Origin of the sequence: Streptococcus sp. 1001283B150225_161107_H12 (assembly GCF_015552665.1) — a bacterium.
GTDB lineage: Bacteria > Bacillota > Bacilli > Lactobacillales > Streptococcaceae > Streptococcus.
This window is the reverse complement of sequence record NZ_JADNFC010000002.1, coordinates 346,030-393,230: the sequence shown is the minus strand read 5'-3', so window position 1 is coordinate 393,230 and position 47,201 is coordinate 346,030. Positions and strand designations below refer to the sequence as shown.

Annotated in this window: 43 protein-coding genes (1 of these 43 running past the window's edge); 34 read left to right on the top strand and 9 right to left on the bottom strand. The window is 42.1% G+C overall.

The window, feature by feature from the left end; translation table 11 throughout:
- The 4 genes from lacB to I2C87_RS05210 form a co-directional block, all read left to right on the top strand.
- Positions 1-396 (top strand): galactose-6-phosphate isomerase subunit LacB (gene lacB / locus I2C87_RS05225; protein WP_195324163.1); only part of this gene is annotated, 396 nt, incomplete at its 5' end.
- A gap of 11 nt (positions 397-407) precedes the next feature.
- Positions 408-1,337 carry a tagatose-6-phosphate kinase gene (locus tag I2C87_RS05220; protein ID WP_048689159.1) on the top strand — a complete coding sequence of 310 codons (930 nt, stop codon included), beginning with the start codon at positions 408-410 and terminating at the stop codon, positions 1,335-1,337.
- Position 1,338: 1 nt separating this feature from the next.
- Entirely contained in the window at positions 1,339-2,319 is a 981-nt protein-coding gene (gene lacD, locus I2C87_RS05215) for a tagatose-bisphosphate aldolase (protein ID WP_129822243.1), read from the top strand.
- Between the two features lie 251 nt (positions 2,320-2,570).
- Positions 2,571-3,209 (top strand): GNAT family N-acetyltransferase, encoded by a 639-nt coding sequence (locus I2C87_RS05210; protein ID WP_129268762.1) that lies wholly within the window; start codon positions 2,571-2,573, stop codon positions 3,207-3,209.
- 74 nt (positions 3,210-3,283) lie between these two features.
- Here I2C87_RS05210 and I2C87_RS05205 read toward each other — a convergent pair whose 3' ends face one another.
- The 3 genes from I2C87_RS05205 to I2C87_RS05195 form a co-directional block, all read right to left on the bottom strand.
- A complete protein-coding gene (locus tag I2C87_RS05205; RefSeq protein ID WP_048689170.1) occupies positions 3,284-3,556 on the bottom strand; it encodes a GIY-YIG nuclease family protein in 273 nt (90 codons plus the stop codon).
- Positions 3,546-4,292 carry a tRNA1(Val) (adenine(37)-N6)-methyltransferase gene (locus I2C87_RS05200; protein WP_195324162.1) on the bottom strand — a complete coding sequence of 249 codons (747 nt, stop codon included), beginning with the start codon at positions 4,290-4,292 and terminating at the stop codon, positions 3,546-3,548. The genes I2C87_RS05205 and I2C87_RS05200 overlap by 11 nt, the downstream gene beginning before the upstream one ends.
- A 98-nt stretch (positions 4,293-4,390) precedes the next feature.
- Positions 4,391-6,730, bottom strand: coding sequence for an HAD-IC family P-type ATPase (locus I2C87_RS05195; RefSeq protein ID WP_129268766.1), 2,340 nt, complete (start codon positions 6,728-6,730; stop codon positions 4,391-4,393).
- 137 nt (positions 6,731-6,867) lie between these two features.
- Between I2C87_RS05195 and I2C87_RS05190 the strand changes: the two genes are divergently transcribed.
- From I2C87_RS05190 to I2C87_RS05125, 14 genes are all read left to right on the top strand, one after another.
- Positions 6,868-7,611, top strand: a complete 744-nt coding sequence (locus I2C87_RS05190; protein WP_195324161.1) for a lysophospholipid acyltransferase family protein — start codon at positions 6,868-6,870, stop codon at positions 7,609-7,611.
- 102 nt (positions 7,612-7,713) lie between these two features.
- Complete coding sequence (locus tag I2C87_RS05185) at positions 7,714-8,397, top strand: helix-hairpin-helix domain-containing protein (protein ID WP_129268770.1); 684 nt, start codon at positions 7,714-7,716, stop codon at positions 8,395-8,397.
- A complete protein-coding gene (locus I2C87_RS05180; RefSeq protein ID WP_129822242.1) occupies positions 8,381-10,621 on the top strand; it encodes a DNA internalization-related competence protein ComEC/Rec2 in 2,241 nt (746 codons plus the stop codon). Before I2C87_RS05185 ends, I2C87_RS05180 begins: the two co-directional genes overlap by 17 nt.
- A 62-nt stretch (positions 10,622-10,683) precedes the next feature.
- On the top strand, positions 10,684-11,349 hold the full coding sequence (locus tag I2C87_RS05175; RefSeq protein WP_129822241.1) for a DUF805 domain-containing protein: 666 nt from the start codon (positions 10,684-10,686) through the stop codon (positions 11,347-11,349).
- A complete protein-coding gene (gene holA, locus I2C87_RS05170; RefSeq protein WP_129822351.1) occupies positions 11,327-12,364 on the top strand; it encodes a DNA polymerase III subunit delta in 1,038 nt (345 codons plus the stop codon). The genes I2C87_RS05175 and holA overlap by 23 nt, the downstream gene beginning before the upstream one ends.
- A 71-nt stretch (positions 12,365-12,435) precedes the next feature.
- The gene (sodA, locus tag I2C87_RS05165) at positions 12,436-13,041 is read left to right on the top strand and encodes a superoxide dismutase SodA (protein ID WP_129822240.1); all 606 of its coding nucleotides are present in this window, start codon (positions 12,436-12,438) and stop codon (positions 13,039-13,041) included.
- 254 nt (positions 13,042-13,295) lie between these two features.
- A complete protein-coding gene (locus I2C87_RS05160; protein WP_195324160.1) occupies positions 13,296-14,768 on the top strand; it encodes a helicase HerA-like domain-containing protein in 1,473 nt (490 codons plus the stop codon).
- A 142-nt stretch (positions 14,769-14,910) separates the two neighbouring features.
- Entirely contained in the window at positions 14,911-15,963 is a 1,053-nt protein-coding gene (locus I2C87_RS05155; protein ID WP_129822238.1) for a serine hydrolase, read from the top strand.
- 144 nt (positions 15,964-16,107) lie between these two features.
- Positions 16,108-16,794 (top strand): Crp/Fnr family transcriptional regulator, encoded by a 687-nt coding sequence (locus I2C87_RS05150; RefSeq protein WP_129822237.1) that lies wholly within the window; start codon positions 16,108-16,110, stop codon positions 16,792-16,794.
- A 267-nt stretch (positions 16,795-17,061) separates the two neighbouring features.
- The gene (arcA, locus tag I2C87_RS05145; protein WP_009732527.1) at positions 17,062-18,291 is read left to right on the top strand and encodes an arginine deiminase; all 1,230 of its coding nucleotides are present in this window, start codon (positions 17,062-17,064) and stop codon (positions 18,289-18,291) included.
- Positions 18,292-18,386: 95 nt separating this feature from the next.
- Positions 18,387-19,403, top strand: a complete 1,017-nt coding sequence (argF, locus tag I2C87_RS05140; RefSeq protein WP_023022690.1) for an ornithine carbamoyltransferase — start codon at positions 18,387-18,389, stop codon at positions 19,401-19,403.
- 85 nt (positions 19,404-19,488) lie between these two features.
- A complete protein-coding gene (gene arcC, locus I2C87_RS05135; protein WP_048689208.1) occupies positions 19,489-20,433 on the top strand; it encodes a carbamate kinase in 945 nt (314 codons plus the stop codon).
- Positions 20,434-20,637: 204 nt separating this feature from the next.
- Complete coding sequence (locus I2C87_RS05130) at positions 20,638-22,152, top strand: YfcC family protein (protein WP_195324159.1); 1,515 nt, start codon at positions 20,638-20,640, stop codon at positions 22,150-22,152.
- A gap of 19 nt (positions 22,153-22,171) precedes the next feature.
- Positions 22,172-23,512, top strand: coding sequence for a dipeptidase (locus I2C87_RS05125; RefSeq protein WP_195324158.1), 1,341 nt, complete (start codon positions 22,172-22,174; stop codon positions 23,510-23,512).
- 46 nt (positions 23,513-23,558) lie between these two features.
- Here the strand turns inward: I2C87_RS05125 and I2C87_RS05120 are convergent, their stop codons facing one another.
- Together I2C87_RS05120 and queA are read right to left on the bottom strand one after the other, a co-directional pair.
- A complete protein-coding gene (locus I2C87_RS05120) occupies positions 23,559-24,029 on the bottom strand; it encodes an arginine repressor (protein WP_048689219.1) in 471 nt (156 codons plus the stop codon).
- Positions 24,030-24,041: 12 nt separating this feature from the next.
- Positions 24,042-25,070: a tRNA preQ1(34) S-adenosylmethionine ribosyltransferase-isomerase QueA gene (gene queA, locus I2C87_RS05115; protein WP_195324157.1), complete on the bottom strand. Its 1,029-nt coding sequence runs from the start codon at positions 25,068-25,070 to the stop codon at positions 24,042-24,044.
- Between the two features lie 203 nt (positions 25,071-25,273).
- Between queA and I2C87_RS05110 the strand changes: the two genes are divergently transcribed.
- The 14 genes from I2C87_RS05110 (at position 25,274) to I2C87_RS05045 (ending at position 41,694) form a co-directional block, all read left to right on the top strand.
- Positions 25,274-25,975, top strand: coding sequence for a glucosamine-6-phosphate deaminase (locus tag I2C87_RS05110; protein WP_048689227.1), 702 nt, complete (start codon positions 25,274-25,276; stop codon positions 25,973-25,975).
- A gap of 109 nt (positions 25,976-26,084) precedes the next feature.
- The gene (locus I2C87_RS05105) at positions 26,085-27,419 is read left to right on the top strand and encodes a DUF1958 domain-containing protein (RefSeq protein WP_195324156.1); all 1,335 of its coding nucleotides are present in this window, start codon (positions 26,085-26,087) and stop codon (positions 27,417-27,419) included.
- A 72-nt stretch (positions 27,420-27,491) separates the two neighbouring features.
- A complete protein-coding gene (locus I2C87_RS05100) occupies positions 27,492-28,655 on the top strand; it encodes an MFS transporter (RefSeq protein WP_195324155.1) in 1,164 nt (387 codons plus the stop codon).
- 83 nt (positions 28,656-28,738) lie between these two features.
- Entirely contained in the window at positions 28,739-30,028 is a 1,290-nt protein-coding gene (locus I2C87_RS05095; RefSeq protein ID WP_195324154.1) for a D-alanyl-D-alanine carboxypeptidase family protein, read from the top strand.
- A 473-nt stretch (positions 30,029-30,501) separates the two neighbouring features.
- The gene (locus I2C87_RS05090) at positions 30,502-31,053 is read left to right on the top strand and encodes a hypothetical protein (protein ID WP_195324153.1); all 552 of its coding nucleotides are present in this window, start codon (positions 30,502-30,504) and stop codon (positions 31,051-31,053) included.
- A 362-nt stretch (positions 31,054-31,415) separates the two neighbouring features.
- Positions 31,416-31,970, top strand: coding sequence for a hypothetical protein (locus I2C87_RS05085; RefSeq protein WP_195324152.1), 555 nt, complete (start codon positions 31,416-31,418; stop codon positions 31,968-31,970).
- Positions 31,971-32,395: 425 nt separating this feature from the next.
- Positions 32,396-33,346 carry a competence protein CoiA gene (locus I2C87_RS05080; protein ID WP_195324151.1) on the top strand — a complete coding sequence of 317 codons (951 nt, stop codon included), beginning with the start codon at positions 32,396-32,398 and terminating at the stop codon, positions 33,344-33,346.
- A gap of 168 nt (positions 33,347-33,514) precedes the next feature.
- Positions 33,515-33,724 (top strand): hypothetical protein, encoded by a 210-nt coding sequence (locus tag I2C87_RS05075; RefSeq protein ID WP_195324150.1) that lies wholly within the window; start codon positions 33,515-33,517, stop codon positions 33,722-33,724.
- 67 nt (positions 33,725-33,791) lie between these two features.
- The gene (pepF, locus tag I2C87_RS05070; RefSeq protein WP_195324149.1) at positions 33,792-35,594 is read left to right on the top strand and encodes an oligoendopeptidase F; all 1,803 of its coding nucleotides are present in this window, start codon (positions 33,792-33,794) and stop codon (positions 35,592-35,594) included.
- A 1-nt stretch (position 35,595) separates the two neighbouring features.
- Positions 35,596-36,309, top strand: coding sequence for an O-methyltransferase (locus tag I2C87_RS05065; RefSeq protein WP_195324148.1), 714 nt, complete (start codon positions 35,596-35,598; stop codon positions 36,307-36,309).
- A gap of 77 nt (positions 36,310-36,386) precedes the next feature.
- Entirely contained in the window at positions 36,387-37,328 is a 942-nt protein-coding gene (locus I2C87_RS05060) for a peptidylprolyl isomerase (protein WP_195324147.1), read from the top strand.
- Positions 37,329-37,618: 290 nt separating this feature from the next.
- Positions 37,619-38,101, top strand: a complete 483-nt coding sequence (locus I2C87_RS05055) for an LURP-one-related/scramblase family protein (protein ID WP_195324146.1) — start codon at positions 37,619-37,621, stop codon at positions 38,099-38,101.
- A 37-nt stretch (positions 38,102-38,138) separates the two neighbouring features.
- Positions 38,139-40,757 (top strand): alanine--tRNA ligase, encoded by a 2,619-nt coding sequence (gene alaS / locus I2C87_RS05050; RefSeq protein ID WP_195324145.1) that lies wholly within the window; start codon positions 38,139-38,141, stop codon positions 40,755-40,757.
- A 280-nt stretch (positions 40,758-41,037) separates the two neighbouring features.
- Complete coding sequence (locus tag I2C87_RS05045; RefSeq protein WP_048689257.1) at positions 41,038-41,694, top strand: CPBP family intramembrane glutamic endopeptidase; 657 nt, start codon at positions 41,038-41,040, stop codon at positions 41,692-41,694.
- Between the two features lie 150 nt (positions 41,695-41,844).
- Here the strand turns inward: I2C87_RS05045 and nrdF are convergent, their stop codons facing one another.
- The 4 genes from nrdF to nrdH all read right to left on the bottom strand — a co-directional run bounded on the left by nrdF (position 41,845) and on the right by nrdH (position 45,618).
- Positions 41,845-42,807 carry a class 1b ribonucleoside-diphosphate reductase subunit beta gene (nrdF, locus tag I2C87_RS05040; RefSeq protein ID WP_195324144.1) on the bottom strand — a complete coding sequence of 321 codons (963 nt, stop codon included), beginning with the start codon at positions 42,805-42,807 and terminating at the stop codon, positions 41,845-41,847.
- 26 nt (positions 42,808-42,833) lie between these two features.
- Positions 42,834-43,028, bottom strand: a complete 195-nt coding sequence (locus I2C87_RS05035) for a hypothetical protein (protein WP_195324143.1) — start codon at positions 43,026-43,028, stop codon at positions 42,834-42,836.
- A 79-nt stretch (positions 43,029-43,107) separates the two neighbouring features.
- On the bottom strand, positions 43,108-45,267 hold the full coding sequence (gene nrdE / locus I2C87_RS05030; RefSeq protein WP_195324142.1) for a class 1b ribonucleoside-diphosphate reductase subunit alpha: 2,160 nt from the start codon (positions 45,265-45,267) through the stop codon (positions 43,108-43,110).
- A 132-nt stretch (positions 45,268-45,399) separates the two neighbouring features.
- Positions 45,400-45,618, bottom strand: a complete 219-nt coding sequence (nrdH, locus tag I2C87_RS05025) for a glutaredoxin-like protein NrdH (RefSeq protein ID WP_006596951.1) — start codon at positions 45,616-45,618, stop codon at positions 45,400-45,402.
- 431 nt (positions 45,619-46,049) lie between these two features.
- Here nrdH and I2C87_RS05020 point away from each other — a divergent pair, with 431 nt between their 5' ends.
- Together I2C87_RS05020 and ptsP are read left to right on the top strand one after the other, a co-directional pair.
- Entirely contained in the window at positions 46,050-46,313 is a 264-nt protein-coding gene (locus I2C87_RS05020; protein ID WP_006596636.1) for a phosphocarrier protein HPr, read from the top strand.
- 2 nt (positions 46,314-46,315) lie between these two features.
- Positions 46,316-47,201 carry the 5' portion of a phosphoenolpyruvate--protein phosphotransferase gene (gene ptsP / locus I2C87_RS05015; protein WP_195324141.1) on the top strand. The gene runs 848 nt beyond the window's last position, so 886 of the gene's 1,734 nt are visible here — the first part of the coding sequence; its start codon is at positions 46,316-46,318; the stop codon falls past the right edge of the window.

Genomic DNA, 47,201 nt, shown 5'->3' with positions numbered 1-47,201 from the left:
CACTACCCAATTTTTGGGAAAAAAGTCGGAGAAGCAGTCGCTAGTGGTCAAGCAGATCTTGGAGTATGTATCTGTGGTACTGGTGTTGGAATTAACAACGCTGTTAACAAGGTTCCTGGAATCCGTTCAGCCTTGGTTCGCGACATGACAACTGCTCTTTATGCGAAAGAAGAGTTGAATGCCAACGTGATTGGTTTTGGTGGGAAAGTAACCGGTGAGTTGCTCATGTGTGATATCATTGAAGCTTTCATTCATGCAGAATACAAACCAAGTGAAGAAAACAAGAAATTGATTGCCAAGATTCAACATTTGGAAACCCATAATGATCACCAAGAGGATGCAGACTTCTTTACAGAATTCCTTGAAAAATGGGATCGTGGTGAATACCACGACTAAGAGGTGAGGATATGATCTTAACTGTCACCTTGAATCCTTCCATTGATATTTCTTATCCCTTGGAAGAATTAAAGTTGGATACTGTGAATCGTGTGTCGGAAGTTTCTAAGACGGCTGGTGGGAAAGGGTTAAATGTCACCCGTGTCCTAGCTGAGAGCGGTGAAACAGTTGGAGCAACAGGTTTTGTTGGGGGGACCAATGGTCAATTCATCAAGACCCATCTTCCACGAGATGTCCAATCCTTCTTCTATGATATCCTGGGAGATACGCGGAACTGTATCGCCATCTTGCATGAAGGAAATCAAACAGAAATCTTAGAAGCGGGTCCAGAAATTATCCGGACGGAAGCTTTAGGATTCCTTCATCATTTCAAACTCCTCATGCCGACAGCGGATGTGATTGCTATTTCGGGGAGTCTTCCTACAGGGCTACCAGTGGACTATTATGCGAGCCTAATTGAGATTGCAAAAGAAGCAGGACGCAAGGTTGTACTTGATTCATCAGGCAAATCTTTAGAAGCGGTCCTTCACTCACCATTCAAACCAACGGTGATTAAACCCAATCGCGAAGAATTATCTCAACTCTTAGGACGGGATGTTTCAGCGGATTTTGAGGACTTAAAAGAAGTTTTGAAAGACCCACTGTTTGAAGGAATCGAATGGATTATCGTCTCCTTAGGTGGAGATGGTGCCTTTGCCAAACATGGTGATGTCTTCTATAAAGTAGATATTCCAAAAATTGAAGTGGTTAATCCAGTGGGATCTGGAGATTCAACCGTGGCTGGGATCTCTGCTGCCCTCAGTAGCGGAAAAGATGACGCGGCCCTCTTGACCCATGCTATGGTCTTAGGGATGCTAAATGCCCAAGAAAAGATGACAGGGCATGTCAATATGGCCCACTACGATGATTTGTATCAGAATATAATTGTAAAAGAGGTATAAGATGGTATTAACAGAACAAAAACGCAACTATTTAGAAAAATTGAGCACCAAAGAGGGTGTGATTTCAGCCTTGGCCTTTGACCAACGTGGTGCCTTGAAACGCCTCATGGCTCAGTACCAAGATACAGAACCAACAGTGGCTCAAATGGAAGAATTGAAGGTCTTGGTGGCTGAAGAATTGACACCATTCGCATCTTCTATGCTCTTGGATCCTGAGTATGGACTTCCTGCTACTAAGGTCTTGGATGCAGAAGCAGGTCTCTTGTTGGCTTATGAAAAAACTGGCTACGACACTTCTAGCACCAAGCGTCTGCCAGACTGCCTTAACCTTTGGTCAGCTAAACGCATCAAAGAACAGGGTGCAGATGCAGTGAAATTCTTGCTCTACTATGATGTGGATAGTGCAGAAGAACTTAACCAAGAAAAACAAGCCTACATCGAACGCATTGGTTCAGAATGTGTTGCAGAAGAAATTCCATTCTTCCTTGAAATCTTGGCTTATGATGAAAAAATCGCGGATGCCGGATCTGTAGAATATGCGAAAGTAAAACCTCGTAAGGTCATCGAAGCTATGAAAGTCTTCTCAGACCCACGCTTCAACATCGATGTCTTGAAGGTAGAAGTGCCAGTCAATGTCAAATACGTTGAAGGTTTTGGAGATGGAGAAATCGTTCATAGCCGTGAAGAAGCTGCTGCCTTCTTTAAAGAACAAGAAGAAGCAACTAACCTTCCATACATCTACTTGAGTGCAGGTGTTTCTGCCAAACTTTTCCAAGAAACCCTCGTCTTTGCGCATGAAGCAGGCGCGAACTTCAACGGGGTCCTTTGTGGTCGTGCAACTTGGGCTGGATCTGTAGAAGCCTACATCAAGAATGGCGAAGCAGCAGCTCGTGAATGGCTCCGTACAGAAGGTCGTCGCAACATTGAAGAGCTCAACCAAGTCTTAGACCAAGTCGCAACTTCTTGGAAAGAGCGTATTTAATTTTCTTAGTTCCTAACGTATCAAATAGTCTTTCTAGAAAAATCTAGAAGGACTATTTTTTTGTTTCTATGCAGGAGTAGTTCCGTCATTCATCAAAAATTGGTTCCCAATGTTCATAAATCTGATTAAGCTTTCATTCACTATTCAAATGGCTTCGGATTTGTAAGAATTTATGTGATAATTTCATATTGCAATCGAAAAAAAGAGTATTTTACAGTATAATGGACTTATTAGAATGAAGGAGTTGGCGTATGGAAAGGATCGTATATAGAGAAGCAAGGCTAGATGAGTACAAGCTAATTGGAAAAGTCTGCGCTGATGCTTTTATGAATTATCCATTTTTAACCGTCATTAAAGAAGATTTAAAAAAGCCTGAATACTTTCCGGCCTTTATTGAGCTATTGCATACCTTGTTAGTCAAGCTCTACATCAAAGGGGAAACTTGCCTAGTTGCTGAACGAGATGGAGAAATTATAGCTGTAGGACTCTTGCAACAAAAAGATTTCTCAATGGTCTCTTACCTACTAAATGGAATTTTTAAGTTATTCCGTTACATTAGCCCTTGGAAATTAATGAAATATCTGGACCTGGTGGAGCGTTCGGAGCAACATTTGAAAAAATCCGGAAACTTCGACTGGTATTTAATGATGTTTGCTGTGAGCCCAACTATTCAGGGCCAAGGTGTTGGTAGTCATTTTCTCCAAAACGGGATTGAGCCTTACGTCAAGGCCAAAGGTTGTAAGCGTCTAGGCTTGATTACCAGTACCCAGCAAAATGTCTTTTTCTATGAAAAAAATGAATTCGTTCTATTAGATTCTATGGTGCTTGACTATGGAAAACAAAGTGTTGGAAATTGGGCATTTTTGAAGACCCTTGATGACGAATCCTAGATGATTAAAAAAAGGAGCTCTTGTGGCTCCTTTTAGCATGCAAACAGATGATTGTTAGATCATTTAGGTTACCTCTATTCTGGATCTAGTTTAGATTGTTGATGCTTGATATAGGTCAGTTTTTCCTCTCGGCTCTTCCGTTTAAAGAGTGCTTCGGCTGACATAGCAGCTCTTTTGTCGGGGAAAGACTCTTGGTAGATCAAGGTCACAGGAAGTCTGGGACGTGTATATTTGGCGCCTTTGCCAGCATTGTGGGTTTTGATACGGCGTTCGATATCGGTGGTGTAGCCAGTATAAAGGGTCCCATCTGCACACTGGACTACATACATATAAGCTTTAGTTTCCATAATAAATCTCATGAATCTCCGGCGTATAGCTTCCATCTTCCTCATGGATGAACAGTGGAGGCAGAATTTTTAGACCATCTCGCGATCCATCTTTAATGGCCTCAATGAGAAGCATGTTGGCATCTTTATGGACCTTGGGATAGACAAATTGAATCCGTTTAGGAGGCAGATTGTAGTGTTTCATGGTTTCAATGATATCTAAGAAGCGATCCGGACGATGTACCATGACGAGTCGGCCATTGGACTTGAGAGTCCGTTGGGCCACTTGACAAATTTGGTCCAAATTGGTGGTGATCTCGTGACGAGCTAGCAAATAATGAGGGCTCTCATTTAAATTGGAATGCTCGTCCACTTTAAAGTAGGGAGGATTACAGAGAATAAGGTCGATTTTACTACCAGGGAAATGGTGGGGCAAATTTTTTAAATCATCGGTAATCATGGACATACGGTCGGAGAGGCCATTCAATTGGATGGAACGCTCTGCCATGTCGGCGAGTCTTTCTTGAATCTCCACTCCAACGATGGTTGCTTTGGTGCGCGTGCTAGCGAAGAGTCCGACAGCGCCATTGCCGGCACAAAGATCGACAATCAGACCACGGTTGGGCAACTTAGGAAAACGTGACAAAAGGACACTATCAATAGAATAGCTAAAAACCTCTCTGTTTTGAATGATTTTTACATCACTAGAAAATAGTTGGTTGACGCGTTCGCCGTCTTTTAATTCGATATCGTTCATGGCTCTATTATAGCATGAAAAGAGGGCGGGGAAAAGCATAGAAAGGGATAAGAAAAAATAAGGACAGAACTTTTGTTCCATCCTTATCAAAGAGTTGTTTAATCAAATTCATATTTTTGATAAATGGTCGCCAAGATGAAGATTCCCGTAAAGAGAGCCATCAAGGCAAGGTAGACTGGGAAGGTCACAGCTGTCAATGTTCCGATTTCAATCAGACCTTTCAAGTAAAAGGCAGAGAGATAGAAACCGCAGACAGAGAAGATAATTAAGAGACCTCGCCAGATATTGAGTGGCAAGCAAGCCCGAATAACGGACAAGAAGCCAATAGATCCTAACAAGTAGTAGGAAAGGGTAGACATGTCCAGGCTAGACCAGCCATGATGAGCTCCCCATAAACGAACAAATAAGACGCTAAAGACAACCATCAAGGCATTTGGTAAGGCCAGATGCAAGGAGCGTTTGAGGAAGTGTTTTTCCACTGGCTTAATGTTTCGTTCAAAGGTCAAGACAAATGGAGGGAATCCTTCGACAAACTGGTCAATCAGTGTAATCTGAATCGGAATAAATGGGAAGATCAACAAGTAGTTGATGTCAAATAAAAGGGCACTTGCGATACAAATAATCGCCAGAATGAAGGAGTAGATCGTCTTAATAAAGAAGATAGGAGCGATTCGTCCAATGTTATTGACGACCCGACGACCTTCAAAGAGAATTTCTGGAACATCATTAAAGTCAGAGTTTAACAAGACGAGATTGGCAATTTGACGAGTTGCAGGATCGCCTTCGGCCATCACGATGGAGCAGTCAGCTTCTCGTAAGGCTAGGATATCATTGACCCCGTCCCCTGTCATGGCAGTGGTTCGACCAGCAGCCTTGAGGGTTTGAATCAAGAGTTTCTTTTGATGAGGAGAAACCCGTCCAAAAATGGCTGTACTTTCAGCTAGGTCCACCAACTCATCGTCCTCAATCTTAGAACAGTCAATATAACTTTCGTAGCTTTCAAAACCAGCTTCCTTAGCAATGTAAGAAACAGTGACTGGATTATCACCAGAGATGATTTTGAGATCTACATCTTGGGAGCGAAGATAATCCAAGGTTTCGGCAGCCCCTTCGCGGATTGGATCGAGGATTTCAATGACGGCGATCGCTTCTACATCACTTGGCAAAGTCAAATCATGCATATCAATGGCTTCCACACTGCGAGCTAAGATCAAGACCCGTGATCCATGGGCTTGGGCTTCCAATACCGCTGGAGGATTTTCTTTGAGGAGCATTTCTGGGGCCCCTAAATAAACGGTCCCCAAGTTGGTCAGGGTCATGGCCCCCCATTTTCGATCACTTGAAAATGGAATGATTGATTCTGCTGTATAAGCGTGTTCTAACTCGCCATATGCTTTGCGGATAGCTTGGGCAGTTGGGTTGTTATCCTCAGAATTTTGCATATAGGCAGCGAGAATAACTTCGATAGTTTCTTCAGAAAAGTGTTCAGACAGGGAGTGAATGCCTTTGACGGTCATTTTTCCTTGGGTGATGGTTCCTGTCTTATCCAAACAAAGAGTATCGACACGAGCCAAGGTTTCCACAGAGTACATTTCTTGGACCAAGACCTTGCGCATCCCCAACTTGATCACGGCTGTCAAGAGTGAGGTCACTGTCAGAAGGGCAATCCCTTTTGGCAACATGCCCAGGAGAGCAGTGGAAGAGGTAATCACAGAATCTTTCACTGGAAGCAGTTTAATCAAAAAGGCTTCACAGAAGAGGGCGATTCCAAATGGGATAATAATCTTTCCAGTAAAACTAGAGATTTTTGCGAGATTGTAGAGGATGCGAGAGTTGATGGGTTTGAGAGTTTTCGCCTCAACCATCAATTTATTAGCATAGTTATTGGCCCCCACACGTTTGACACGAGCGTAGACCTGGCCACTCGCTAAGAAGCTACCGGATAGAAGTTCATCTCCCTCTTCCTTGAGAACCAAGTCACTTTCTCCCGTCAGCATGGCTTCGTTGGCTTCAGCAACTCCCTTTTGAACGATGGCATCACTCGGAATTTGGTCTCCAGCAGATAGCTTAATCAGGTCGCCAAGGACGATTTCCTCTGGATCAATGGTTTCCTCTTCCCCGGCTCGGATGACAGTGACGAGCTCCTTACTCATCAAGTTCAATTTATCAATCATCCGTTTAGCGCGGAGCTCTGTAGCAATCCCGGATAAGGCATTAAAGCAGATGACTGCAAAAAAGACCAGATTGCTCCAGGCTTGTACCGCAACCAAAGCGAGGGCAATCACAAAGTTCAAAGCATTAAACAAGGTGAAGACATTGCGCTTGATGATTTGCCAGGTACTGGTACTGGTATTCGCTTTAAATTCGTTGGTTTGGCCACGCTGTATTTTTTTGCGGACCTCTTCATGGGTTAATCCCTTTAATTCATTCATTTCCATAAAAACATCATATCATTTTTTTAAGAAAAAGACTAGATGCAGTCAGTTTGTTGAGTCATCAAGTTTTTGAAAAGATTTGCGGGGAAGAGAAGGATACGGTATAATGGATAAACAAGAGAATTATCAAAGGAGAAAGCATGTTTTATACCTATTTACGTGGCTTAGTGACCTTTATTTTATGGGTTCTGAATGGAAATGCTCATTACCATCATAAGGAACTGATTCCGAGTCAAGAGGAAAATTACATTCTCGTAGCTCCTCATCGAACTTGGTGGGATCCGGTCTACATGGCCTTTGCGACTAAACCCAAGCAATTTATCTTTATGGCTAAGAAGGAACTCTTTACCAATCGGATTTTTGGATGGTGGATTCGCATGTGCGGGGCTTTCCCAATTGACCGTGAAAATCCAGGTACAGCAGCGATTAAATACCCAGTGAATATGCTCAAAAAAAGCAAGCGTTCCTTGATTATGTTTCCAAGTGGAAGTCGCCATTCTCAGGATGTTAAGGGTGGAGTTGCTGTGATTGCCAAGATGGCCAAGGTACGTATTATGCCTGTCACTTATACGGGTCCAATGACTTTGAAAGGACTAGCGACCTGTGAACGGGTTGACATGAACTTTGGGCACCCTATTGATATCTCTGATATTGCAAAAATGAATGATGAGGGAGTGGAAGAAGTTGCAAGACGTATCCAGGCTGAGTTTGATCGCTTAGATGCGGAATCTCAGGCACTCCGCAACGACCGAAAACCTTTTATCTTCATCCGTTTGTTGAAGTTTTTACTGCTGCCATTTGTCTTGGTTGTCGCTTTACTGACCCTCTTGTTTAGTTATATCGCTAGTTTTGTTTGGGATCCGGACAAGCATCGGAAAGACTAAGCAGTAATCTAGATAAAAAGAATGTCAAAAATCATGTGATTTTTGACATTCTTTTTTTATTTCTTCGATTTTTTACGAATAATAAAAATAAAAGGGGTATTTATGGAGACGTGGATTGAGAAGATCAAGGAATATAAACTGTTTTTAGGTTTGGCTGCTGTGGGGCTAGTGATGGGAGGAATATTTCTCTTTTGGCCTAAGCAACCCCCACAAGGACCGGAAACTGTCATTTCTCAGTTAGAAATGGTGGATCAGGAGATTTCCCCTAAGGAAGAGACAAGCCTCCCTTCTAGCTCTCAACAGAGGAGTGAGGAAAAGACGGACTCCTCTCAAGAGAAAATCATGGTGGATGTGAAGGGTGCTGTTAGACAGGCAGGGGTCTACGAACTTCCCGTGGGGAGCCGGGTCTATGATGCTGTCCAAAAAGCAGGAGGGATGACAGACGAAGCCAACAACCAATCCGTCAACTTAGCGCAAAAATTGGAGGATGAGTCCATCGTCTATGTTGCTAAGAATGGAGAGGAGGTAGCGCCTGTTGCGTCCGCATCTGCATCTGCTGGGACGACCGGTGGTGAAAAGCAGTCAAAAGATGGAAAGGTCAATCTCAATACGGCAACAGAAGCGGAACTACAGACGATTTCTGGTATAGGTCAAAAGCGAGCCCAAGATATCATTGCTTATCGTGAGGAAAAAGGAAAATTTCAGTCTGTTGATGAATTGAAAAATGTTTCTGGGATTGGCCAAAAGACGCTAGAAAAGTTAAAAGAGCATGTTACAGTGGATTAGAAGTCTCAACATTCATCCATTTCATCTCACCCTGCCGGTTTTAGCTCTCTATTATTGGATCTACACGGGACACTGGCTCGCTTCGATCTTCCTTCTGGCCTTCTTCATCTTGTTTAGGAGACGCTACGATGGCAAACGATTTCTGTGCCTCCTAGGGTTTCTTTCCCTCTTTGCCCTTTGTTTTGCTTTCCGGATCGAACAGGGAAAACAAGAGTCAAGCGATTATAGGGTCCCAAGGGTCATTCAGCTTTTACCGGATACCATCAAGGTGAATGGAGATGCTTTATCCTTTCGTGCCAAGTCGGGTAGCCGTACTTTTCAGGTTTTCTACCAGCTTCAGTCAGAGGAAGAACAAGCCTATTTTAAACACCTGGATCATGGGCTAGAATTACGGATCAAAGGGGAGTTAGAGACCCCGACAAAACAGCGTAATTTTATGGGTTTTGATTACCAGGCTTATCTGAAAACACAAGGGATTTATCACCTTTTAAAAATCAGCCACATCCTTGAAAAGAGACCTGCTGAGCTTAGAGATTTCATAGGACTGCTGTCTAGTTGGAGGCGAAAGGCCATTGTATGGGTTCACCAGCATTTCCCCCAGCCCATGAGTCACTACATGACAGGTTTGCTTTTTGGTTTTTTAGATGTAGAGTTTGAAGAAATGAGCCAGCTGTATTCGAACTTGGGGATTATCCATCTGTTCGCTTTATCGGGTATGCAGGTTGCCTTCTTCCTAGATGCTTTTCGGCGCTTCTTTCTCCGATTGGGACTGGAGCAGGAAAAGGTTGCCTACCTCCTCTATCCATTTTCGCTTCTTTATGCTGGAATGACAGGCTTTTCGGTTTCGGTCGTTCGAAGCCTCTTACAGAAACTCCTGGCCCAGGCTGGGCTCAAAGGAATGGAAAATATGGGAGTCACTCTCCTTTTATTACTCCTTCTTTTACCGTCCTCCTTGTTGACTGCTGGAGGTCTCTTATCCTGCGCCTACGCCTTTATATTGACTCTAACCTCTTCCGAAGAGGAGAAGGAGGGAATCCGAAAAGTCATCAAGGAGAGTCTAGTGTTAACACTAGGGGTTCTTCCTTTTCTCATTTTTTTCTTTGGAGAATACCAACCCTGGTCCCTTCCTCTAACCTTTATTTTTTCTCTCTTATTTGACCTTCTGTTGTTGCCAGGACTGAGTGTCGTCTTTCTCCTTTCTTTTCTTTATCCCTTGACCTTCTGGAATCCTTTCTTCGTCTGGATGGAAAAAAGTATGGAGTATCTAGCGAGCTTCACTAGTCAATCCTTGGTTTTTGGACAGCCAAGCATCTATTTTTTCATCTTGTTATTGTGCTTGCTAGCTTGCCTCTATGAGATACGAAAGGTTAAGAAGTGGCGATACCTGTTTTTACTCTTAGTATGCTCTGTGTTTGCCATCGTGAAGCATCCTTTAGAAAATGAGATTACCATCATTGATATTGGTCAAGGTGATAGTATTTTGTTGCGTGATTGGCGAGGGAAAACTATCTTAATTGATACAGGAGGAAAAGTGGACTTTGGCCAAAAGGAGGAATGGAAAAAGCGAAGGTCTACTAGCAATGCAGAACGGACCCTACTCCCTTATCTCAAAAGCAGGGGGCTTGACCAGATTGATCATATGATTCTCACGCATACTGACACAGATCACATGGGAGATTTGGAAGTGCTTGCGACTAAGGTTAGGATAAAGGAAATAAATATTTCTAAGGGAAGTTTAAAAAAAGGCTCTTTTGTCCGTCTGCTCAAACGATTGAACTTACCGGTAAAAACGTTGGAGGCTGGTGATCAATTGTCGATCTTTGATGGGCGTGCAGAAGTCCTCTATCCGGTAGAAGTAGGAGATGGGAGTAATAACGATTCCATTGTTCTTTATGGTCGCTTTTATGGGTGGTCCTTCCTTTTTACAGGAGATTTAGAAGAAGAAGGGGAAAAGGCCTTGTTAGCCCGATATCCTCAACTGCGCGTGGATGTCCTAAAAGCAGGCCACCATGGTTCTAAGGGATCTTCTCACCCTGCCTTCTTAGAGAAAATCCAAGCAAAAATTGCCTTGATATCTGCGGGCGAAAAAAATCGTTACCAGCATCCTCATCAGGAAACTTTGGAGCGCTTCAAAGAGTTAAAAATGACTGTTTTTCGTACAGACCAGCAAGGAGCGATTCGTTTTAGAGGGTGGAATCAGTGGACGATTGAAACCGTTCGATAAGAGCTGTTTGATTTCTAGCTTGAAAATTGCTATGATAAAGTCAAGGAAATGAGGTTACAAGTATGAAATCATTACAGTTGTTTTGGATGCAATATGCTGATTTTTCAAGAAAATCAGATAGAAAAGAATTTTGGATTAGCCAAGCCTGGCATTTATTATTTACCAGTCCATTTTGGATTTACCAATTGGTCTTACTCTTTTCAAATTCGAAATCAGAGGAAGACGTGATTCCCTTGACCGGGATGGACGTTTCAGCTTGGTTCAGCATCTTTTTTCTCCTTTATCTCTATCTTATTTTTGTTCCCCAGCAAGCAGTAGTCGTTCGGCGATTGAGAGATGCAGGTTTTCATTGGTCTTTGATTTTCCTATTTCTAGGTCCTATCTTGCTCTACCTTTTATCTCCTATTTCCATTTTTTTAGTCTTAGCTCTTGCAGGCTTGCTCTGCTTGGCTTGTCTCTTGGTCCTTCCAAGTGCTAGACTTGCACAACCGGACCAGAATGCTTCTTCAGGATTTGCTTCGACGAGTCCCGTGGTCTCTTCGCCAAGTATGCCATCCTATTTGATGGATCCCAACAGTTTTTCAGCTATTCCCCAGATTGTTTCGGCTCCACCAACTCCACTAGAGAAAGCACCTCTTGAAAAGAAAATGGAATCGGAACAGATCCAGCATCAGTTTAGAGAGTGGAATGAGGTACCTTCAGAACATGCAGGCTTTACAAACAATTAAAAAAATCAGTGCTGAGAACCTTCCTCCAATCCTGGTTCTATCAGGAGATGACATCGGTCAGTTTGAGTGGATGAAAGAGCAACTTTTTAAGAAAGTTGGCTACGATTCATCTGATTTGAACTATTCCTATTTTGACATGAAGGAAACAGCTTATGCAGAGGTCGAGCTTGACTTGGTCAGCCTTCCATTTTTTGCGGACGAAAAAATAGTGATTTTGGATCATTTTGTCGATGTGACGACCGCAAAAAAAAGATACCTGACGGATGATGAATTGCAGTCCTTTGAAGGATACTTATCGGCACCTTTAGAAACGACTCGCTTGATTGTCATTGCGGAAGGAAAACTGGATAGCAAACGAAGAATTGTCAAGCTCTTAAAAAGGGATGCCCAGTTGCTGGAAGCGACTGAATTAAAAGAGCAGGAGTTGCGTGCCCATTTCACGGAAGAGATCAAGTCTTTGGGACTAGCGATTGATTCACAAGCCTTCGACCAACTTTTGATCAAATCTGGCTTTGATTTTAGTGAGATTCAGAAAAACTTGGAGTTTCTTAAAACCTACAAGGGAGCTTCAAGCATTACCATCTCAGATATAGAAGAGGCTATTCCAAAGACACTCCAGGATAATCTGTTTGATCTGATCCAGATGATCCTAAAGAAAGAAATTGATCCCGCCCGCAGTTTGGTCAAGGACCTTCGGCTGCAAGGAGAGGATGAAATCAAGCTTTTGGCCATTTTATTGAGTCAGTTCCGCATCTACACACAGGTCAAGCTGTTGAAGCAAGAGGGACGAACAGAATCCCAAATCGTTTCAGACCTATCAGAGCTGACCGGTCGCAAAGTAAATCCCTATCAAGTCAAATTTGCCCTAAGAGATAGTAGAGGGATTTCTCTAGCTTATTTGGAGCAGGCGATTTGTCTTTTGATTGATACCGACTTCCAAATGAAATCGGGAACTTATGAGAAAGATTATCTATTTGATTTGGCTGTACTAAAGCTAGCTAACCCATCTGTGTAAGCAGAATAGTTGAATAAATTGGATGATTGCGTTATCATTTTTATATACATAAAGAAATAGAGGTATTTTCCATGGCAATTATTTTACCAGATCTTCCGTACGCATACGATGCATTGGAACCATACATTGATGCTGAAACAATGCACTTGCACCATGATAAACACCATCAAACTTACGTAAACAATGCAAATGCAGCTCTTGAAAAACACCCTGAAATTGGTGAAGACCTTGAAGCTTTGTTGGCAGATGTAGAATCGATCCCAGCTGATATCCGCCAAGCGCTTATCAACAACGGTGGTGGACACTTGAACCACGCGCTTTTCTGGGAATTGATGACTCCTGAACAGACAGCTCCTTCAGCAGAACTTGCAGCAGCAATCGATGAAGCCTTCGGTTCATTCGAAGAATTCCAAGCAGCTTTCACTGCAGCAGCAACCACTCGTTTCGGTTCTGGATGGGCATGGTTGGTTGTGAACAAAGAAGGGAAGCTTGAAGTGACTTCAACAGCTAACCAAGACACACCAATCTCAGAAGGGAAGAAACCAATCTTGGGCTTGGACGTTTGGGAACATGCCTACTATGTGAAATACCGCAACGTTCGTCCTGACTACATCAAAGCTTTCTTCTCAGTGATTAACTGGAACAAAGTAGACGAGCTTTATGCAGCAGCTAAATAAGCTTTCATAATAAAAAAAGTTTGAATCAAGAGGTCACTTAAAGGAGCCCCTCGATTCAGGCTTTTTATTTTTAGAATTACTCAAAGTAGAGTAAAATGATTCTCCTGTTTTGGGAGGGATATTTCTTGCGTTTATACCTGAAAATGATACACTAGAAGAGTATGTGAAAGTGAGGAGAAAGGCTTCCTACATAAGAAAGAAGCCGTGTCACTTTTTCTGAAAAAAACTGTACCTCAACAAAAGGGAGAATGAAAATGATAAGTATTACGATTACAAAAGGAGCAGTGGATACGCCACTTTATCTAAAAATGCTCAACCGCCACGGGTTAATTGCAGGGGCTACTGGTACAGGGAAAACCGTGACCCTAAAAGTCATAACTGAAAAATTAAGTCAGCAAGGGATTCCGGTGTTTCTAGCGGATATCAAGGGAGATCTTTCAGGTCTTGCCAAAGCAGGACAATGGACGCCAAAGATGGAAGAACGCTATAAACTACTTGGTATTACAGATCCTTTTGAACCGCAAGCTTTTCCAGTTCGCTTATGGGATGTCTTTGGTCAAGCAGGACATCCGGTCCGTGCAACGATTGAAGGAATGGGCTCTCTTTTGCTAGCGCGCTTGTTGGACCTCAACGAAACACAAACAGGGATTTTGGCCATCGTCTTTAAATTAGCTAAAGAAAAAAATTGGCCTTTGATTGATCTGAAGGATTTACAGAGTCTTTTGAAGGAAGTCTATGACCATGCTTCAGACTATTCCGCTCAATATGGCAATATCAGTAAACAATCAGTGGGAGCTATTCAACGAAGCTTGTTAGTGCTAGAGCAAGAGGGGGCAGATCAATTCTTCGGAGAGCCAGCCTTGGACCTTCAAGATTTTATGCAATTGGACAGCAGTGGACGAGGATACATCAACATTCTATCAGCGACTCGTCTTTTCAACTCCCCTAAGCTCTATTCAACCTTCCTGATCTGGATGTTGTCTCGTCTGTTCGAGACCTTACCAGAAGTTGGAGATCTAGAAAAACCGAAATTTGTCTTCTTCTTTGATGAAGCCCACCTCTTGTTTAATGATGCGAGCAAGCTCTTCCTGGAAAAAGTTGAGCAAGTCGTTCGCCTTATCCGGTCTAAAGGAGTGGGGATCTACTTTATTACACAGAATCCTCAAGATCTTCCTGAGTCTGTATTGGCTCAGCTTGGGAATCGTGTCCAACATGCCTTGCGTGCCTATACGCCAAAAGAAATGAAGGCCATCAAGGTTGCTGCTCAAAGCTTCCGACCAAACCCAGAATTTGATACGGAAACTGTCTTGACGGAGTTGGGAACAGGGGAAGCTCTCGTTTCCTTCCTAAATGAAAAGGGGCAACCAAGTGTGGTTGAACGCTCCTATATTTTGTCTCCACAATCGAGCTTTGATTTGTTAAACGAGAGTGAACAGTTGGCCTTGATTACCAGCTCTCCTTTCCATCAAAAATATGCTGTTCGAGTAGACAATGAATCAGCTTATGAAAAATTGACTGAAAAATCTGCTAGAGAAGAGAAGGAAAAGGAGCGAGAAGAGGAAGATAAAGCAAGAGTTGCAGAAGAGAAGGCCAGTCAAAAACGGAGTCCGGGCCGTCCGCGGAAATCTAGTTTAGAAAAGGCCAAAGATTCCTTTATCAGTTCCTTGTTCCGTACCATTGCGCGTGAAGTGGCAAAACTGATCATAGGATCCTTTAAGCGGAAATAAGACAGTCAAAAGGGGATGGACTATTAGGAAAATGAAGAAGGATTGATCTGGAAATCGCTAAAAAATTTCTTCTAGAAGAAATCGTTTTCTGATCCGGAAACACCTTGTTATTTTAAAGAGAATCTTTTATAATTAACTTCATATGAAAAAAATATTTAATGTTCGATCGATCATGATTGTGTTGGGAATTTTACTATGTATAGGAGGAGTTGGAGCGTTAACTTACCTCCATCTTTATCAGGCTCCGGCCTCACCGCTTGCTCAAGAGGAAACGACAGCTCAACCAGTTGAGTCCAAGGAAGAGAAGCAGCCTCTCCAACCTCCTCGTGTCAAAACTCCTGAAGAAAAACAAGCTGTCATAGATCAAGATCGTGAAACCATGGAGAATTTAGGTCTTGTCTATGATTATGCCAATAAAGGCTTGGTAGAAGTTGTACAAGACTACATGGCTGAATATGGTATTGATCCTTCCCAAATCACCTTTACCTACAAAAATCCTGCGACAGGCCAACAGTTTTCAATGAATGAGTTGCAGCCGATGACAGCTGGAAGTACCTATAAACTCCCCCTCAATATGTTAGTCGTGGATGAAGTCGATGCAGGGAAATTAAATTTAACGGATGAATTTGATATTACCAATACTTACTACGAGTACCTTGGAGAGCACGATAATTATGTAGCTGCTTTCGGTGGCGCTATGACGATTCCAGATATGCAGCGGTATTCTCTTGTCTATTCAGAAAATACGCCGGCATATGCCTTGGCCGACCGCTTTGGTGGTATGGACAATGTTTACGGGAAGTATGAAAAATATGGGAAATCCCGTGCAGAAATAAAAACCATCAGTCCTGAAAACAAAACGACATCTGATTACTATATTCAAGTCTTAGACTATCTCTGGAATCATAAAGAAAAGTATGCGACCTTGCTAGAATTGATCGGAGAGTCCTTCCCAAATGAATACTACAAACGGTATTTACCAGATTTGATCATTCAGCAAAAACCTGGTTATGTAGCGGAAGCCCTCAATGTCGAAGCCATCGTTTACGAACAAACACCCTACCTCATCTCAATTTTTACAGCTGGTCTAGGGGGAACTACTCCAGAAAGTACGGAGATCAGTGGCTATGGTCTTCATTTACTTGGCCAACTCTGCTATGTGATCAATGAATGGCACCGTGTAAATGTCAATTAACGATTTAGAAGCTTTCCCAAAACAGTTTTGGGAAGGTTTTTTCTATGGAAAATATTGTTTTAATAGCTAAAATCCTGGTGACATTCTTTGAGGTCAGTAAATAAATATGATATAATAACTAAAGAACCTAAAGAAAGAATAGAAATGATTACAAAAGAAGATTATCAGTTGATTCGATCCCATCCAGCTTTCTCAGAAATTCCAGTTGAAAAATTCGATAAATTAGCTGTAGAAATCCATTATAGAGAAATTCCAAAGGGACAGATCCTATTTTTTGCTGGTGATAAGCGCGATCGTATCTTTTTAGTGGTGGAAGGCTATGTCCGCATTGAGGAGTTTGATTCTTCAGACACCTTCTCGTATATGGATTACATTAAAGAAGGAGCTGTCTTCCCATACGGTGGTATGTTTACAGATTCAACTTATCACTATACAGCCACTTCCATGACAACCGTAAAATACTTCAGTATTCCTGTTCAGCTTTATGAGGAAATTGTCCAGTCCAGTATGGAACAAGTTCTCTTCATTACGAGAAAACTTTCAAAAATTTTGGAGTTCCAGGAGTTGCGGCTTCGTAATGTGGTCGCAGCCAGTGCCAGTGATCGTGTGATCCAATCCTTAGCTCTACTCTGTAAGGATTATCAAAAGTTTGGTCCAACCATCCCTTTTCCAATGAGCATGAAAGAGTTGGCTAGATTAGCTGCGACGACGAGGGAAACCGTCAATCAAGTGTTAAAGAAGCTCCTAGAAGAGGAGAGAATCGAGTACAAGCATAAGAGATTAACTTTTCTTGATCTTCCATTCTTTTTAGATAGTTTTGAAGAAGCCTAGTAGGGCTTCTTTTATTTTCTGTCAAAAACGTTAAAAAGTTTCAAAAATCAAATAAAAAAATATTTACTCACAAAAAGAATATATTTAGCAAAATATCCAAAGAAAGCGGTTCATTTTTCATAAAACGAGGGTAATATTTAAAAAAGTGTCAAATTCTTGGCATTCGTAATGGAAGATTGGTTGTGAAAGCGGTACCAATTGGTGATAAAATGAAACACGTAAACGGGATTAGCTAAGCTAAACCGCAAGAAAAAAGGAGGACTATAGATGTCTACACACCCAATTCATGTTTTCTCAGAAATTGGAAAACTGAAAAAAGTTTGTTTGCACCGTCCAGGTAAAGAGTTGGAAAACTTGATGCCTGACTATCTTGAACGTCTTCTTTTTGATGATATTCCATTCTTGGAAGATGCTCAAAAAGAACACGACGCATTTGCTGAAGCACTTCGTAACGAAGGAATCGAAGTACTTTATCTTGAGCAGTTGGCTGCTGAATCATTGACTTCTCCAGAAATTCGTGATCAGTTCATCGAAGAATACCTTGAAGAAGCAAACATTCGTGGACGCCAAACAAAAGTTGCGATCCGTGAATTGCTTCACAGCATTGAAGACAACCAAGAATTGGTTGAAAAAACAATGGCAGGGGTTCAAAAAGCTGAACTTCCAGAAATTCCTGAAGAAGCAAAAGGATTGACAGACCTTGTTGAATCTGACTATCCATTTGCAATCGACCCAATGCCAAACTTGTACTTCACACGTGACCCATTTGCTACAATTGGTAATGCAGTATCATTGAACCACATGTACGCAGATACACGTAACCGTGAAACTTTGTATGGTAAATACATCTTCAAATACCACCCAGTTTACGGTGGAAAAGTTGAACTTGTCTACAACCGTGAAGAAGATACTCGTATCGAAGGTGGAGATGAGTTGGTACTTTCTAAAGATGTATTGGCAGTTGGTATCTCACAACGTACAGATGCTGCATCAATCGAAAAATTGTTGGTAAACATCTTCAAGAAGAACGTTGGCTTCAAGAAAGTATTGGCCTTCGAATTTGCTAACAACCGTAAATTCATGCACTTGGATACAGTATTCACAATGGTGGACTACGATAAATTCACAATCCACCCTGAAATCCAAGGTAACCTTCGCGTCTTCTCTGTAACTTATGAAAACGAACAATTGAAGATCGTTGAAGAAAAAGGTGATTTGGCTGAATTGCTTGCTGAAAACCTTGGTGTAGAAAAAGTTACGTTGATTCCATGTGGAGATGGCAACATCGTTGCTGCTGCGCGTGAACAATGGAACGACGGATCAAATACTCTTACAATCGCACCTGGTGTGGTAGTTGTATACGACCGTAACACTGTTACCAACAAGAAATTAGAAGAATACGGACTTCGTTTGATCAAGATCCGCGGAAGTGAATTGGTTCGCGGTCGTGGTGGACCTCGTTGTATGTCAATGCCATTCGAACGTGAAGAAATCTAATCATCCTTCTACAGGTTAGACGGGCTCAGTGTCTAAACTGAGCCCTCTAAACTGATTGACAGGATCTTATCATGCATAATAAAAGGAGATAATTAATGACAACTTCAGTATTCCAAGGACGTAGCTTTTTAGCAGAAAAAGACTTTACACGTGCAGAGTTAGAATACCTTATCGGACTTTCAGCTCACTTGAAAGACCTTAAAAAACGCAACATCCAACACCACTACCTAGCTGGTAAAAACATTGCGCTTTTGTTTGAAAAAACTTCAACTCGTACTCGTGCAGCCTTCACTACTGCAGCCATCGACCTTGGTGCTCATCCAGAATACCTTGGTGCAAACGACATCCAACTTGGTAAAAAAGAATCTACAGAAGATACTGCTAAAGTTCTTGGACGTATGTTTGACGGTATTGAATTCCGTGGTTTCAGCCAACGTATGGTTGAAGAATTGGCTGAATTCTCAGGTGTTCCAGTATGGAATGGTTTGACTGACGAATGGCACCCAACTCAAATGCTTGCAGACTACTTGACTGTTCAAGAAAACTTTGGACGCCTTGAAGGTTTGACACTTGTGTACTGTGGTGACGGACGTAACAACGTTGCAAACAGCCTTCTTGTAACAGGTGCTATCCTTGGTGTGAACGTACACATCTTCTCACCAAAAGAACTCTTCCCAGAACAAGAAATTGTTGAATTGGCAGAAGGATTCGCAAAAGAAAGTGGCGCTCATATCTTGATCACTGAAGATGCTGACGAAGCTGTGAAAGGTGCAGATGTACTTTACACTGACGTTTGGGTATCTATGGGTGAAGAAGACAAATTTGCAGAACGCGTTGCCCTTTTGAAACCTTACCAAGTAAACATGGAATTGGTTAAGAAAGCTGATAACGAAGACTTGATCTTCTTGCACTGCTTGCCAGCTTTCCACGACACAAACACTGTTTATGGTAAAGATGTTGCTGAAAAATTCGGCGTAGAAGAAATGGAAGTTACTGACGAAGTGTTCCGCAGCAAATATGCTCGTCACTTTGACCAAGCTGAAAACCGTATGCACACAATCAAAGCGGTGATGGCAGCTACTCTTGGTAACTTGTACATTCCAAAAGTTTAAGACTTTATAACCGTATACCAACAGCTATAGGGGCTGGACTGCTAGCTTTAGTCCTGCCCCTATTTTTTATAGAAAGGGAAAACCTATGTCAAGAAAAATCGTCGTTGCTTTGGGAGGAAACGCCATCCTTTCATCTGATCCTTCTGCAAAAGCTCAACAAGAAGCACTTGTAGAAACAGCAAAACACTTAGTAAAATTAATCAAAAATGGGGATGACTTGATCATCACTCACGGAAATGGTCCTCAAGTAGGGAACCTCTTGCTCCAACATTTGGCAGCTGATTCTGAAAAGAACCCAGCTTTCCCATTGGATTCATTGGTTGCAATGACTGAAGGAAGCATTGGTTTCTGGCTTCAAAACGCTCTTCAAAATGCTCTTCTTGAAGAAGGAATTGAAAAGGATGTGGCTTCCGTTGTGACACAAGTCGTTGTGGATAAGAACGACCCAGCCTTTGTCAACCTCAGCAAACCAATCGGTCCATTCTACTCAGAAGAAGAAGCAAAAGCAGAAGCTGAAAAATCTGGAGCAACCTTCAAGGAAGATGCTGGTCGTGGCTGGCGTAAAGTTGTTGCTTCACCAAAACCAGTGGATATCAAAGAAATCAATACCATCCGTACCTTGTTGAACGACGGACAAGTCGTTGTTGCTGCTGGTGGTGGCGGTATCCCAGTTGTGAAAGAAGCAAATGGTAGTTTGACTGGTGTTGAAGCCGTTATCGACAAAGACTTTGCATCACAACGTTTGGCTGAGTTAGTAGAAGCAGACCTCTTCATCGTTTTGACCGGTGTAGACTATGTTTTTGTGAACTACAACAAACCAGACCAAGAAAAATTGGAACATGTTAATGTTGCTCAATTGGAAGAGTACATCAAACAAGATCAATTTGCACCAGGAAGCATGCTTCCTAAAGTAGAAGCTGCGATTGCCTTTGTAAATGGTCGTCCAGAAGGAAAAGCAGTCATCACTTCACTTGAAAACCTTGGCGCTTTGATTGAGTCTGAAAGTGGAACGATTATCGTAAAAGACTAATTCATATACATGAGTGAGGGGAGTGAACCCCATATTTACAGGAGTTTGTACAAAGTTCCTCCCCTCGTTTTTTCTAAAAAAGTTTAGGAAAAACTAGTTTTTTAATCTTAAATATGATAAAATAAACATATAGGTAAGCGCTTTCTAAAAGTTTAACCTTTTGAAAGACTCACTCAAACTTTGTTGCGTTAGGAGGATAAACAAATGAGTGAAAAAGCGAAAAAAGGGTTTAAGATGCCTTCATCTTATACCGTATTGTTAATCATCATTGCGTTTATGGCAGTGATGACTTGGATTATCCCAGCAGGGGCTTTTGTCGATGGTGTGTATAAATCACAACCTCAAAACCCTCAAGGTATCTGGGATGTCTTGATGGCACCGATTCGTGCTATGCTAGGAACTACTCCTGAAGAAGGATCTTTGATTAAAGGAACTAGTGCAGCGATCGACGTAGCCTTCTTCATCTTGATGGTTGGTGGTTTCCTTGGTGTAGTCAATGAAACTGGTATGCTAGACACTGGTATTGCTTCTATCGTGAAGAAATACAAGGGTCGCGAAAAAATGTTGATTTTGGTTCTTATGCCTTTGTTTGCCCTTGGTGGTACAACTTATGGTATGGGTGAAGAAACCATGGCCTTCTATCCTCTCCTTGTGCCAGTTATGATGGCCGTTGGATTTGATAGCTTGACTGGGGTAGCCATTATCTTGCTCGGTTCACAGATTGGATGTTTGGCGTCTACCTTGAACCCATTCGCGACAGGTATCGCATCTTCAACTGCAGGTGTTGGTCTTGGTGAAGGGATCATCCTTCGTTTGATCTTCTGGGTTGTCTTGACTGGTCTTAGCACTTGGTTTGTATACAAGTATGCAGATAAGATCCAAAAAGACCCAACCAAATCTCTCACTTATGCAACTCGTGAAGAAGATATGAAATTCTTCAATGTTGGTGAAAATGAAGAAGAAGTCAACTCAACACTTACTAAGAAACAAAAACAAGTCTTTGTACTCTTTGTATTGACCTTCGTCTTGATGGTCTTGAGTTTCATTCCATGGGGTGACTTAGGTATTTCCTTCTTTGGAGACTTTAATACTTGGTTAACTAGTCTTCCAGTAGTTGGTAAGATTGTTGGTAGCTCAACTGCAGCCCTAGGTACTTGGTACTTCCCTGAAGGAGCAATGCTCTTCGCCTTTATGGGTATCTTGATTGGTATTGTCTACGGATTGAAAGAAGAACAAATCATTTCTTCATTTATGACTGGTGCAGCTGACTTGCTCAGCGTAGCCTTGATCGTAGCGATCGCTCGTGGTATCCAAGTTATCATGAACAATGGTATGATTACAGATACGATCCTTAACTGGGGTAAACAAGGACTCAGTGGTCTATCTTCTCAAGTCTTCATCGTCTTGACTTATATCTTCTACTTGCCAATGTCATTCTTGATCCCATCTTCATCTGGTCTTGCCAGTGCGACAATGGGTATCATGGCTCCATTGGGAGAATTCGTCAATGTACGTCCTAGCTTGATTATCACTGCCTACCAATCTGCATCTGGTGTCTTGAACTTGATCGCACCAACTTCTGGTATCGTAATGGGAGCTCTTGCTCTTGGACGTATCAACATTGCAACTTGGTGGAAATTCATGGCAAAACTTGTTGTTGCCGTTATTGTGATCACCATTGCCCTCCTTCTTCTCGGAACTTTCGTTCCATTCCTATAAGAAGTAAAGAGGTGATTCCATGAAAATTGAGATTACAAATCAAGTCAAAGATGACTTTCTAGCTTCATTAAAGACTCTGATTTCTTATCCTTCGGTTTTAAACGAAGGCGAAAATGGAACACCGTTTGGACAAGCTATCCAAGATGTCCTTGAGAAAACGTTAGAAATTGCTCAAGAAATGGGCTTTCAAACCTATCTAGATCCTGAAGGATACTATGGATATGCAGAGATCGGTCAGGGGGAAGAACTCCTGGTCGTTCTTTGTCACTTGGATGTTGTTCCAGCCGGTGATTTAGAAGATTGGCAAACGCCACCTTTTGATGCGACTCTGAAAGATGGATGGTTGATTGGACGTGGAGTGCAAGATGATAAGGGACCATCGCTTGCGGCGCTTTACGCAGTTAAGAGTCTGCTTGACCAAGGAGTTGTCTTTACCAAACGGATCCGCTTTATATTTGGTACGGACGAGGAAACTCTCTGGCGCTGTATGAACCGCTACAATCAGATAGAAGAAAAAGCAGATCTTGGCTTTGCTCCAGATTCGTCCTTCCCATTAACCTATGCTGAAAAAGGCTTGCTTCAAGTCAAGCTCCATGGACCAGGCTGGGAGGATCATCCCCTACAAGCTGGTCGTGCTCTCAATGTGGTGCCAGATAAGGCAACTTATAAGGGTGACCGCTTAGAGGAACTCTTACCAGTCATCGAGCAAAGTGGTGTGAAGTATTCAGAAGAAGCAGGAGCAGTAACCGTTCTTGGTCTATCTAAACACTCCAAGGATGCGGCTGAGGGTGTCAATGCCATTGTAGGCTTAGCGGAAAGTCTTTCCTTGATCCAGCCTCATCCAGCCCTTCTCTTTATCGCAGATGCCGTTGGGGAAGATGCGACTGGAGCAGCTCTCTTTGGTGAAATCAAAGATGAACCAAGTGGTGCTCTTTCCTTCAATATTGCAACCCTCTCCATTGATGAACAGCAATCTGAAATCGGGATTGATATTCGGATCCCTGTCTTAGCGGATAAGGAGGCCTTGGTAAAACGTTTAAGTGAGGTGGCAGCTAGCTATCAACTTCAGTATGAAGAGTTTGATTATGTAGCTCCACTATACGTCCCACTAGACAGTCCATTGGTGAGTACTCTGATGGCGGTCTACCAAGAAGAAACGGGGGATCAGACCCCAGCTATGTCCTCAGGGGGAGCGACTTTTGCTCGAACTATGGAAAATTGTGTGGCTTATGGGGCCCTCTTCCCTGATGCTCTCCAAACAGAGCACCAAGCGAATGAACGAGCTAAACTGGATGATTTATATCGTGCAATGGAAATCTATGCAGAGACCATTCGACGATTAGCAGCCAAGGAAGCTTAATAGAGATTAGAAAAAGCTTAGATGGTCAGACCATCTAAGCTTTCTTTTATTTGCTAAAGAAGAAGGGAGGAGTGAATTCTTTCAATTTTTCAAAGCAGTCCAAGGCCCCCTGATTGTCTTCACAAATGATAAGGCAGACGTCATCTCCGCAGACGGTTGCAACAATTTGCGGCAATTCAAGGGCATCTAAGATGGCCCCGAAGGACTGGGCCAGACCAGGTAGAGTTTTGACGACTACTTGGTTTTGGACGGGACGAAGCATGACAAGGGCATCTTCCATATAAAAACGCAGTCGGTTTTCCCAACGAGATGGGGCAATGCTATTGATGGCATAATAAGAGCTATCCCCTTCGTTAATTTTTACTAGATTCAAGGATTTGACATCTCTTGAGAGAGTGGACTGGGTCACGATGATGCCGTTCGCTTCCAGGCTGTCCTGCAATTCTTGTTGGGTTCGAATTTTCTTTTCTGAAATAATAGACCGGATCAGGCGGTGGCGACTTTCAATCTTATTCATAAGGGGATCTCCTTATTTGATAAACATAGCATCTCCAAAGCTAAAGAAACGGTAGCCTTGGTCGATAGCGTGCTGATAAGCATCCAGAGTGAGTTCTCGACCTGCGAAGGCAGAAACGAGCATGACTAAGGTTGATTTTGGTAAGTGGAAGTTGGTTGAAAAGGCGTCGACAACCTGCCACTGATAGCCTGGTTTGATAAAGATATTGGTCCAACCAGAGTCGGCTTGTAACTCTCCATTAAACTTGTTCCCAATTGTTTCTAAAGTTCGGATAGAAGTGGTCCCAACGGCAACGATGCGGTGTCCACTTGCTTTGACTTGTCGAAGGGTTTGGGCGGCTTCTTCTGAGAGTTGATAAAATTCGGAATGCATTTCATGTTGGTCGAGATCATCGACGGATACAGGACGGAAGGTACCTAGTCCGACATGAAGGGTTAGATAAACCAAGTGAACCCCTTTGTCTTCGATCCTCTGTAAGAGCTCAGGTGTGAAATGGAGGCCAGCAGTAGGAGCTGCGGCAGATCCATTTTCTTTGGCATAGACTGTCTGGTAACGTTCCTGATCTTCTAATTTTTCATGGATGTAAGGTGGTAGGGGCATTTCTCCTAAACTTTCCAAGACTTCAAGGAAAATTCCTTGGTAAGAAAACTCTACGATACATCCACCGTGTTCCAGCTTTTTGATTAGGGTCGCTTGAAGACGTCCATCGCCAAAGCTGACGATTCCCCCCTCTTTGAGACGTTTGGCAGGTTTAGCAAGAACCTCCCATTGATCGCCCTCGATATTTTTTAAGAGAAGAAGCTCCACATGACCTCCTGTGTCTGGTTTGACCCCATGGAGACGAGCTGGAAGGACACGGGTATTGTTCATAACCAAAGCATCCCCTGGTTCTAATTCATTGATAATGGCGTCAAAATGCTGGTCTTCCATCTGACCTGTTTGTCGATTGAGGATTAGTAGTTTTGAGGCATCACGCTTCTCTAGTGGAGTTTGCGCAATTAACTCCTCGGGGAGGTGGAAATCAAAGTCATTCGTGTTCATGTTCTCTCCTTGTATCTAAATTCTTCTATTTCTTACATTTAACCTTCCCCATTATATCATGAAATAAGAGTGAAACAAAGGAAATCACTAGCCGAATTTTAAAGGGATGAAGGTAAAAAATCCTTTTCTAACATCAAGAAAGCGCTTGACAAAAATTGGTCTATACCATATAATGAATATAAGAAATAAGCGGAGGATTTATCATGAAAGTTATTGAAGTAGCTAATCAAATCGAAGGAGGGCAGGTTGCTTTTGACCTGCTAAAAGAAAAGTTAGAGCAGGGTGCCAAAACTCTGGGGCTTGCGACTGGAAGCAGTCCACTTGAATTTTATAAATTAATTCGGGAGAGTGACCTGGATTTCTCAGACATGGTCAGTGTCAACTTGGATGAGTATGTCGGCTTGACGGGAGAAGATCCTCAATCCTATCGTTACTTTATGCAGGAAAATTTATTTAATGAGAAACCGTTTAAAGTTAGCTATCTTCCAAAAGGAAACGAAGATACTGCAGAAGAAGAAACAGCTCATTACAATGAAATTTTGGCCCAACATCCAGTAGATCTGCAAATTCTAGGGATCGGTCGCAACGGCCACATTGGTTTTAACGAACCAGGCACGCCATTTGACAGCCAAACGCATTTGGTCCATTTGGATCAATCAACGATTGAAGCCAACTCTCGCTTCTTTGAAAAAATTGAAGATGTTCCAACCCAAGCCATCTCCATGGGGATTGCGAACATTCTTGCTGCCAAGTCTATCATTCTCTTTGCCTATGGAGAATCAAAAGCAGAAGCGATTGCAGGAATGGTCAATGGTCCAAAAACAGAGAGTTTACCAGCGAGTGCCCTTCAAGGTCATCCAGATGTTGTGATTATTGCAGACCAAGCAGCCTTGAGCTTACTGTAACCAGTTGAAAAAAAAAGAGACCTATCTGAAATATCCTGAAAGATAGGTTTTTTTATAGAGTGAAGTATGGTACAATAAGATAAAATTCTATATTTGAGGAAAATATATTTTGAAAAAGAAGTTGCTCGTTTTAGGAATCGTCATTCTATCTCTCCTCCGCCCTCTGTCGATCGCGGCAGATGAGCTAGTGGATATGGCGCAAAAAATGTATCCCAATGATCATGTGCAGGCCTATAACCGACCAAGGTCTTCTCTCGTCATCGATGCGAATACCGGGGATGTTTTGTGGAGAGACAATATTGATGAAGTGCGGGATCCAGCAAGTATGAGTAAGCTCATGACCCTGTATCTGCTCTTCGAAACCATGAAAGAGGGGAAAATTACCAAAGATACGGTTGTCACTGCAACGGCTGCGGATCAATCCATGTCAAAAATCTATGAGATTTCTAACAATAACATCGTTGCAGGTGTGGACTATACGGTCTCTGAATTGATAACCATGACGGCTGTTCCATCCTCCAATGTGGCTACGATTATGTTGGCCAATCTCCTTTCTAACCACGATGCGGATGCCTTTATTCAGCGGATGAACGAAAAGTCCAAGGAGTTGGGGATGACCAATACCATTTGGAACAATCCGAGTGGAGCGGCCATTTCAACCTTCCGAGGTTTGTATACCAGTTATAACTATCCAAATGATGCGGCCAACCAGACAACTGCAAGAGATTTGGCGATTCTCGTCTATCATTTCGTGAAAGAATATCCAGAGATCCTTAGTTATACCAATCAGGCTAAGGTGACCGTGAAACAAGGAACGCCTTATGAGGAGACTTTTGATACCTATAACTATTCCTTGCCAGGAGCTAGATATGCTCTTGAAGGAGTAGATGGTCTGAAGACAGGTTCGAGTCCACGTGGTGCCTTTAACTATATCGCAACCGCTAAACGGGGGGACCAACGAATTATCTCCGTAGTAATGGGAGTTGGTGATTGGTCCGACCAGGATGGTGAATACTATCGACATCCATTTGGTAATGCCTTGATCGAAAAGGCTTTTGCAGATTATCGTTATAAGAAGTTGTTGGACAAGGGTGTTCAGACGATTGATGGAAAGACCTACACACTGGATCAACCTTTCTATGCCACGGTCAAAAAGGGAGAAGAGAATCCAAAACTCGTTGTCAAAGATGGACAGGTTGAGGCGGATTCAGGCTTGATGACCCTATCAGAAAAGATTTCTGATGGACTTCCAGTCAAAGAAGGAGCAGTGAGTCAATCGGATTCCCAAAGTACTGCGGCCCCAGCTAGAGAGAAATCCTTCCATTTTCCTCTTGAAAGCCTGGTCATTCTGATTCCAATTTTCATTCTCGCTATGATTCTGTATTTAGAAAGAGCTCATCGCAAAGAACGGGCGCGCAAGGCTCAGGATCGCTACAAAAAATAACTGATCAAAACTCAACTGAAATCCAGTTGGGTTTTGTCATTGCCTTTTATTTCTCATGTTGAAAGGAAACTTATGAAAGCATTTCGAAATTCCTATCCTGCTTATTTATTTTTATATAGTTTTTACTTCATGTCGACGGCCCTCTTTACGACTTTAATCTCTGTCTATCTGATAGGCCAGCAGTATTCAGCCAGTCAGGTATCTAATTTGGTGTCGACAGCCTTTTTCCTATCCATGCTTACCCAGCCCTTATTTGGTTATATCAATGAACGATTTGGTATTGTTAAAATCACGACCTTGAGCTTAGGAGTCCTCATGGCAGGAGTGGGTGGCTTTATCTGGGCCCCTAACTTCTTTTGGTTGACGATCTTTTATGGCTTGGTATTACTGTGTCTAAATGGGACGGCTCCCATGATGGAGATTTTAGCTACCCAGAGTCCCTATGCTTTTGGAAAAATCCGCGTTTGGGGGACGCTAGGGTATGCGGCTGGAGCCCACCTAGCTGGTTGGCTCTATGCTCATCTTAGCCCTCAGTCTGTATACTATTGTGTATTGGTCACGATCCTTCTTAGTTTCTTCAGTTTAGGGGCTATCCGTATTGATAAGACCAATCGGGTACAAAAAGAAGCTGTCTCGATCCGGCCTCTGCTCCATAATGGACCCTATCTCTTTTTCCTATTACTGATGGGGCTTGTGTCGGGCGTGGGAAATATTGGCCATACCTATATTCCAGCTCTTTTAATGGATAGTGGGCTCCCTGTTCAGATAGCGTCTACGGTTGTGGCCCTATCTGTCGTTGTAGAAGCGCCCCTCATCTTTTTCTCGGACCGTTTTATGGACCATTGGCCCCTGCGTCTCCTAATTTTGCTTCCTGTGGGGATTCTCTTGCTCCAGTATGTCATCTATGCTCTTCCGAGTCCGGTCTTCTTAAAAGTGTTGGTCACCCTCTTGGCCAAGCATACGACGGGGATGGTCTTGATCATGGTCTCCTTGCGTTTTATCTCCCAACAGGTGGATAAAAAAGATCTAGTCTTAGCCATGGCTCTCGTTCAGGGAGTCCGCTATCTTGGTACCATTCTCTTACAACCGCTAGCAGCTTTCTTTGTGGATCACGGAGGATTTTCAATGATGAGTTACTTCTTGGTGGCTGTCCTGGTCCTCGTCCTTCTACTAAGTCTCTTTTTAAAGATGCCAAAAGGAAAATCTCCAGGTCTCTTTGGGAACACGAAGGAGTAAAAAGTTTAGGAAATAGAGTTTGTGAATAGAAGGACTTATGCTATAATGGAGAACGATGATGTTTATGAAAGAAATGAGAGAGAATGAAGTTTAAACGTGCCTTATTTGCGACACTTTCCCTTGCTTGCCTGTGTTTCCCAATGCTAGCAAAGGCGGATGATCTTTATCAACAAGAAGATATCATGTCGATCACAGAAAAATCAGGGACTTCGGTGGATGAATTTTTCCGTCCCAAGGCTGATATTGTCGTTGATGCTCACACAGGAGCGATTGTTTATGGCGATAATATCGATGCTCCTCGTGACTCCGGTAGTATGGCTAAATTGATGTCCGTCTACGTGCTTCTGAGAGCTATTAAAGAAGGGCAGCTGGATTATGATACCTTGATTACAGCGACAGATACGGATGTGATCATTTCTCATAATCAGAAGTTGAGCAATAGTCCCATTGTGGCGGGGGCTCAATACAAGGTATCGACCCTCCTAAATATGATTTTTGTTCCTTCATCTAGTGCTGCGACCATCATGATTGCCAATAAGGTGTCGGGAGGAGATCCAGATAAATTCTTGGATTTGATGAACCAGCGGGCCCAGGAAATTGGAATGACCAATACCAAGTGGAACAATCCTAATGGTGCCCCAACTGCAGTCTTAGATGGCTACTATAATCCGACCCGCTATGATCAACATGCCATTAACCAAACAACAGCAAGAGATATGTCTATTTTGGCCTATCATATAGTTAATGAGTTCCCTGAAATCCTCAACTATACTAAAAATGCCAAGATAACACTCTTCCAAGGGACAGATTATGAAGAAACCCATGAAAATTATAATTATTCCTTGGAAGGTGGAAGGTATTCTCTAAAGGGAGCGGATGGCCTAAAAACCGGCTCTAGTCCGACAGCAGATTATAATTACACCTTGACGGTTAATCGCGGAAATCAGCGATTTGTTCAAGTCATTATGGGAGTTGGGCATTACGATGTGGAAATTGCAGAGAGCCTGCGCCACGTCATTGGAAATGCCCTGATTGAAAGACTCTATCAGGATTATGAGTACAAAGAGGTGCTGCCTGCAGGGGATCACACGATTCAGGGGCAAACCTATCACTTAGACAAACCCTTCTATGCTACAGTGAAAAGAGGGACCAATCCAGAGATTAGTGTTCAAAATGGCCAGCTACAAATTGCAAATGGCTTGCAAACTGTTTCACCGTCCATTCAGCAAACGCAGGATGTAAGCGCAGTAGAAGCGCCCCACCAGAAGACCACGAGTAGTCGTCAAAAAGGCTGGGATCCAATGTGGCTCTGTTGCTTCCTTCCCTTTATTTTCTTAAGAGTTTTCTTTAACATCAGATATAAGAGAAAATAAAAAGATTTCCAGATTTGGAAATCTTAAATTAAAGAAATAGTATTCCTAGAAACTTTCCTTAGGTGAGTACGGACGTCAGCGAACTTCGAAGAAGTTCCATGACTTAGTTTTGGATCTAAGGCTCCAAAACTCCCGAGTGCTAGAAACAAGAGTGTTTCTAGCACTTTTCTCACAGCGGAAAGTTTTTGTCCTTCTTAAATGCCTAAAAAATATAAGTCATCCTTTGATAATCATCCGACTATCTTAAGTAAAAAATAGTTTCTCTACATTCGAAGATTTCCAAATACGGAAATCTTTTTTTTAGTGAGCCAAAGGAACATCTGCTTTCTGGGAGGAGAGAAGCAGTGCTAGAGCAGTTGTTCTCCTACATTTTCGGATATTATTTCACAATCTATCATCAGTTAGTGATTGATTTGACTGTCAAATTATTTGATGATACAATGGTCTCGAATCAATATTAAAGGAGTAATCGAATGAAAAAATTGATTTTATCTACTACAGCCTTGTTGGCAGCTGCTTCGCTTGCAGCTTGTTCAGGTAAGCAAGAAGTAAAAACCGAAGCTTCTTCATCTACTGAGAAGACAGAAAAGGTAACAAGCAAGTCTTCTAGCTCATCTAAGGCAGAAAAGACTTCTTCTAATACTAGCTCTCAAACAACTAGTGATATATTCCCATCAGACGAAGAGCTTGAGAAGTTAAAAACAGTTGGTGATTTTAAAAAGTGTTTCGCAAAAATCTTGGATGAATCAGAACGCCTAATGGATGAATCAATGGAATCTCTTCCTGAAAGTGCCAAAGAGACATTTGCTCAAACAGCAGATGCGCTTAAGGAGACTCTTGCAAAATCTAAGGAAGCGTTCAACAAAGCGGTTGAGCAATATGGAGATGATAATGCAGTTGTTCCAAAAGAGTTTCGTGAAACCTTTATTGAACAGTTGAAGGATGCTCGCGACTCTGCCAAAGATTCATCAGAGTCACCAGTGGACCATGATTCAGACGATGAAGACAGCGATTCAGATGAATGAATAGATGGCTAGCATTGGACTTTTTGCTTAAAAGCCAAAAGGAGGAGACGAGTGGAGGGATTTTCTACTTGCAAGAATCTCCCTCTTCCCTTAGGGTATCCTCTCTTATACCTCATGTTGGAGAAGTTGTAGAGACAGAAGAACTTGTCCACATGATGCCGATATTTTCTAGGATTCCGACAGTGAATCAACCTTTAAGTATCTGGAGATAAGGGAGAGGTGCGCCTCATCCAAATAAATCGATAGACCGGAGATAGACTGATCTCTGGTCTTTTTTAGAAAGTCTCAGGGAGGATGCATGAATTGACGACAACCTAGCTTGATGCTAAAATGGTAGTGGAAGCTTAAAAAGGAGAGAGTGAATGAAAAAAATACTATTATCGACGCTTGCTTTACTGGGAGTGACGGGGCTAGTAGCCTGCTCAAATCAAGAAGGGACCTCGTCCAGTGAAAAGTCTGTAAAGGAAACACGCCAGTCATCAACCTCTTCTCAGGGCAAGAAAGTGACCAGCTTGAAAGGATCCTCAGAGTCTCCTTTTGTCTTGTATACAGATGAGGAACTTGAAAATGCTAGAACTGTTGGAGACTTTAAAGCGCTCTATGCTTTGATGATGGACCGAACCGTTGCTCATTCAGAGGAAGCAGGAGCATCACTGACGGGCTCAGCTAAAGAGACCTATGAGACCTATCTGAAAGATTTGAAAGAGAAAATGGAAACGAGCAAGGCCCGCTTTAATGAATCTATGGATACGATAGGGTCCGAAGATACCGAAGTTCCGGAAGCTACTCGTGCAACCATTGTTGAAAAATTCGAAACGGCTCGAAAACAAGCTGAAGCATCTGAAAATGGGACCGCTCCATCATCGGAAACTCCAAATCCGGCATCAGACGAGAATGCGAGTGAGTCAGATCAATAAGCGAGGGATGTTTTTAAACGTCTCGTCTAGGATGGATGAGCAGTCGCTTTGCATGTAAGAGCGATTATATCTAAACAAGGAGCTGGGCTCCTTTCAGATTGAAGATAAAGTAATTTTAGAAACTTTCCTTAGGTGAGTACGGACGTCAGCGAACTTCTACGAAGTTCCATGACTTAGTTTTGAGCCTAAGGTCTCAAAACTCCCGAGTGCCTGAAACAAATGTGTTTCAGGCACTTTTCTCACGGCGGAAAGTTTTTCATCTTCTTAAATGACTAAAAAATGAAAGTCATTTTTTGAAAATCATCCAGCTGTTTTATAAAAAAAATAATAGTTTGTCTGCATTCAACAAGGAGCTGGGCTTCTTTTTTTCATTCTCCTCTATAGAAACGTCTTCAGTTACGAATTATATAAGTGGAGGTGATGACATGTTTATTGCGACAGATGCCAAGCAACAGCGTTGGAATTGTTTGGAGAAGATCCCGATGAAAAAGGAAGGTCCTTTTTTCTGTCTCCTGTGTGGAAAGGAAGTCCGCTTAAAGAAAGGGCCCGTGATGCGTCCTCATTTTGCTCACATTAGCCTAGAGGCTTGCCCCTTTCATCATGAGACGGAAAGTCCCGAACATCTAGAGTTAAAGCTGGGGCTTTATCAATGGGCCAAGCAAAACTCAGATGCTGAAGTAGAAAGTCCTCTGCAGGCTTTCCAACAGATTGCGGATGTTCTCCTTCCGGATCAAAAGATTGCCTTAGAAGTTCAATGTAGTTCCTTGTCTATGGAGCGTTTGAAAGAACGGAGCGATGCCTATCGCAAGCATGGCTATCAGGTCTATTGGTTGTTAGGGAAGAACTTATGGCTTAAGAAAAGCTTGTCTGCTCTGCAAGAAGGTTTTGTCTATTTTAGTCAAAATAGGGGCTTTCATCTCTGGGAGTTGGACCTAGAGAAGCAGGAAGTTCGTCTCCACTATCTCATTCATCAAGACTTGCGAGGGCGTCTTTATTATCGGACTCAACACTTTCCATTTTATGGAGGGAACCTGTTAGAAGTTTTGCGGACGCCTTATGCCCAACAGAGCTTGCAACAAATGACAGTCCCTCTAGACAGACAGTTTAAGGACTATCTTCGTCAACAGCTGTATTACCGTCATCCTAAATGGATGGCCCTTCAGGAACAACTCTATTTGAAAGGAAAGCATCTCCTGGAATTGGACTTGGAAGCCTTTTATCCCCTTTGTCGGCCGCTGAAGTCTTCCCATTTTATCCAGATTAGGGGAGATTGGCGAAGCTATTACCAGGACTTTATGACCTACTATCGTCGAACTGGAATGAAAGCGACGCAGACTCTTTATTCCCCTCGTTTTTATCAGAATGGGAAAGCTTAAATTTCCGTGAATCAAATACCCCCAAATGGTAATATTTCAGCAGAATAAAAGCTGAAATAGACGCGCAAAACTATTTATTTTCGGTAGAAAAGAAGTATAATATACCTAGAAACGAAAGCGAACAAACAAAGAAGAATCTGAAGTATTGGAAGGAGGAATTGAAAAAATATGAAGATTAAACATATTTTGCAGTTACCTTTTGGGACGTCTATCAATTTAGATGAAAATGTCCCTAAATCTGGAGTGGTAGGCAAGTTTTTGACCGTTGATTTTAAACATTACTATAAAGTTGAGGGAGTTCCGACAAACATTTTTTCGGAAGTCTTGATTTCAAAAACAGAAACGTTGACGGAAGGTCAAGAAGTCTATTTTGTATAAAAGATGTGCTTAGATAGTAATCTAGGTGCTTTTTATGTTAGAATAGAAGCATTGGAGGATTTTTGTAATGGTAAAACAACGAAATGAAATTGATGAAAAATACCAATGGGATTTGTCGACCATTTTTGCGACAGACCAAGCTTGGGAAGAAGAAGCAACTGCTTTAGCTGCAGCGATTAAAGATGCTGCCCATTTTGCAGGCTCTTTATTGTCTTCTCCAGCCAACCTATTAGAAACCACAGAAGTTTATTTGGACTTGAGCCGTCGTTTGGAGAAGGTCTATGTCTACGCCCATATGAAGAATGACCAGGATACACGCGTAGCCAAATACCAAGAATTCCAATCAAAAGCCATGTCTCTTTACAGCCTTTTAGGGGAGACCTTTGCCTTCTACGAACCAGAATTTATGGAGATCACCGAAGAGCAATATGCCAACTTCTTGAAAGAAGTCCCTGCCTTGGAAGCTTATGCTCATTACTTTGATAAATTGCTCAAAACCAAAGAGCATGTCCTTTCTCAAAAAGAAGAAGAGTTGTTAGCAGGAGCAGGTGAAATCTTTGCTGCTGCGGGGGAAACCTTTGAGATTTTGGACAATGCCGATATCGTCTTCCCAATGGTGAAAGATGACCAAGGCCAAGAAGTACAGTTGAGCCATGGAAACTATATCTCTTTGGTAGAGTCGAAGGATCGCCAAGTCCGTAAAGAAGCTTACCAAGCCTTGTATGGTGTCTACGAACAGTACCAACATACCTATGCCAAGACCCTTCAGACCAACGTTAAGGTCCACAATTACAATGCAAAGGTTCGCAAATTCTCTAGCGCGCGTGAGGCAGCTCTTTCTGCTAACTTTATCCCAGAGAGTGTCTATGATAGTTTGGTAGAAGCGGTTAATAAGCACTTGCCACTCTTGCAACGTTACGTGAAACTTCGCTCAAAAATCTTGGGAATTGAAGATTTGAAGATGTATGATGTCTACACACCATTGTCTTCTACTGACTACAAGTTCACTTACGAAGAAGCCCTTGCCAAATCTGAGCAGGCTTTGGCGGTGCTTGGAGATGACTACCTATCCCGCGTGAAGCGCGCCTTCACCGAACGATGGATCGACGTTCATGTCAACCAAGGGAAACGCTCAGGGGCTTATTCAGGGGGTTCATATGATACCAATGCCTTTATGTTGTTGAACTGGCAAGATACATTGGACAATCTCTTCACCTTGGTGCATGAGACCGGCCACAGTATGCACTCTAGCTATACCCGTGAAACGCAGCCTTATGTCTATGGAGATTATTCTATCTTCCTTGCTGAGATTGCTTCCACAACCAATGAAAATATCTTGACTGAGCAATTGTTGGCAGAAGTAGAAGATGATGAAACCCGTTTTGCCATTCTCAACCACTTCTTGGATGGTTTCCGTGGTACAGTCTTCCGTCAAACCCAGTTTGCTGAGTTTGAGCATGCCATTCATAAAGCAGATCAAGAAGGACAAGTCTTGACCAGCGAATTCTTGAATGAGCTCTATGCGGACTTGAACGAGAAATACTATGGTCTTTCTAAAGAAGACAATCCAGAAATCCAATACGAATGGGCTCGTATTCCTCATTTCTACTATAACTACTATGTTTTCCAATATTCAACTGGTTTTGCAGCAGCCTCTGCCTTGGCTGAGAAAATCGTTCATGGAACACAGGAAGATAAGGACAAATACCTAGAGTATTTGAAGGCCGGAAATTCGGATTATCCACTCAACGTGATCCGCAAGGCGGGTGTTGATATGGAAAAAGAAGACTACCTCAATGCCGCCTTTGAAGTTTTTGAACGTCGTCTCAATGAATTTGAGGCCCTGGTTGAAAAATTAGGATTGGCCTAAGATGGTAGAGTCTTACAGTAAAAATGCCAACCACAATATGCGCCGTCCAGTTGTCAAGGAGGAAATTGTCTCCTTCATGCGGGAGCGCCAAGCGCCGGTAACGGATGCTTTAAAGGAGCTAGAAGAATTTGCTCGGCGGGAAAATATTCCCATCATCCCTCATGAAACGGTCGCTTTCTTTCGTCTCTTTTTGCAGACCATGCAGCCCAAATCGATCTTAGAAATTGGGACAGCGATCGGCTTTTCGGCCCTCCTGATGGCGGAGCAAGTGCCTGATGCAAGGATTACAACCATTGATCGCAACGAGGAAATGATTGGTTTTGCCAAGGAAAACTTTACACGCTTTGACCAGCGTGACCAAATCACCCTCCTAGAAGGGGATGCGGTGGACCTGCTGGAACATATAGAGCAACGCTTTGACTTGATTTTTATGGATTCGGCTAAGTCCAAGTACATCGTCTTTCTTCCAGAAGTTCTCAAACGGTTGGAAGTTGGGGGAGTGGTGATTTTAGACGATATCTTCCAAGGGGGAGATGTGGCGCGTGATATTATGGAAGTTCGTCGTGGACAGCGTACCATCTATCGAGGTTTGCAACGTCTCTTTGATGCCACTTTGGACCATCCTGGCTTGACGGCCAGTTTGATTCCCCTCGGCGATGGCATTCTTATGATTCGTAAAAATCAGGAAGAGATTTCTTTGCCGAAAGAAGAGTAGTTTTTAGACTTATTTAAGTTATCCTGTTGAATTTGTGGTAAAATAGAAGCAGTGAATTTTAGAATGGAGAAATAAACATGAAGAAAAAATTTGTAGCTGGAGCGGTGACCCTTTTATCCGTTGTAACGCTAGCAGCCTGTGCAAAAGGTGGCAGTGACAAAGATATCGTCACAATGAAGGGTGACACGATCACTGTTGGTGATTTCTATGATGAAATTAAACACAACCAAGGTGCACAACAATATCTTTTCCAAATGACCATTAATAAAGTCTTTGAAAAAGAATACGGTTCAAAAGTTTCAGACAAAGATGTTGAGAAAAAAGTTGATGAGCAGAAAAAACAATTGGGTGAAGCCTTCAAAAGCTACCTCACACAACAAGGTTTAACAGAAGAAACCAACAAACAACAAATCCGTAGTAACCTTTTGTTAGAGTATGCGGTTGACCAAGCTATTTCAAAAGAGTTGACAGACGAAGCTTATAAAAAAGCCTTTGAAACCTATACACCAGAAATCACTGCAAATGTGATTAAATTGGATTCAGAAGAAAAAGCGAATGAAGTTCTTGCAAGTGTAAAAGCTGAAGGCGCTGACTTTGCACAAATTGCCAAAGAAAATTCTACAGATGCTAGCACCAAAGAAAAGGGTGGAGAAATCAAATTTGACTCTGGAACAACAACTGTTCCAACTCGTGTCAAGGAAGCAGCATCTAAGCTTGATGTAAATGGTATTTCAGATGTCGTTATTGATCCTGCTAGTCAAAAAAGCGCTGGTGCCTACTATATCGTTAAAGTAACTAAGAAGGAAGAAAAAGGATCTGACTGGAAGAAATACGAAAAACGCTTGAAAGAAATTCTGACGGCAGGACGTAAAAATGATGCCAACTTTATCCGTAGCATCATTGCCAAAGCAATGTCAAATGCCAATATCAAGGTCAAAGATGATGCCTTCAAGGCAACCTTCAACCAATACATGCAAAATATTGGTGCAACAACAGAAGGTAGCTCATCTTCTAAATAAGGATATTAGTTGACGAGCATTGTATTTATCTGTATAATGAGATAGTTGAGAATAAATCATTTAGAATCGGATGTAGAGAAGTGGCGGGGGTGCGAGCCATGGAAGAGAAATGATTTTGCTACTCAATAGAACAATTACATAATCGAATGAAGAATGACAAGTTCATTGAATGAAGGTGGTACCGCGGTTTTTCGCCCTTCGTTAGTGAGCTTGTCTTTTTTTCAGCATTTCTACCGGAGATCCTTTCTAATAAGAGAAAGGTTTTCATAAGGATTTGCAGGAGGAAACTGATGAAAACGTATCTGGTCAAACAAAAGTTTCGACTTGGGGGGGAACGCTTTGACATCAAAAATGATCTAGGAATGGTGGAATACCAGGTAGAAGGTTCATTTTTGAAAATTCCCAAGACCTTTACGGTATTTGATGTGGAAGGCCAGAAGGTCAGCCATATCACGAAGAAGCCTTTTAGCCTCTTACCCCAATTCACTGTAGAATTAGCGGATGGCTCCAGTTTTTTCATCCGTAAAAAACTAACCTTACTCCGTGATAAGTACGATATTTCTAATTTAGTACTTCGCATCGAAGGCAATATCTGGGATTTGGATTTCAAGTTATTGGATGATCGGGACCAACTGGTTGCAGAGATTAGTAAACAAGTTTTTACCTTGACTTCGACCTATGAAGTGACCGTCTATGAAGAGGAATATGCAGATCTAGTCATCTCTCTTTGTCTAGCAATTGACTATGTGGAAATGACAGAAAATGGCTCTTAAGCCAGTTAATATAAAGGAACAAAATAGAGGAGAAAATATGAAACAATTATCTAGTGCACAAGTCCGCCAAATGTGGCTTGATTTCTGGGCGACCAAAGGTCACTCAGTAGAACCATCTGTTAGCTTGGTTCCAGTAAACGACCCAACCCTTTTGTGGATTAACTCAGGGGTTGCCACTCTTAAAAAATACTTTGACGGGACTATCATCCCTGAAAACCCACGGATTACCAATGCGCAAAAAGCCATCCGTACCAACGATATCGAAAACGTAGGGAAGACAGCGCGTCACCACACCATGTTTGAAATGTTGGGGAACTTCTCAATTGGGGATTACTTCCGTGACGAAGCCATTACTTGGGCTTATGAACTTTTGACAAGTCCTGAATGGTTTGACTTCCCCAAAGAAAAACTCTACATGACTTATTATCCAGATGATACAGATTCATACAACCGCTGGATCGAAGTGGGCGTGGACCCAAGTCACTTGATCCCAATCGAAGACAACTTCTGGGAAATCGGTGCTGGACCTTCTGGACCAGATACAGAAATCTTCTTTGACCGTGGAGAAGCCTTTGACCCAGAAAACATTGGAATTCGCTTGCTTGCAGAAGATATCGAAAACGACCGTTACATAGAAATCTGGAACATTGTCTTGTCACAATTTAACGCAGACCCTGCTGTTCCTCGTAGCGAGTACAAGGAATTGCCACACAAAAACATTGATACGGGCGCTGGTTTGGAGCGTTTAGTAGCTGTTATCCAAGGTGCTAAGACCAACTTTGAAACAGACCTCTTTATGCCAATCATTCGCGAAGTTGAGAAATTGTCTGGTAAGGTCTATGACCAAGATGGCGACAATATGAGCTTCAAGGTGATTGCTGACCATATCCGTTCCCTTTCATTTGCGATTGGGGATGGTGCCCTTCCAGGAAATGAAGGTCGTGGTTATGTCCTTCGTCGTCTCCTCCGTCGTGCCTCTATGCACGGTCAAAAATTGGGTATCAACGAGCCTTTCCTTTACAAACTGGTTCCAACTGTTGGAAAAATCATGGAAAGCTACTACCCAGAAGTGCTTGAAAAACGTGACTTTATTGAGAAAATCGTCAAGAGCGAAGAAGAGTCATTTGCGCGCACCCTTCACTCAGGTCAACACTTTGCTCAAGGTATCGTAGCAGACTTGAAAGAAAAAGGCCAAACGGTTATCGCTGGTCAAGATGTCTTCAAACTCTACGATACTTATGGATTCCCAGTGGAATTGACAGAAGAGATTGCTGAAGAAGCTGGAATGACGGTTGACCGTGAAGGTTTTGAAGTAGCCATGAAAGAGCAGCAAGAACGTGCGCGTGCATCTGCTGTCAAAGGCGGATCAATGGGGATGCAAAACGAAACTCTTCAGAACATCACTGTAGAAAGTGTCTTCAACTACAATGCTAGCCAATTGCCTTCTAAGTTAGTGGCTATTGTAGCGGACAATGCAGAAGTAGAAGCTGTTTCAGAAGGAACTGCCTCTCTGATCTTCGCGGAAACACCATTCTACGCTGAGATGGGTGGACAAGTTGCGGACCATGGTCAAATCTTGGATGCGACAGGAAATCTTGTGGCGACTGTAACGGATGTTCAAAAAGCACCTAATGGACAACCTTTACATACCGTTGAAGTCCATGCTCCACTTGCCTTGAACCAAGATTACACTTTAGCAATCGATAGCAATCGTCGTCTTCGTGTCATGAAAAATCACACAGCGACTCACTTGCTTCATGCAGCTCTTCACAATATTCTTGGAAGTCACGCAACTCAAGCAGGTTCACTCAACGAAGTAGAATTCCTTCGCTTTGACTTTACCCACTTCCAAGCCGTAACTCCAGAAGAGCTTCGTGCTATCGAGCAACAAGTCAATGAAAAAATTTGGGAAGCCATCGCAGTGGAAACAGTTGAGACTGATATTGATACAGCCAAAGAAATGGGAGCTATGGCTCTCTTTGGTGAGAAATACGGTAAAGAAGTCCGTGTTGTAACGATTGGTAACTACTCAGTCGAGCTTTGTGGTGGTACTCACGTTGGCAATACTTCTGAGATTGGCCTCTTCAAGATTGTTAAAGAAGAAGGAATTGGATCAGGAACTCGTCGTATCTTGGCAGTGACTGGTAAAGAAGCCTTCGAAGCTTACCGTGAACAAGAAGATGCTCTGAAAGCAGTCGCAGCAACCTTGAAAGCACCTCAACTCAAGGAAGTTCCTCATAAGGTTGAAGGCCTTCAAGAGCAGCTCCGTCAATTGCAAAAAGAAAATGCTGAATTGAAGGAAAAAGCTGCAGCAGCAGCGGCAGGTGATGTCTTCAAACATGTTCAAGAAGCAAACGGCCACCGTTACATTGCTAGTCAAGTTTCTGTATCAGATGCAGGTGCCCTTCGTACCTTTGCGGATAACTGGAAACAAAAAGATTACTCTGACGTCCTTGTTCTGGTCGCAGCAATCGGTGACAAGGTCAATCTTCTCGTAGCAAGCAAGAACAAAGACATCCACGCAGGTAATTTGGTCAAAGAATTGGCTCCAATCGTCGATGGACGTGGTGGTGGAAAACCAGACATGGCCATGGCAGGAGGAAGCAACCAAGCCAAGATCCAAGAATTGTTGGATGCCGTAGCGGGTAAATTGTAAGCAACAAGAGATCTACCTTCGGGTAGGTCTTTTTGTATGGTAAACTGTTAAATCTTTGTAAAAACTTTTTAAGAAGTACTTGTAATTTTTGATAAATACATTACAATAAATATATAGGAAAAAGGAAGTGTCTTAGATATTGCTCCATTGTCGATTTGAAGGTGCAGTCCGAGGCCCTCATAAAAATCTTAAGTTTGACAGCATAATAAATAATCAAAGGTAGATAATTGAATTAAAAAATAGACTTGGAATAGGAATCGAAAGGAAAAAGGAGTGTTGTATGAAGGGGAACAGTATCTGGAAAAATGTTGGTTTGTATGCCTTGGTGGTCTTCTCTCATTTTATTTTATTTTCGAGGATTCTTGCTAGTTGCTTGAATGTTCTCGTTGAGGGAGGTTCCGAGCCTCTCATTCTCTTGATATTCGCTTTGGTATCTGCTCTCTATATTTTTGGTTTGTGGAAATGGTACCAAAAGGGTTGGAAACTTGAGGTTAAAAAGACCAAACTGACGTCCACGATATGGTTACCCATTGGATTATTAGTTGCCTTTATTGCTCTTCAAGCCTTGGTCTCGGGTGAATCGTCTAATAATCAAAGAAGTATTGAGTTTTTCTTGGAGTTATTTCCTGCCTTCGTTTTTTTCTATATTATTTTTATTGCTCCCATTATTGAAGAATTCATAACTAGAGGCTTAATGGCCAAGTATCTATTTTCAAAGCAGGAAACCCTAGGACAGACCTTGCTCTATATTGCTCTTTCTTCTAGTTTATTTTCTTTTCTCCATCTTCCGTCTAGTCTAGGGCAATTTCTAATTTACTTTATAATGGGTTCAATTTTCGCTTTAGCGTATCTGACTAAGGAAGATATTCGTTATGCCATTGCCCTGCATATAGCAAATAACCTGATCGCTTCTCTCCTTATCTTCTTGCTTCAATAAAGAAGAATGGGGACTAACATACCTACCAAATCAGCCCTTTCCAAATCTGGAAAGGACTGATTTGTTTATTTGAGATAGTTTCTTCTGCAGCAAGGCTAATTTTTAGCATAAAAAAACAAAAAAACCTTTCCATCTGGAAAGGTTTTTGTCTTATAGGCCATAGTTGTAATCGTCATCCTGCATGGCTTCTACTTCACCGAGAAGGTAACCATTTCCGACTTGAGAGAAGAAGTCGTGGTTGGATGTACCGGTTGAGATCCCGTTCATGACGATCGGGTTGACATCATCTGCTGAGTCAGGGAAAAGGGGATCTTGTCCCAAGTTCATGAGGGCTTTGTTAGCATTGTAGCGAAGGAAGGTCTTGACTTCCTCTGTCCAACCCACACCGTCATAGAGGCTCTCTGTATAGCCTTCTTCGTTTTCATAGAGGGTGTAGAGCAGGTCATACATCCACTCTCTGAGTTTTTCTTGTTCTTCTTCAGGCAATTCATTGAAACCAAGTTGGAACTTGTAGCCGATATAGGTTCCGTGAACAGATTCGTCACGAATGATCAACTTGATGATTTCTGCCACGTTGGCCAACTTGTTGTTTCCAAGATAGTAGAGCGGTGTGAAGAAACCAGAGTAGAAGAGGAAGGTTTCAAGGAAGACGCTGGCTACTTTCTTTTCAAGGGGAGTCCCATTGAGGTAGATCTCGTTGATGATTTCTGCCTTCTTTTGAAGGAAGGGATTGGTATTGGTCCATTCAAAAATCTCTTCGATTTCTGACTTGGTATTCAAGGTAGAAAAGATAGAAGAGTAAGACTTAGCATGGACAGATTCCATGAATTGGATGTTGTTAAAGACAGCTTCTTCATGAGGAGTACGAATATCCGCACGAAGGGCTTGCACACCCGTTTCAGACTGCATGGTATCGAGAAGGGTTAAACCTCCAAAAACTTTACCAACAAGGTCTTTTTCCTTGTTAGATAGCTTTCTCCAGTCGTCCAAGTCGTTTGACAAAGGAATACGTGTATCCAACCAGAATTGTTCGGTTAGCTTTTCCCAAGTAGATTTATCGATGACATCCTCGATGGCATTCCAGTTAATGGCTTTGTAGTATGTTTGTGTCATATTTTTTATTTCAACCTTGTAAAAAATTATTTTCTTCTTTTTCCGGCTAAGTGTTTAGCTCCTTCTGAACTTCCGTGTCTCAATCCATCTGAAGCTACTTTATCAACCTTTTTTCTCATGGAGGAATTTTCCTCTTTTAATTTTTTATTTTCTTTTTTTAAGTGTGAATTTTCTTTTTTTAATTTTTTATTTTCTTGTTTTGCTTTACCAAATAAAATCAATTTATAATTCTCCTAAATTGAATGAAAATCAATAAAAATAACAAAAAGTCTTAATAGAGAGATAATATATTTAAAAAAATTAGATGACACAGCTTTCGCATTGGTTCGCGCCAACTTCTCCACCATCATCAGTAAAGGTACGGACGTAGTAGATAGACTTGATTCCCTTATTAAAGGCGTAGTTGCGAAGGATAGACAAGTCACGAGTGGTTTGTTTGTTTTCAGTTTTCCATTCGTAAAGGCCTTTTGGAATATCACTGCGCATGAAGAGGGTCAGTGAGAGTCCTTGGTCTACGTGCTCAGTTGCGGCAGCATAGACATCGATGACTTTGCGCATATCCATATCGTAGGCAGAAGTGTAGTAAGGAATGGTTTCTGTTGATAAACCAGCTGCAGGGTAGTAGATCTTCCCGATTTTCTTCTCTTGGCGTTCTTCAATCCGTTGTGTGATTGGGTGGATAGAAGCAGATACGTCATTGATGTAGCTGATAGAACCATTTGGTGCGACAGCCAAGCGGTTTTGGTGGTAAAGACCATCTGCCTTGACTTTATCACGAAGTTCTGCCCAGTCTTCTGCACTAGGAATGAAGATGTCTTTAAAGAGCTCTTTGACGCGATCAGATTTTGGTACAAATTCTCCAGTCGTGTACTTATCAAAGTAAGTACCGTTGGCATAGTCTGATTTTTCAAAGTTGTGGAAGGTAACGCCACGTTCACGCGCGATGTTGTTGGATTCTACGAGAGTCCAGTAGTTCATGAGCATGAAGTAGATACTTGTGAACTCAACAGACTCAGGTGATCCGTATTCAATCAATTGTTGCGCAAGGTAGCTGTGAAGTCCCATAGCTCCAAGTCCGAATGAATGCGCCAGTTTATTTCCGTGGTCGATAGTTGGAACGGCCACGATATGGGAGCTATCGGTGACGAAGGTCAAAGCACGAACCATAGCACGAATCGAACGTCCAAAATCAGGTGAGGTCATCATGTTGACTACGTTGGTTGAACCAAGGTTACATGAGACGTCAGTTCCCATTTTAATGAATTCTTGAGCATCGTTGATTAAGCTTGGTTCTTGAACCTGGAGGATTTCTGAACACAAGTTACTCATGATGATCTTGCCATCAACAGGGTTGGCTCGGTTGGCTGTATCGATGTTGACTACATATGGATAGCCAGATTCTTGTTGCAATTTAGAAATTTCAGTTTCTAAATCACGGGCCTTAATTTTTGTCTTGCGGATGTTTGGATTAGCAACCAACTCATCGTATTTTTCAGTGATGTCGATGTAGTTGAATGGCACTCCGTATTCACGTTCTACAGAGTAAGGACTGAAGAGATACATTTCTTCATTCTTACGAGCCAATTCGTAGAACTTATCTGGCACGACGACACCAAGTGAAAGGGTCTTAACCCGAACTTTTTCATCGGCATTTTCTTTCTTAGTAGAAAGGAAGGCGATGATATCTGGGTGGAAGACGTTGAGGTAAACAACCCCAGCCCCTTGGCGTTGTCCCAATTGGTTAGAGTAAGAGAAGCTATCTTCGAAGAGTTTCATGACTGGTACGACCCCAGAAGCGGCTCCTTCATAGCCCTTGATCGGTGCTCCAGCTTCACGAAGGTTGCTGAGGGAAATTCCTACCCCACCACCGATACGTGAAAGTTGGAGGGCTGAGTTGATAGAGCGTCCGATCGCATTCATGTCATCGGTTACTTGGATCAAGAAACAGGAGACCAATTCTCCACGGCGGGCACGTCCAGCATTTAAGAAAGAAGGAGTAGCTGGTTGGTAGCGTTGGTGGATGATTTCATTTGCGATGTCTTTAGCAATTTCTTCATTTCCATCCGCAAAGTAGAGAGCATTGAAGAAGACGCGGTCTTCCATACTTTCGAGATAGTACTCTCCATCATTTGTTTTCAGAGCATACTGGTTATAGAATTTATAGGCAGCCATGAAGGACTTGAATTGGAAGTTTTGATCTTTGATAAATTGGGCCAATTCTTCCAAAAATTCAGGACGGTACTTCTGAATGAAGGCTGTTTCGATATAGTTGTGTTCAATAAGGTAGTTGATTTTATCCGTTATTGAATCAAAGGCCATGGTATTTGGCACAACATTTTCTTTGAAGAAAGCATCCAAGGCCTCTTTATCTTTATGAAGCATGATTTGACCGTTAACTGGACGGTTGATTTCATTATTAAGACGGAAGTAGGTTACGTCTTCAAGTGATTTTAATCCCATAATGTTCCTTTTTCTAATTCAAAAACAAAGGGGAGGCAAGCTCCCCTGTACAAGTAAAAGGGCCAGGGGAACACCGTAGTCGAGAACTACAGTAATCCATTCCCTAGACCAATCAGATCCTGTTTAATAATGTTAAGATAATTTCTTGAGCTTAGCTGGTTGGAAGCCAGAGAAGACTTCATCTGCCGTTTGGATAACTGGTGCAGCGTTGAAACCAAGGTTCTTCACATGGTCTACAAACTCAGGTTGCTCATCTAGATTAATTTCACGGTATTCAACGTGATTGGTATCTAAAAAACGTTTGGTCATTTTACATTGAACGCAATTATTTTTTGAATAAATTGTCACCATAATGTGATCTAACTCCTCTAAATTCATAAATCTGTATCTAGTATAAACAAAAGGTTTTTCCTTGTCAAGAGTTTTAACTAAATATTGTGCACGTAAATTAACTATATCGAAGTATACCACAATATGTAGTATTGTAAGAATTAGTGAAAATTGAGGAAAACGTGATAAAATATAGGTTTTTTAAGTCAAAGGAATTCGAACCATTTTCCTAAAATTCTATATACTGTGTCCCTGAAAGCAATTCAATTTATTTAATAGAAGAAAGTAAAAAAAGTAGTTCAAAAGAAGAGAAAAATTGAGTGCTTCCTGTAAGTATTTTCAGTAAGTGTGTGATAAAAATCTTGAAAAATAATGAAGAAGATGATATAATAGCAAATTGTAAGGGTTATCACAGATAACTCAATAACTAATTTTAAAAGGAGAGTCAAACTATGGCTTCTAAAGATTTCCACATCGTGGCAGAAACAGGTATCCACGCACGTCCAGCAACTTTGTTGGTTCAAACTGCTAGCAAATTTGCTTCAGATATTACTCTTGAATACAAAGGTAAATCAGTTAACTTGAAATCAATCATGGGTGTTATGAGCCTTGGTGTTGGTCAAGGAGCTGACGTTGTAATCTCAGCTGAAGGAGCTGACGCTGATGATGCTCTTGCAGCAATCGCTGAAACAATGGAAAAAGAAGGATTGGCATAAACATGACAGAAATGCTTAAAGGAATTGCAGCATCTGATGGTGTTGCCGTTGCTAAGGCATATCTACTTGTTCAACCCGACTTGTCATTTGATACAATCTCAGTTGAAGATACAAATGCAGAAGAAGCTCGTTTGGATGCAGCTCTAGAAGCTTCACAAAACGAGCTTTCTCTTATTCGGGAGAATGCAGTAGCGAGCCTTGGTGAGGAAGCAGCACAAGTATTTGATGCTCACATGATGGTTCTTTCTGACCCTGAAATGGTTGGTCAGATCAAGGAAACAATTCGCACGAAGAAGGTGAATGCTGAGGCTGGCTTGAAAGAAGTTACAGACATGTTTATCACCATCTTTGAAGGAATGGAAGATAACCCATACATGCAAGAACGTGCAGCAGATATTCGCGACGTGACCAAACGTGTTCTTGCAAACTTGCTTGGTAAGAAATTGCCAAACCCAGCAACTATCAATGAAGAAGCAATCGTGGTTGCGCATGACTTGACTCCATCCGATACTGCTCAATTGAACAAACAGTTCGTTAAAGCCTTTGTTACAAACATTGGTGGACGTACAAGTCACTCAGCTATCATGGCGCGTACACTTGAAATCGCAGCGGTTCTTGGTACAAACAACATTACAGATCTCGTAAAAGATGGTGATGTGTTGGCTGTATCTGGAATCACTGGTGAAGTAGTCATCAACCCAAGTGAAGAACAAATCGCTGAATTTAAAGCAGCTGGTGAAGCTTACGCTAAACAAAAAGCTGAATGGGCTCTTTTGAAAGATGCTAAAACTGTTACTGCAGATGGTAAACACTTTGAGTTGGCAGCTAACATCGGTACACCTAAAGACGTTGAAGGTGTGAACGAAAATGGTGCTGAAGCTGTTGGTC

Coding starts and splice junctions, on each gene's coding strand:
- I2C87_RS05155 (WP_129822238.1), top strand. CDS start 14,911: ATGAAAAAAATATTTAATGTTCGATCGATCATGATTGTGTTGGGAATT.
- I2C87_RS05090 (WP_195324153.1), top strand. CDS start 30,502: ATGAAAAAATTGATTTTATCTACTACAGCCTTGTTGGCAGCTGCTTCG.
- I2C87_RS05065 (WP_195324148.1), top strand. CDS start 35,596: ATGGTAGAGTCTTACAGTAAAAATGCCAACCACAATATGCGCCGTCCA.
- arcC (WP_048689208.1), top strand. CDS start 19,489: ATGTCAAGAAAAATCGTCGTTGCTTTGGGAGGAAACGCCATCCTTTCA.
- I2C87_RS05220 (WP_048689159.1), top strand. CDS start 408: ATGATCTTAACTGTCACCTTGAATCCTTCCATTGATATTTCTTATCCC.
- I2C87_RS05095 (WP_195324154.1), top strand. CDS start 28,739: ATGAAGTTTAAACGTGCCTTATTTGCGACACTTTCCCTTGCTTGCCTG.
- I2C87_RS05020 (WP_006596636.1), top strand. CDS start 46,050: ATGGCTTCTAAAGATTTCCACATCGTGGCAGAAACAGGTATCCACGCA.
- pepF (WP_195324149.1), top strand. CDS start 33,792: ATGGTAAAACAACGAAATGAAATTGATGAAAAATACCAATGGGATTTG.
- I2C87_RS05120 (WP_048689219.1), bottom strand. CDS start 24,029: ATGAATAAGATTGAAAGTCGCCACCGCCTGATCCGGTCTATTATTTCA.
- nrdH (WP_006596951.1), bottom strand. CDS start 45,618: ATGGTGACAATTTATTCAAAAAATAATTGCGTTCAATGTAAAATGACC.
- I2C87_RS05210 (WP_129268762.1), top strand. CDS start 2,571: ATGGAAAGGATCGTATATAGAGAAGCAAGGCTAGATGAGTACAAGCTA.
- queA (WP_195324157.1), bottom strand. CDS start 25,070: ATGAACACGAATGACTTTGATTTCCACCTCCCCGAGGAGTTAATTGCG.
- arcA (WP_009732527.1), top strand. CDS start 17,062: ATGTCTACACACCCAATTCATGTTTTCTCAGAAATTGGAAAACTGAAA.
- nrdE (WP_195324142.1), bottom strand. CDS start 45,267: ATGGGATTAAAATCACTTGAAGACGTAACCTACTTCCGTCTTAATAAT.
- I2C87_RS05075 (WP_195324150.1), top strand. CDS start 33,515: ATGAAGATTAAACATATTTTGCAGTTACCTTTTGGGACGTCTATCAAT.
- I2C87_RS05080 (WP_195324151.1), top strand. CDS start 32,396: ATGTTTATTGCGACAGATGCCAAGCAACAGCGTTGGAATTGTTTGGAG.
- I2C87_RS05200 (WP_195324162.1), bottom strand. CDS start 4,292: ATGAACGATATCGAATTAAAAGACGGCGAACGCGTCAACCAACTATTT.
- I2C87_RS05150 (WP_129822237.1), top strand. CDS start 16,108: ATGATTACAAAAGAAGATTATCAGTTGATTCGATCCCATCCAGCTTTC.
- I2C87_RS05045 (WP_048689257.1), top strand. CDS start 41,038: ATGAAGGGGAACAGTATCTGGAAAAATGTTGGTTTGTATGCCTTGGTG.
- I2C87_RS05160 (WP_195324160.1), top strand. CDS start 13,296: ATGATAAGTATTACGATTACAAAAGGAGCAGTGGATACGCCACTTTAT.
- I2C87_RS05060 (WP_195324147.1), top strand. CDS start 36,387: ATGAAGAAAAAATTTGTAGCTGGAGCGGTGACCCTTTTATCCGTTGTA.
- nrdF (WP_195324144.1), bottom strand. CDS start 42,807: ATGACACAAACATACTACAAAGCCATTAACTGGAATGCCATCGAGGAT.
- lacD (WP_129822243.1), top strand. CDS start 1,339: ATGGTATTAACAGAACAAAAACGCAACTATTTAGAAAAATTGAGCACC.
- argF (WP_023022690.1), top strand. CDS start 18,387: ATGACAACTTCAGTATTCCAAGGACGTAGCTTTTTAGCAGAAAAAGAC.
- I2C87_RS05100 (WP_195324155.1), top strand. CDS start 27,492: ATGAAAGCATTTCGAAATTCCTATCCTGCTTATTTATTTTTATATAGT.
- I2C87_RS05110 (WP_048689227.1), top strand. CDS start 25,274: ATGAAAGTTATTGAAGTAGCTAATCAAATCGAAGGAGGGCAGGTTGCT.
- I2C87_RS05180 (WP_129822242.1), top strand. CDS start 8,381: ATGTTACAGTGGATTAGAAGTCTCAACATTCATCCATTTCATCTCACC.
- I2C87_RS05055 (WP_195324146.1), top strand. CDS start 37,619: ATGAAAACGTATCTGGTCAAACAAAAGTTTCGACTTGGGGGGGAACGC.
- I2C87_RS05185 (WP_129268770.1), top strand. CDS start 7,714: ATGGAGACGTGGATTGAGAAGATCAAGGAATATAAACTGTTTTTAGGT.
- sodA (WP_129822240.1), top strand. CDS start 12,436: ATGGCAATTATTTTACCAGATCTTCCGTACGCATACGATGCATTGGAA.
- alaS (WP_195324145.1), top strand. CDS start 38,139: ATGAAACAATTATCTAGTGCACAAGTCCGCCAAATGTGGCTTGATTTC.
- I2C87_RS05085 (WP_195324152.1), top strand. CDS start 31,416: ATGAAAAAAATACTATTATCGACGCTTGCTTTACTGGGAGTGACGGGG.
- I2C87_RS05195 (WP_129268766.1), bottom strand. CDS start 6,730: ATGGAAATGAATGAATTAAAGGGATTAACCCATGAAGAGGTCCGCAAA.
- I2C87_RS05205 (WP_048689170.1), bottom strand. CDS start 3,556: ATGGAAACTAAAGCTTATATGTATGTAGTCCAGTGTGCAGATGGGACC.
- holA (WP_129822351.1), top strand. CDS start 11,327: ATGCAGGCTTTACAAACAATTAAAAAAATCAGTGCTGAGAACCTTCCT.
- I2C87_RS05175 (WP_129822241.1), top strand. CDS start 10,684: ATGAAATCATTACAGTTGTTTTGGATGCAATATGCTGATTTTTCAAGA.
- I2C87_RS05190 (WP_195324161.1), top strand. CDS start 6,868: ATGTTTTATACCTATTTACGTGGCTTAGTGACCTTTATTTTATGGGTT.
- I2C87_RS05125 (WP_195324158.1), top strand. CDS start 22,172: ATGAAAATTGAGATTACAAATCAAGTCAAAGATGACTTTCTAGCTTCA.
- I2C87_RS05130 (WP_195324159.1), top strand. CDS start 20,638: ATGAGTGAAAAAGCGAAAAAAGGGTTTAAGATGCCTTCATCTTATACC.